Here is a 57,671-nt window from a genome sequence, read left to right as displayed (position 1 = left end):
GCTCCCACATGGGTTCAACGTCGTACACAGATTCGGTGTACGACACAAAGCACTTGTAGGAGCGAGGCTTGCCCGCGAAAGCGTTAGGTCAGACACATTGATACTGGATGTGCCGCCGTCTTCGCGAGCAAGCTTCGCTCCTACAGGAGCCAGCCAATTTCTGCGCCCCAATGTGGCGCATCTTCTCGCACCAACGCGCCAGACGCGATCCTTCATGGTGCGTCATCCAAACCCCGCAACCGCTCTAATACGACATTTCCTTGCCCTTCCCCGACCGGGCACAGCCCTTGCTAAAGACCCTTCAGTCGTCCGCATCTGCCAACCATAAAAAACTTTAACGTTCATGGAGATCGCACAATGAAGCGTCGCAGTTTGATCAAGGCTTTCACACTATCGGCAAGCATTGCCGCGATGGGCATGGCCTGGACGGTCCAGGCCGCCGAGACCATCAAGGTCGGTATTCTGCATTCGTTGTCCGGGACCATGGCGATTTCCGAAACCTCGCTCAAAGACATGGCGTTGATGACCATCGACGAAATCAACGCCAAGGGCGGTGTGAACGGCAAGATGCTTGAACCGGTGGTGGTTGACCCCGCATCGAACTGGCCGTTGTTCGCCGAGAAGGGCCGGCAGTTGCTGACTCAGGACAAGGTGGCCGTGGTGTTCGGTTGCTGGACGTCGGTGTCGCGTAAGTCGGTATTGCCGGTGTTCGAAGAGCTCAACGGTCTGCTGTTCTACCCGGTGCAGTACGAAGGCGAAGAGATGTCGCCGAACGTGTTTTACACCGGCGCCGCGCCTAACCAGCAGGCGATTCCGGCGGTGGAATACCTGATGAGCGAAGAAGGTGGCAGCGCCAAGCGTTACTTCCTGCTCGGCACCGACTACGTGTACCCGCGCACCACCAACAAGATTCTGCGCTCGTTCCTGCACTCCAAAGGTGTGGCGGACAAGGACATCGAAGAGGTCTACACCCCGTTCGGTCATAGCGACTATCAAACCATCGTCGCCAACATCAAAAAATTCTCCGCCGGTGGCAAGACCGCCGTCATCTCCACCGTCAATGGCGACTCCAACGTGCCGTTCTATAAAGAGCTGGCCAACCAGGGCCTGAAAGCCACCGACGTTCCGGTTGTGGCGTTCTCCGTGGGCGAAGAAGAACTGCGTGGCATCGACACCAAACCGCTGGTGGGCAACCTCGCGGCGTGGAACTACTTCGAGTCGGTCGAGAACCCGCAGAACAAGAAATTCGTCGCCGACTGGAAAGCCTACGCCAAGAAACACAACCTGCCGGGCGCCGACAAAGCGGTGACCAACGACCCGATGGAGGCCACCTATGTCGGTATCCATATGTGGGCGCAAGCGGCGGAAAAAGCCAAGTCCACCGAGGTCGACAAAGTCCGCGAAGCCCTGGCCGGCCAGACCTTCGCCGCGCCGTCCGGTTACACCCTGACCATGGACAAGACCAACCACCACCTGCACAAGCCGGTGATGATCGGCGAGATTCAGGCCGACGGTCAGTTCAACGTGGTGTGGCAGACCGAAGGGCCGATCCGCGCCCAACCGTGGAGCCCGTTCATTCAGGGTAACGACAAGAAGCCGGACTATGCGGTGAAGAGTAACTAAGCCACTGGATGTCGGGCCGGATTAACTCTCCGGCCAGGCAAAATCCCCTGTGGGAGCGGGCTTGCTCGCGAAAGCGGTGTGCCAGGCGACTGACATGTTGAATGTGAGTCCGCATTCGCGAGCAAGCCCGCTCCCACAATGTCCGCGTCAAGGCGACTCTCTATGCCCACTGCCCTTTACCGTTTCATTCTCGCCGTCGCGCTGTTATTGCCGATGGCCACCCACGCCGGCGACGCCGAAGACTTCGTCGCGGCCAATCCCGTGCAACAAGCAAAACTCTTGGAAACCTGGGCCGCGCAGCCCGATCCGGCTCGTATCGAACTGATCAACGCTCTGCAACAAGGCGAATTGACGGTCGATGGCCAACCAAAAACCCTGCGCCTGAACAATCGCCTGCGCGGTCTGATCGACACCGCTTTGGCCTGCCACCAATTGCTCGCCGCCGACGCCAAAATCCGTCTGGCCGCCGCGCAGCAATTGCAAAAAAGCGCCAAACCGGCGCAGTTGAAATTCCTCGACCAACAACTGGCTGGCGAAAAAGACGAAACCGTTCACGCAGCCCTGAGCCTGGCGCTGGCCAACCTGCAACTGGTCGATACCGACCCGGCCGTGCGCCTCGCCGCTGTGCGTCTGCTCGGTGAAACCGGCGATCCACTGGCCCGCACCCGTCTCGAAGGTTTGCTTGAATCCGGCGTCGAAGCCGATGCCAATGTGCGCACCGCCGCCGAAACCAGCCTGGCCCAGGTCAAACGCAAACTGCTGATCGGCGAGATGCTCGGGCAGGCGTTCAGTGGTATGTCCCTCGGTTCGATCCTGCTACTCGCGGCGTTGGGGCTGGCGATCACCTTCGGCCTGCTCGGCGTGATCAACATGGCCCACGGCGAGATGCTGATGCTCGGCGCCTACTCGACTTACGTGGTGCAGCTGATGTTCCAGCGCTTCGCCCCGCAAGCCATTGAGTTCTACCCGCTGATTGCTTTGCCGGTAGCGTTTTTTGTCACCGCCGGGATCGGCATGGCGCTGGAGCGCACGGTGATTCGTCACCTCTACGGCCGCCCATTGGAAACCCTGCTGGCGACGTGGGGCATCAGCCTGATGCTGATTCAGTTGGTGCGCCTGGTGTTCGGCGCGCAGAACGTTGAAGTGGCCAACCCGGCCTGGCTCTCGGGCGGAATTCAGGTGCTGCCGAATCTGGTGCTGCCGTACAACCGCATCGTGATCATCGCGTTCGCCTTGTTTGTGGTGGTGCTGACCTGGCTGCTGCTGAACAAGACGCGGCTGGGCCTCAACGTGCGCGCCGTCACCCAGAACCGCAACATGGCCGCCTGCTGCGGCGTACCGACCGGGCGCGTCGACATGCTCGCTTTCGGCCTCGGCTCGGGAATCGCTGGCCTCGGCGGTGTGGCGCTGAGCCAGATCGGCAACGTCGGCCCGGACCTCGGTCAGAGTTACATCATCGACTCATTCCTGGTGGTGGTGCTCGGCGGTGTCGGCCAATTGGCCGGTAGCGTATTGGCCGCCTTCGGCTTAGGGATAGCCAACAAGATTCTCGAACCGCAGATCGGTGCGGTGCTGGGCAAAATCCTGATCCTCGCGCTGATCATTCTGTTCATCCAGAAACGTCCGCAAGGCCTCTTCGCACTGAAAGGACGGGTGATCGACTGATGAATCAGCCCCTACTGCTCACGGCCACACAAAAGGCCGGCCCAAAAGTCACCCTCGCTGTTGGCGCGGTGATCCTTGTTTTGCTGTTGGCGTTGCCGCTGCTGTCGCTGTTATCGCCCATCAGTGTTTTTCACGTCTCGGCCTACACCCTGACGTTGGTGGGCAAGATTCTCTGCTACGCCATCGTTGCCCTGGCCCTCGATCTGGTCTGGGGTTACGCCGGCCTGTTGTCGCTGGGGCACGGTCTGTTCTTCGCCCTCGGCGGTTACGCGATGGGCATGTACTTGATGCGCCAGGCCTCGGGCGATGGCTTGCCGGCGTTCATGACGTTCCTGTCGTGGACCGAACTGCCGTGGTACTGGACCGGGACCAGCAGCTTCCTCTGGGCCATGTGTCTCGTTGTATTAGCGCCGGGACTGCTGGCGCTGGTGTTCGGTTTCTTCGCCTTCCGCTCGCGGATCAAAGGCGTGTATTTCTCGATCATGACCCAGGCCCTGACCTTCGCCGGGATGTTGCTGTTTTTCCGCAACGAAACCGGGTTTGGCGGCAATAACGGCTTCACCAACTTCCGCACCATTCTCGGGTTTGGCATCACTGAACCGGGGACGCGTGCGGTGTTGTTTTTCGCCACGGTGTTGTTGCTGGTGGCGAGTCTGTTCATTGGTTGGCGGCTGGCGCAAAGCAAGTTCGGCCGGGTGTTGACCGCGTTGCGCGATGCGGAAAACCGCTTGATGTTCTGCGGTTACGATCCACGCGGTTTCAAGTTGTTTGTCTGGGTGTTGAGCGCGGTGCTGTGCGGCTTGGCGGGCGCGCTGTATGTGCCGCAAGTCGGGATTATCAACCCGAGTGAAATGTCGCCGACCAACTCCATCGAAGCCGCCGTTTGGGTGGCGCTGGGTGGTCGCGGCACGCTGATCGGTCCGCTGCTCGGTGCCGGTGTGGTCAACGGGATGAAGAGTTGGTTCACCGTGGCCTTTCCGGAGTACTGGCTGTTTTTCCTCGGCGCACTGTTCATCGTCGTGACGTTGTATCTGCCTAAGGGTGTGATCGGTCTGCTGAAGAAAAGGGGTGAATCATGAGAATTACACCGACGGCTGAATTCATGCTCGAACCGGTCTTTTTCCCGCCGGAGCCCAACAGGGACGCCGGCAGCAGCCGCGATGCCATCGGTCTCGGCCAACGCGTCGGCCCCGGCCTGAATACCCGCCACGGCACCATCCTGACCCTGGAAGACATCAGCGTCAGCTTCGATGGTTTCAAGGCGCTGAACGCTCTGAACCTGTACATCGGTGTCGGCGAATTGCGCTGCATCATCGGCCCCAATGGCGCGGGCAAGACCACGTTGATGGACGTGATCACCGGCAAGACTCGCCCAAGTCATGGCAAAGCCTGGTTCGGTGAAACCCTGGACCTGACGCAGATGAGCGAAGTGCAGATTGCCCAGGCTGGTATCGGTCGCAAATTCCAGAAGCCGACGGTGTTCGAGGCCTTGAGCGTGTTCGAAAACCTGGAGTTGGCGCAGAAGACCGACAAGTCGGTATGGGCCAGCCTGCGGGCTCGTCTCAGTGGCGAGCAGAAAGATCGCATCAGCGAAGTGCTGGAAACCATCCGCCTGACTGCCTCGGTCAATCGCCCGGCGGGTTTGTTGTCCCACGGCCAGAAGCAGTTTCTGGAAATCGGCATGCTGCTGATGCAAGACCCACAACTGCTGCTGCTCGACGAACCGGTGGCGGGCATGACCGACGCCGAAACCGAATTCACCGCCGAGCTGTTCAAGAGCCTGGCGGGCAAGCATTCGCTAATGGTGGTGGAACACGACATGGGCTTCGTCGGCTCGATTGCCGACCACGTCACCGTGTTGCACCAGGGCAGCGTGCTGGCCGAAGGGTCGCTGGAACAGGTGCAGGACAATGAGCGGGTGATCGAGGTGTATCTCGGTCGTTAGATTGCAAACACACTCCAATGTGGGAGCGGGCTTGCTCGCGAAGGCGGTGTGTCAGGCGACCCAAATGTTGAATTTGAATCCGTCTTCGCGAGCAAGCCCGCTCCCACAGGGGATTGAGGGGAATTTTGAACATGCTGCAAGTCGACAAGCTGCACCAGTATTACGGCGGTAGCCACATCCTGCGGGGCCTGACGTTTGAGGTGAAGGTCGGCGAAGTCACCTGCCTGCTCGGGCGCAATGGCGTGGGCAAGACTACCCTGCTCAAATGCCTGATGGGCTTGCTGCCGGCCAAGGAGGGCGCGGTGAACTGGGAAGGCAAACCGATCACCACGTTCAAGCCGCACCAACGGGTGCATGCCGGCATCGCTTACGTGCCTCAGGGCCGGGAAATCTTTGGCCGACTGACCGTGGAAGAAAACCTGCTGATGGGCCTCTCACGGTTTCCCGGCGCTGAAGCCAAGGAGGTCCCGGCGTTCATCTACGAGCTGTTCCCGGTGCTGCTGCAAATGAAACAACGGCGTGGCGGTGACTTGTCCGGTGGTCAGCAACAGCAACTGGCGATCGGCAGAGCACTGGCCAGTCGTCCACGGCTGCTGATCCTCGACGAACCCACCGAAGGCATCCAGCCGTCGGTGATCAAGGAAATCGGCGCGGTGATCAAGCAGCTCGCGGCTCGCGGTGATATGGCGATTCTGCTGGTGGAGCAGTTCTATGATTTCGCCGCCGAACTGGCCGATCAGTACCTGGTCATGTCCCGAGGCGAGATCGTGCAACAAGGGCGCGGCGAAAATATGGAAGCCGAAGGTGTCCGTGGACTGGTTACGATCTAACCTGCAGCTTCCTGGCGATTAATTGAAATTATGAATTTACCTGCCCCTATCACGCTGTTCACCCCCAGCTGGCATGCCGAGCTGGAATTGGGCTACGCCCGTTTCGGCGACAGCACGCGCCCGGTGCAGCGTCGCCATAAAGGTCCGTTGCGGGTGCAGAAGCATTTGTACGCCGAAGGCCCCGAGGTGTGTCAGCACATCATCGTCCACCCGCCGGGCGGGATTGCCGGTGGTGATCGGCTGGACATCTCGGCCAGCGTCGGCACGCATGCCTGGGCGCAAATCACCAGCCCCGGCGCCGCCAAGTGGTATCGCGCGGCAGGGCCGGCTTATCAGAAACTCGACCTGCGCGTGGCCGCCGGTGCTACGTTGGAGTGGCTGCCGCAAGAGACGATTATCTTCAGCGACGCTCAGGCGGAACTCAGCACCCGCATCGACCTTGAGGGCGATGCGCGGCTGTTCTACTGGGATGTGGTGGCGCTGGGTCGCCCGGCCAGTGGCGAGCGTTTCGATCTCGGACATTTTCAGGCGCATCTGGATATACGCCGCGATGGCCAGTTGCTCTGGCACGAACGCCAGCGCATTGTCGGCAATGATGGTTTGCTGGATTCGCCGATAGGGCTGGACGGCCAACCGGTGTTTGCGACGTTGCTGGTGACGGGTGAAGTCGATAGCGAATTACTGGAGAAGTGCCGTTCGCTGAGCAATGACGTGCGCGGAGATCTGACGCAATTGCCGGGGCTTTTGGTCGCCCGATGCCTGGCCAGTGAGGCGCTGTTGGCACGTGGTTGGCTGATCGATGTGTGGCGGTTATTGCGCCCGGCGTTGCTGGGGCGAGAAGCCGTCCCACCAAGAATATGGAGCACCTGAACACAATCCACCCTGTAGGAGCGAGGCTTGCCCGCGAAGGGAGCGCCTCGGTTTAACTGGAGGACCGCGTTATCGTTCTTCGCGGGCAAGCCTCGCTCCTACAGGTTGAGTAATTTTTTAACTGCCGAATATGGATTTCTACGATGGACCTGACCCCACGCGAAAAAGACAAGCTGCTGATCTTCACCGCCGGCCTCGTGGCCGAGCGGCGTTTGGCTCGCGGCGTGAAGCTCAATTACCCGGAGGCCATGGCCTACATTTCCGCGGCGCTGCTCGAAGGCGCGCGTGATGGCCAGACCGTGGCCGAGCTGATGCATTTCGGCACCACCCTGCTCAGCCGCGAACAAGTGATGGAAGGCATCCCGGAAATGATCCCGGAGATCCAGGTCGAAGCGACGTTTCCCGACGGCACTAAACTGGTCACCGTTCACCAACCGATCGCCTGAGGTCGCGCCATGACTTACCACATCCGCGATGCGTTGCTCGCCGACCTGCCAGCGATCCGCGACATCTACAACGACGCCGTGCGGAGCACCACGGCGATCTGGAACGAACAGGCCGTGGACCTCGGTAACCGCCAGGCCTGGTTCAGCTCCCGGCAAGACCAGGGCTATCCGGTGCTGGTGATCGTCGACGGCGACAACAGCGTACTCGGCTACGCTTCATTCGGTGACTGGCGGCCGTTCGATGGGTTCCGCCACACGGTCGAGCACTCGGTGTACGTGCGCAACGATCAGCGGGGCAATGGCCTCGGGCCGCAACTGATGGAAGTGCTGATCGAACGCGCCAAAGGCTGCAACAAACACGTGATGGTCGCCGCCATCGAAAGCGGTAACGGCGCCTCGATTCGGCTGCACGACCGGGCCGGTTTTGTCGTCACCGGCCAAATGCCGCAGGTGGGCACCAAGTTCGGCCGCTGGCTGGACCTGACCTTCATGCAACTGATCCTCGACCCGGGCGCAATGCCACCCGGTCCCCACAAGGAGTGATACCCATGAACGCCGCCCAACTGCGCCGCGTCAATGTTGAAAGCTTTGCGCACTATCGTCAGGGTTTGATTGATTTGCTGCTCGACGCCGTCGGCTATGGCGCCAGTGTCGGGTTCATGGCGGATCTGGATGCGACCCAGGCCCGAGCCTATTTCGATGAAGTCCAGGAGAACCTGAACAAAGGCAACGTGCTGCTCTGGGTGGTGGTCAAGGACGAACAGGTACAGGCCAGCGTGCAATTGACGTTGTGCCAGAAAGCCAATGGGCTGAACCGCGCCGAAGTGCAGAAACTGCTGGTGCGTGAACACGCCCGTCGTCGCGGCCTGGGCCAACAGATGATGCATGCCGTTGAGCTCGCGGCCCGCCAGCACAAGCGCGGCATGCTCTACCTCGACACCGAAGCCGGCTCCCCCGCCGAAGACTTCTACAAGGCTTTGGGTTACACCCGCGCCGGCGAAATCCCCGACTACGCCTGCGACCCGAACGGCCGCTACAAACCGACCGCCCTCTATTACAAGATTCTCCAAGGAGCCCATTGATGATTCCCGGTGAATACCAGATCCAGCCCGGCGACATCGAACTCAACGTCGGCCGCCGCACCCTCAGCCTGAAGGTGGCCAACAGCGGCGACCGGCCGATCCAGGTCGGCTCGCATTATCACTTCTTCGAAACCAACGACGCCCTGACCTTCGACCGCGCCGCCAGCCGCGGCATGCGCCTGAACATCCCCGCCGGCACCGCCGTGCGCTTCGAGCCGGGGCAGAGCCGCGAGGTCGAACTGGTAGACCTGGCCGGGCATCGCCGGGTGTTCGGGTTTGCCGGCAGGATCATGGGTGACCTTTAAGTCATGCGTTGTCCGCACCGGCCCCTTCGCGGGCAAGCCTCGCTCCTACAATTGATCACATCCCCCTGTAGGAGCGAGGCTTGCCCGCGAATCTGTGAGCGAAGCGAACAGTCTCAAATCCAATTGAATCCCAAGGCAAGCGCATGAAAATCTCAAGACAAGCCTACGCCGACATGTTCGGCCCCACCGTCGGTGACAAGGTCCGTCTGGCCGACACCGAGCTGTGGATCGAAGTGGAACAGGACTTCACCACCTACGGCGAAGAAGTGAAATTCGGCGGCGGCAAAGTCATTCGCGACGGCCAGGGCCAGAGCCAATTGCTGGCGGCAGAAGTTGTCGACACCCTGATCACCAACGCCCTGATCATCGACCACTGGGGCATCGTCAAGGCGGACGTCGGCCTCAAGGATGGGCGCATCGCCGCCATCGGCAAGGCCGGCAACCCGGACATCCAGCCGAACGTCACCATCGCCGTCGGCGCCAGCACCGAAGTCATTGCAGGTGAAGGCATGATCCTCACCGCCGGCGGCATCGACACGCATATCCACTTCATCTGCCCGCAGCAGATCGAAGAAGCATTGATGAGCGGCGTCACCACCATGATCGGCGGCGGCACTGGCCCGGCCACCGGCACCAATGCCACCACTTGCACCTCCGGGCCATGGCATCTGGCGCGCATGCTTCAGGCCGCCGATGCCTTCCCGATGAACATCGGCTTCACCGGCAAGGGCAACGCCAGCCTGCCGGAACCGCTGATCGAACAGGTCAAGGCCGGCGCCATCGGCCTCAAGCTGCACGAAGACTGGGGCACCACCCCGGCGAGCATCGACAACTGCCTGAACGTGGCCGACCAGTACGACGTTCAAGTGGCGATCCACACCGACACCCTCAACGAGTCGGGCTTCGTCGAAACCACCCTCGCCGCCTTCAAGGGCCGCACCATCCATACCTACCACACCGAAGGTGCCGGCGGCGGCCATGCCCCGGACATCATCAAGGCCTGCGGTTTTGCCAACGTATTGCCGAGCTCGACCAACCCGACCCGGCCGTTCACCCGCAACACCATCGACGAACACCTCGACATGCTGATGGTCTGTCATCACCTGGACCCGAGCATTGCCGAAGACGTGGCCTTCGCCGAGAGCCGCATTCGCCGCGAAACCATCGCCGCCGAAGACATCCTTCACGACCTCGGCGCCTTCTCGATGATCAGCTCCGACAGCCAGGCCATGGGCCGGGTCGGTGAAGTCATCACGCGCACCTGGCAGACCGCCGACAAAATGAAAAAGCAGCGCGGCCCGCTGCCCGGTGATGGCGAAGGCAACGACAACTTCCGCGCCAAACGCTACATCGCCAAATACACCATCAACCCGGCGATCACCCACGGCATCAGCCATGAAGTGGGCTCGGTGGAAGTGGGTAAATGGGCGGATCTGGTGCTCTGGCGTCCGGCGTTTTTCGGGGTCAAACCGACGCTGATCCTCAAGGGCGGAGCCATTGCGGCCAGCCTGATGGGTGACGCCAACGCTTCGATCCCGACGCCGCAGCCGGTGCACTACCGCCCGATGTTCGCCAGCTACGGTGGCTCGCTGCACGCCACCAGCCTGACGTTTATCAGCCAGGCGGCGCAGGAGGCCGGTTTGCCCGAAGCGTTGGGCCTGAAAAAGAAAATCGCGGTGGTCAAAGGTTGCCGTGACGTGCAGAAAACCGATCTGATTCACAACGATTACCTGCCAAACATCGATGTCGATCCGCAGACCTATCAGGTCAAGGCCGATGGGGTGTTGCTGTGGTGTGAACCGGCAGAAACCCTGCCGATGGCTCAGCGCTACTTCCTGTTTTGAGTCGCTGGATACGTCACAAGCAAAGGCCTCGAACATCTGTGTCGAGGCCTTTGCTTTTGCCCACATTGCTAACGGTGTGCAACCCCAAGCAGCGCTAAGCGGGCCCGATCCATCGCTTGCCGGGTCAGTATTCTCAACCGTTGCCTGATTTGCTGATCGATGTCCTCCAGCGCCTGGGTGTAGTCATCGTCACTGATGAGCTGACCCTCGGCGAAGTCGTTTTCGTCGTTGCCCAACTCGCGACACAACTGGTTGACCTGCACATCCAGGGCAGACTTCGCCTTCGGGACAACCGCCTCGGCCCGACGTAGCAACGCGTCCTGTAACTCGGTGATGGCGTCAATCCGTCGTTTCAAGCCATTCAGTTCATCAGGGTACGAAGTCTCCAGCCAGGTTTTCCAGACAGGTTGCTCAAGCAGCCGATCCGGCAGCAGATCACCTTCCTCCAGCGCCACGATCCGCTCGAACGCCGCGTCGATCATCTGCCGGGTCACCCCGGCGATCTTGCGGAACTGCATGCCCCGGGCCTGCCATGGCAGAGACAGACGCTCGGCCAGGTCGGTCATGTAGGCCAAGTGGACTTCCACTTCATCGATCGTGCCGGTGACATTGCCATGTTCGTCAACCCGTCGGAACTGCTCGCCTGCCGCCACCCGCGCGGCGACTCGGTGACGGGCGATGGCGCCGATCTCATCGAGGCGAGACTTGCCCAGCGCCAGTTCCAGCAATTGTGGTTCGATCAGGTCCAGACGACCCAGGGCATAGGCCTCATGGATCAGCACCTGCACCCCCATGGCGTTGAACAGTTGGGTTCCACCGTCCACGCATTCGGTGGGCGCGGCGGCTTCGGCGAACAACCTGACCCGCAGTTCGCTGTTCTGTGCCATGGCCTCGAGCATCCGCCAGACCTTGGCGGTCAAGTCCACCCGATACGCGCCGCCGGCCGTGAAGTCGGCGGACTGGGTGAGCCTGCGGATTTCATTGAAGAACGGTAGCGAGTCGAATTCATCCTCAACGTCGTACCAGACTTTCTGCCCGGCCAGCCATTGCGACTCCGTCAGCCCCTGGGACCACTCCAAACTGTCCAGCGTGCCTCGGGGCGGATACAGACGCTCGGGGTCCAGGCCGACCGACTCGATGTATAACCTGAGGGTGTTCAGATTGTCCGGCGAGATCCAGCGCGGCTCTTGACTGATCAATGTGCGCGCCAACAATTCGGCGCGAAATGAGCCGGGAGCGACATCCGGTACCCGAATGATCGGGTTATAGCGCAAATCCAGATGAATATTGTGGGGGCGCGGCTGGGAAAACAGACCTACGGGCCAACTGTCCAGGCCCGTCTCGCTTAGCAACAGTGTCTGCAGGCCTGGCATCCGACTGACGTCAGGGCTGAGCTTCAACGGGTTGCCGCTCAAGTCTAAAGACCTCAGGCGGGTCAACCTCTTCAGACGTGCGACCGCCAGCACATCCAGTTCGATGCGGTTGTCACTGAGGTACAGATCGGTGAGATGGCTCATGTCACTGACCACCTGAGGAAGGGTGGTCAGCCGATTGCCTTGCAGGTTGAGCTGCCTGACCCGATGGAACGCCTCCAAAAAAGGCTCAGCCTGCGCAGTGAGCTCGCCATTGCTCAGGCTCAGCATGGTGACATGGTCAAAGTTGGCTTCCAGCTTCGGCAGGGTCGCCAGGTGGCGACCCATCATTGGAATGTTGTCCAGCAGCAATGCCTGGGGCAGAACCACACCCGCTGCCTCGGGTCCCGGTGACCCGGCTCGGCGCCAACATTGCCTGATCGCTTTATAGAGCAGGTTTCGCGACCGCCCCTCCGCCAGGCCCGCCGAGCTGAATCGAAACGAGGCGGTGGGCGATTTCAGCCAGCGTTGCAGCGCCCGGTTCAACTGATTGAACTCAACCTCCAGCGCTGCAAGACGTTCATGCGCCGAGCCGCCATTCTGAGTGAACCCCGCCAGCAAGGTCTCGACCTGCTCTTGTGTGAACCCCGGATATAGCGAACAGGCTCGACGACGCAAGCCCAAACCGTGCGGCGCTTGCTGCGCGTAACGTTGCATACCGCCACGAAGACGCATGATGGACGGATCATAAAAAGGCTTGAGAACAGGGTTTTCCAGCAATACAGGCTCAAATCGGTCGCGCGCCAGCGGATGTGCCTGGATCCTGTTTTCCAGCCGTTGCGCCTCATGGATATCAAAGCCCAGGGTCGTGCGCTGGGTATCGGGTAACGCGTGCAGCACCGCGGCATACAGTGTGTCGTCACCATGCAGGTGCTGATCGAGCGCATCCCGTGCCTGGTATTGGCCGTCTTCCCCGAGAATCAACAGCTTGCGCATCGGTGCGTCCACCGGGCCGATACTGTCGAACAACCGGCCTTGAGCCGAGTATTCGCGAATTTCCAGCCGCAGATCACTCGGCCAGCCTGGCAGGGTCTCAAGCGAGTGCAAGGCCAGCCGGGTCGTGTCGGTGCTGTACAGTTCTTTGAGGTAGAGCCCTTCATAAGCGCGAGCCAAGCGTATTCGCTGCTCCGCGTGTCGGGCCTGTTGCGCCAGGTTCAGGGGCGTGCGTTGTTTCTCGCTCAAATGTTGCAAGTCCGCGGGAGCTGCATGACGCAACAGATCCTCGGCCATGCTGATCGAGAGATCCGGATAGTCGCTTTTGAGCCGTCGCACCAACAGATTGTCCGAGCGTTCGCGACGCGAATACAGGTAATCGAAAAGTCGTCTTTGCGATTGTCGTGCCTGCCCGCCAAGCAGCTCTCGGGTGGCCTTGATACGCGCCTGACGGTCACCGCCCAGCCATTGGCCAAGGAGTTCACGAAGCTCATGCTCATCAAGGAACTCGACAACCCGCTCAGGTAACATTCCGGCGACAAGCTCCTGTCGGCTCATGCGCAATGTATGCACCGGTAACGCACTGGCAAAACCCTCCTTGATCGACGAGCCTGACAAATTCGCTGCGTCGAAAATCTCGATGGCCTTGCCCTCGGGCCAGCCCCGCACCTCAGTCATGAACCGCGGTACAAGCTCAGCCCATTCGTCATCGATCCGATTGCCGAGAATTCGTCCTGCGCAATCCTCGGCATCGGCATACGCGTTAAAGCGCTTAAGCGTGTCGCGTAATGAGGCGGGCGGCGTTTCGTGCTCCACGTGGAGCCAGCGCAGCCTATCCTCATGCACGCCACTGACGACCGATATGTGTTCCAGGGTTTCATCGGAGAACCTATCCACTGAAGCCCCCAAACGCCGGAGCAACCGGCTCTTGTCCCATTCAAGCGGTTGATCGAGTTCGGTCTTCCAGCTGCCGGCGCCGTTGTGCTCCAGCAGCGGCTGATAGGCATCGGGCCGGCTCGGATGCTGGAGGCGATGCTGCCCGGTCTCCGGATCCTGCATCAGCGCATAGCATTTGTCGTCGAGCCGCAGCAGGTCCTGTTCTTGATACCGCAACAGGCCCTCTTCGCTGACCGGTGCATCCACCGGCAAGACCATCGCTTGTTCATAGGGTTTCAGGTCCGGGCTCCACAACCGCTCCTTGCCGGCCACCTCCACCGGTTTGAGATCTTCGACAAATGGCGAGATGTTGATCGGGGCCAGCCTGCCACTGGGTAAAACGTGCCCGGCGCCCATGAGCGCCAACTGCGCAAAGTTGATCAACACGCCGTTGATGTACGCCGAGGCCTGCGCCTTATCACCCTTACTCCAGTCTTCGATGCCCTCGGCCAGTTCCGCGAGCATCTGCGCGACCATGATTCCCAGCATGGCTTCGCCAAGACCGGGCACCAGCATCGCGGTGAAATTGAAGAGGTTCCAGCCAACCGACAGATAGCTGGTCAAGCGTTTGAAGCGGGCGGTGGCGTCTTCGTCGTCGGTCGGCACGGCGATGCATCGCGCATCGGCAATGGCCTTGTCGCGGCGTTCGAGAAACAGTGTCTGCCACAACTCACCGGTAATGAGATTGGTGAACGGTTCTGCGTTGGGGTTCTCGACCGCCGTTTCGCGCCACCACGGGCCCATGTCGAGAGGTTCGCGCTGCTGCCAGGTGAAGGTCGTGAGGCGTTCGTTGACCCGGGCAAAAAAGTGCCCTTTATCTTTGTGTGCCACAAATCGGCTGAAAAAGGTCTGGTACCCGGTATTTCGCAACTGACCGAGCAGGGTTGTCATGAACGCGGCCAGCGATGGGTATTCCTTCAACGGCTGTTGCGGATCCTCTGGCACATAAGCGATCAGCGGACCGGATAAACGGCTCTGCCGGTAAATATCTTCTCTGCGCAACAGTTCATCGTCCACACCCTGCGCGCCATTGGCAAAGAACGCCTGCAACAGTTTGTATTGCTCGTATTCTCGCCCTGGCAACACTGGAATGCGCTGCGACCAGTCCAGCCAGAACTTCAAGGTGACGGGGGTCAGGGCATCGATGGCGCGTTTGATCTGCGACGGTTCGCTGACCGCGCTGAACAACACGATGCCGGTCAACCTGAAACCCATCAGCGATAAACGATGAGCGTGCAACGGGCGGTCGTACAAGGTGACACCCGCACGGCTTTCACAGACATCGCACAGTTTGGCGTAGGCATGATCGCTGATATCGCCCTTCAACCGGGCAACCAGCGCCGCCACCTGAAAGGCTGCCTTCTCGCTGGCGACTGAATCTTGCTGCAGGGTTCGCTGCGCCATGGGTGTTGCGGGCAACAGGATGGATTTGATGTGTTGCTGGTATTGCTCACCAATATTCAGACTTCGGCATAACGACGCAAACCTTGGCAACGTGATCTGCGGGACCCGCGCAAAAACGCCACGGGCATCCTTGCGATAGATACCCGAGCTGCTGCGCCATGCATCTTCCTCGGTTTCTGACGTTTCGAAATTATGTAATGCCGCCTCCAACAAGGTAGATGAGCGGACGCGACTGGCGCCGGTATCGATGCCGAAGATAATCTTGCTCGGCACTTCAAGTTGCACGACCCAATCATCAACGTTTTCGACCACATTAAAGTTTTCTTTTAATAACGAACCGAGCAGAGGCTCGGCGAATGCCTTTATCTCCTGTTGCAAATCAGCCAGCGTCTTGTCCAGCACGGCCTGCAGGCGCCAGCGCCGTTCAATCAATGCTTTAAGCTGTTGGCGGTCAATGGCTCGCGCCTCGCCATACCAATCGGGAGTCTGTGGATCCAGTTCCGTCAGGGCTTTCAACCTTGGCGCCGATGCACGCCTGATCGAGTCCGGGATAACACCGAGTACGCGACTGTAATGCTTGCCGTTGTTTTCGATTTGAGATGCTTCAGATTCCAGCGAATTGCTTCCATGCAAATCAGCCACTGTTCAATCACCTTGCTGTCAGGTCGGGAATCAACAGCTTTATTCACCCTCGGCCAAAACAAAAGACCAAATATCGGGTAAGGCCCCCCCTTGAAAAGGCACTGGACCCTTCGAAAATCATGTGGCCGAAAATACACAGATACCACCACGCAGCCGCGGGCCTATGCCAACCGGTGAGCGGTCTTCTTTTCGCAGTCAAAAGCGCTACTATGCGACTCGCTGTCTCGCACTCAGGTAACCGCCATGCGCCTTTCCGAATTCATCGTGTTACACGTTGACCGCATCGTCGATGAATGGGAGCAATTCGCCAAAACCATCACCCCTGCCGCCGAATCCATGGACCGCACCGCACTGCGCGACCATTCAAGGTCGATTCTGCTGGCGGCTGCGCGGGACATGACCAAGCCCCAGAGCGCCAGCGAACAGCTGGCCAAAGCCCGTGGCGAAGGCCCGGAAAAGACCCCGAGCCTGGACGAAGCCGGCGCCAGCCATGGCGAGCTGCGGCATACCGTGGGGTTTGATCTGGTACAGATGACCAGCGAGTTCCGTCATCTGCGCGCCTGCGTGATCCGCTTGTGGGTCAACAGCCTGGACTCCCCCGACATCGCCTATTTCCAGGACATGATCCGTTTCAACGAAGCCATCGACGAAGCCCTGGCCGAATCTACGGCGGCCTATGCCGAGCAGGTCAATCATTCCCGGGACATTTTTCTGGCAATTCTTGGCCATGACCTGCGCGCACCGCTGCAAGCGGTGAGCATGTCCACCGAAATCCTGATGCGTAAAACCAACCTTGAGGGCGACGCATTGACCTGCGCGCTCCACATCAAGCGTGGCACCCGCCACATGGCGGTGATGATTGGCGATTTGCTGGAGCTGGTCCGCAGTCGCCTGGGCAAGAGCCTGCCGATCGAACCGGCGCCCATGGATCTGGCCGATACGGCGCGTGAAGCGATTGCCCAGGCCTGCGCTGCTCATCCGCAATGCGATCCGACATTGAGCGTCGAAGGCGATACCCAAGGTGTGTGGGATGGCCGAAAGCTCAATCAGATGCTGCAGAACCTGATCGGCAATGCCTTGCAACACGGCTCGAGCAACAACGCGGTCAAGCTGACCCTCAGGGGCGAAGCGGACAGCGTTCGGCTCACCGTGCACAACGACGGTGCGCCGATTCCACCCGGGGCGCTCCCCACGATTTTCGATCCGCTGGTACGCAGTGCCAACGAAGCGCTCAACGGGCCGACCACCAGCCTTGGTCTGGGACTGTTCATCGTCAAGGAAGTGGTCAAGGCCCATCAAGGGACGATCGACGTCAGCTCCAATGAGGCCGATGGCACGATGTTTACCGTGGTGTTGCCCAGGAAGGTCTGACGGCGGTAGACCGCGTTATCGTTCTTCGCGAGCAAGCCCGCTCCCACATTTGATTTGTGTACGCCGCAAATCCCCTGTGGGAGCGGGCTTACTCGCGAAGGCGACCTGACAGACAACACAAAAACACCAGAACGATTACTCGACCAGCAACCGCCCCAACCGCTGCTTGAGCATGCGGTTCTCGGCCCGCAGTTGCTGGACTTCTTCCAGCAGATCCAGCGCCAGGGCGACACCTTCCCATTCCAGCTCCAGGTCGCGCCGCAGCTTGGCAGCGCGCTTGGCCAGCACCAGCTCATAATCGGTGAAACGCCAATCCTTGGGCTGTGCTCCCTGAGGTTCGAGGATGCCGTGTTCGACGATCTCGATCACATGCACGTCCGACAGTTCGGTCGCCTCGCAGAATTCTGCCAGGTCCAATAGAACGATCACGGGGTCGCTCATGATTGGCTACTCCTTATCTCGAAATCAAAAGTTCTCTCGCGGATCGAAAGCGGCTTTTTTCGCCAGCTCCTCCCACAATTCTTTGACGTCATGGTCGAGTTTTTTCGGCATCACTGCCTTGAGCTGCACGAACAGGTAGCCACGGTGACCGGCCTTGTGCAGCAGGCCGTGGCCCTTGGCGCGCATGCGCTGGCCATTCTGGCTACCGGCCGGAACCTTGAGGTTGATCTTGCCGGTCAGGGTCGGCACCGCGACTTCGGTCCCCAGCGCCAGCTCCCACGGAGCCAGCGGCAAGGTGATGATCAGGTTCTCGCCTTCGACGTCGAATTTGGGGTGCGGCGCAAAACGGATGGTCAGGTACAAGTCGCCATTGGCACCGCCACCGATGCCCGGAGCGCCCTGGCCCTTGAGGCGGATGCGCTCACCGTCGGTCACGCCAGCGGGGATCTTCACGTTCAGGCTTTTGCTGGTGTTGCTGACATGCTGGCCGGCAGCGTTGTAATGCGGCACCTGGAAGCTGACTTTCTTCGATTCGGTCGAGAGGGTTTCTTCCAGAAAAACCGGTAATTCCATTTCCACGTCTTGCCCTCGACGTCCGGCGCTATGGCCCGACCGTCCACCACCACCGAAACCCGGACCACGGTTGCCGAAGATCGAACTGAAAAAGTCCGAGAAATCGCCCGTGTCCTGACCACCCCCCCCGAAACCACCACGGCTCTGCCAACCCGGTGGGCCCTGAAAGGGCTGACCGTGGTGGCCGTATTTGCGCAAGTCGTCGTATTCGGCGCGCTTGTCGGCGCTTTTCAGCGCTTCATAGGCTTCCGAAGCGTCCTTGAATTTGGCCTCGGCGTCCTTTTCCTTGCTGACGTCGGGGTGGTATTTGCGCGCCAGCTTTCGATAGGCGGCCTTGATCGCCTTATCGTCAGCGGTCGGCTCCACACCGAGAATCTTGTAATAGTCTTTGAAGTCCATCGAGGGAATCACCATCCATTATCGAAATCGCGCGGCCAGGCACAGCATGCTCTTGTTTGCAGCGTTTGGATTGACCGATCTCAAGGTTGTGACCGGGCAGCGCATCAGAAGTTTATCGGCAGCAGGGCGCGGTTCTTGCAGTCGCCCCAGGGGTTGCCAAGTCTATGCAGGGAAGTTTGGGGGTGATTGGGCATCTTTCAAGCGCTGAGCGCTGCGATTTAACGGATAGTCGGCCTACGAATCTTCGCCGCACTGACATACACTGCGCGGCCGTTTTTTAACCGGAACTTGAAAGACATGAAAAACGCATCTCCAGCCCGTGCCTGTGGTATCGACTTCGGCACATCCAACTCCACCGTCGGCTGGCTGCGCCCCGGCATGGAAACGCTGATCGCGCTGGAGGACGACAAGATCACCCTGCCCTCGGTGGTCTTCTTCAATATGGAAGAACGCCGCCCGGTGTACGGCCGGCTGGCGCTGCACGAGTACCTGGAAGGCTATGAAGGCCGGCTGATGCGCTCGCTCAAGAGCCTGCTGGGTTCCAAACTGATCAAGCACGACACCAGCGTCCTCGGCACGGCGATGCCGTTCAAGGACCTGCTCGGCCTGTTCATCGGCCAGTTGAAGAAGCGTGCCGAAGCCGCTGCCGGTCGGGAATTCGAGGAAGTGGTGCTGGGCCGGCCAGTGTTTTTCGTCGATGACGATGAAATGGCCGACCAGGAAGCAGAAAACACCCTGGTGGATGTAGCCCGCGCCATCGGCTTCAAGGACGTCTCGTTCCAGTACGAGCCGATTGCGGCGGCGTTCGACTATGAGTCGACCATCGAAAAAGAAGAGCTTGTCCTGATTGTGGACATCGGCGGTGGTACCTCGGACTTCTCGCTGGTGCGCCTGTCGCCTGAGCGCCGCAACCACGACAACCGTCACGACGACATTCTCGCCACCGGTGGCGTGCACATCGGCGGGACCGATTTCGACAAGCAGCTGAGCCTGCAAGGCCTGATGCCGCTGTTCGGCTACGGCAGCCGGATGAAGAGCGGCGCCTATATGCCGACCAGCCACCACATGAACCTGGCGACCTGGCACACCATCAACTCGGTGTATTCGCAGAAGTCGACCCTGGCCCTGGGCAGCATGCGTTACGACATCGAAGACACCGGCGGCATCGATCGCCTGTTCAAGCTGATCGACCAGCGCGCTGGCCACTGGCTGGCCATGGAAGTGGAAGAAACCAAGATTCAATTGACCCACGCCGACAGCCGCCATGTGCCACTGGATCGGATCGAGCCGGGTTTGAGCGTGGAACTGAGCCGGGCACTGTTCGAATCGGCCATCGACAATCTGCTGGAGCGGGTGCGCAACAGCGTGACCCAATTGCTGGCAGACGCCAATGTGCGGGTCGATCAGGTGGACACCGTGTTCTTCACCGGCGGTTCGAGCGGAATCCCGGCACTGCGCAACAGCGTCTCGGCGATGTTGCCGAATGCGCGGCATGTGGAAGGGAACATTTTCGGCAGCATCGGCAGCGGGTTGGCGATCGAGGCGGCCAAGCGTTACGGCCCGATGGATTGACCTGAAAGACCGCGGCGCCTGCTTCGCGAGCAAGCCCGCTCCCACATTCGACCGAGTTCCTCCAGATGGAATGCGGTCGAATGTGGGAGCGGGCTTGCTCGCGAAGGCGTCAGATCAGGCAATGCATTCGACCTGATCAAACCATCCCCACCTGCTTCAACTCACTCTTCAGATACGCGTAATAAATCGGCCCCGCCACCACCCCCGGCAGGCCGAACGCGGCTTCGAACACCAGCATTGCCAGCAGCAACTCCCACGACTTGGCACTGATCTGCCCGCCGACGATGCGCGCGTTGAGGAAGTATTCGAGCTTGTGGATAACAATCAGGTAACCCAGCGCCGCCACCGCCACCCAGATCGACAGCGACAAGCCGACGATGGTGATCAAGGTGTTCGACATCAGATTGCCGATCACCGGCAGCAGGCCGAGCAGGAAGGTCAGCACGATCAGGGTTTTGGTCAGCGGCAGCTTGATCCCGAACATCGGAAGGACCACCGCGAGAAAAATCCCGGTGAAGAAGGTATTGAGCAGGGAAATCTTGATCTGGGCGAAAACGATGTTGCGAAACGCCTGGACCAACAGGTGCAAACGGTCGAACAGCGCCGCGGCCAACGGTTTGCGCTTGGTCACATCCGGCGCTCGCTGCAAGGCGATGATCGCCCCCAGCACCATGCCGATCAGCAGCGTCACGAACATGTGTGCCGCGTCCTTGCCCACCAGTTGCAAGTCGCTGAGGTGCTTGCTCATCCACTCGCCGATGGCCACGCGAAACTCGGCGGCACTGGCCGGTAGATAAGCGTCGATGAACGGCGGCAACTGCCCCCGCGCGCGGTCGACCACGACCATGAATTTGTCGAGAGAAGCACCAGGGTTTTCTGCCTCGTGCAGCAGAAAACTGATCGCACCGGCAAAGATCAGCGCCAGCACGCTGACCACCAATGTCCCCAGCAACGCCACCGCCAGCCAGCGCGCACGGCGGCCTTCGATCAGCCGCTGCAATTGCGGCGTGAGCATGTTGACCAGTTCAAACACCAACAACCCGGCCAGCAGGCTGGGCAGTAATCGCAGAGGGAGCACCAGCAGCAAACCACCAAAAATGATGACCCAGCTGATAAGCAACAAGACCTGACGCTGAGAAAACGCTGACATACAGCCTCAAAACGAACGACGTAAAAGGATTGGCAGTCTGCCAGCGTTCCGGGGCGAGCACTAGGGATTGTGTCGGTCGACCTTACCGGCCCCTTCGCGAGCAAGCCCGCTCCCACACTGGATCTCCTGTGAACACACCTTCTGTGCACGCCTGAGAATAAATGTGGGAGCGGGCTTGCTCGCGAAGGGGCCAGCACAACCGCCACAAAGCCTCCCGAGCTGACCGCGCTGCTTATTTTTTCTTCAGGCAATCGCTCATGAAGGTTTTGCGTGCATCACCCGTGAGGGCCTGGGCGGTCGCCGTGGCATTGCAGGTTTTCATCTTTTCTTGTTGAGGGGTCATGGGCTTGGCGGCATCGGCGGCCGGCGCGGCTTTGAGGCAGGTGCTCATGAAGGCTTTGCGCTCGTCGCCCTTGAGGCTTTTGGCGGTAGCCTCGGCATTGCAGGTGGTCATCTTGTTCTGTTGGGCAGTGGCGGCGAAACCCTGGGAGCAGAGCAGCAAACCGACCATCAACAACGGGGCACGCAACATCTTCATGGAGTGTTCTCCTTGTTGCCGCACCGATGGATGCGGCCTCGTTTCGGAGTGTAGACAAAGCCTGTTACACGTTCACCTGCTATCGAGATGGCTGCGTCGATATTGCTCAGGTGTGCACCCGGCCTGACGCTGAAACATCGCAATGAATGCCGAGCCGGTGCTGTACCCCATGTCGAAGGCGATTTCCTGAATGCTGCGCTGGCTATCGAGCGCTTCGATCGCCGCCAGAAACCGCAAGCGTTGCCGCCACTCCCCGAAACTCATGCCCAACTCGCGGACAAACTGCCGGGCCAACGTGCGTTCGCTGACGTGAATTTGCGCGGCCCAGTGCCCCAATGGTCGGTTATCCCCAGGCTCGGCCTGCAAGGCCTCAAGAATTCCAAGCAACCCGGGACTGCTGGCGTAAGGCAAATAACACTCATGCATCGGCGCCTGTCGCAGTTGGTCCACCAGCACTTGAGCCAGACGCTTGTCAGCATCGTGCTCGGGAATTTTCACATCGCGGGCGGCGAAGTCTTTCAGGATCGCCTTGAGGATGTCGCTGATCGCCAGGGTGCAAGCCTGCTGCGGCAGATCACGGCACAGCGCCGGCGCAAGGCAGACCGCGCGATAGTTGATCGGCTGATTGCTATAGAAACTGTGCTCGGTCCCGGGCGGCACCCACACCGCGTATTGCGGCGGCGACATGAAGCGGCGGCTGCCGATTTCCATGTGCAAGACCCCATTGGCCGAATACTCGAGGGTGCCCCAAGGGTGATGGTGGGCCGAGGCGTATTCATGGGTGTTGAAGTCGGCATAACGGAAATAGACCGGGGCCGGCAGCTCGCTGAAATCCAGCAGGTCGATGTGTTTGCTGTTCATGCTGTCCGGAATCAGAGGCAGGTTGTCTGGATCGAAGTATAGGCATTGATTCAGACAAGCGGATAATCACCCTTCATTAACGTTCTGGTTTTCCCCGATGCAATACGCTTATCCCCTGCTGGCCATTTTCATTTGGGCCGGCAACACCGTGATCAACAAACTCGCGGTCGGCGCGATCTTTCCCGCCGAAATCGGTTTCTACCGCTGGCTACTGGCCGCAATGCTGTTCACGCCTTTCATGCTTAAACCGGTGATCGCCCACTGGCCGTTGATCCGCCCGAACCTTGGCAGGATTTTCATCCTCGGCGTACTCGGTATGGCGGTTTATCAAAGCCTGGCTTACTTCGCTGCGACGCTGACTTCGGCCACCAACATGGGGATCATTTTGTCGCTGATGCCGTTGATGTCGCTGGCCATGGCGATTGTCAGCCTCGGCCAACGCCTGACCGCCGGTGCACTGGCCGGCTCGGTGTTGTCGTTTGCGGGTGTTTTGGTGGTGGTGTCGTCCGGCAGCCTTGGCGCGTTGCTGGAACACGGGGTGAACCTGGGTGACGCGATGATGCTGATCGCCACGCTGGCGTATGCGATTTACAGCACCCTGCTGAAAAAATGGCAGCTGCGTTTGCCGCCGCTAGTGTTGTTGTATTTACAGGTGTTGGTCGCGGTGGTGGTGCTGTTTCCGCTGTTCCTCGCCTCACCGAAAGTCGGCCCGACCCTGCAGAACATCCCGCTGGTGCTCTACGCCTGCCTGCTGGCCTCGATGCTTGCGCCGCTGGCGTGGATGCAGGCCGTGGTGCGCCTGGGGCCGAGCCGGACCACGCTGTTTTTCAATCTGCTGCCGTTGATTACGGCGCTGATTGCGGCGGTGGTGCTGCATGAGCAGTTGGCGCTGTATCACCTGGTGGGTGGGGTGCTGACGTTGAGTGGGGTGATTTTGTCGGAGCGCTGGACCACGGTGCTTGGTCGTAGGGTCAGTGTTGCCTGATATGACGCCTTCGCGGGCAAGCCTCGCTCCTACAGGTTTGGCGTCATGCTCATTGCCGGCGTCCGACACAAAACCTGTGGGAGCGTGGCTTGCCCGCGATGAACGATAACGCGGTTTGACTGCTAAACCCCGGCCGCTTTCAACCGCGCCGCATGCTCGACAAACAACCGCACCGGCTCTGCACCCTTGCCCACCAACCCCAGCGATTGGTTGACGATATCGAAGTGATCCATCGGGTATTCATCACCGATCACCGTCCCCAAATGCGAGCTGTAACGCCCGACCATCCCGTCGCAATGCCCCGCCTCACGCACGAAGGTCCTGGCAAACAACCGGCAACTGCGATTGGTCCCGTCGAACAGGTTACACCCGCGATCGGTCTTGCCCGGTTGTAAAGTCCCGGACCAGGAGTAATAACGCACGCCATTGACCATTTCCGGGCCGTGCCCGCCCCAGGCTTCAGGCAGGCCCTGTGGATAACGCTGATTGAACAGCGCCACGCCCGCCGTGGTCAGGGATTGATGCGAAGCCGGGATATCCACCGGCAGTCTCGGCCCGCGATAGCCGGTTTCCAGCAGGCACATCAGCGCGCTGATCAGCCACAGTAAAAAGCTCAGGAGCCGGCCCTTGGCGCTGTCAGCCGGATAATGGGTGTGCAGATGGTCCGCCAGCTCCGAGCCGTGATTCGGCCCGGCCACCGAAGTCACCGAAGCCACCTGGTCCGGGCGTTTTGCCGCAGCGTAACGGGCGGTCAGCGAGCCCTGGCTGTGGCCGATCAGGTTGACTTTCTCGGCCCCGGTTTCACGCAAAATCTCCTCGATCCGTGCCAATAATTGTTCGCCGCGCACCTCAGTGGAGTTGAGCGGCGAGACCTGCACCGCGATGACGGTCGCCCCATCCCGGCGCAGCGCCGAAATGATTCCGTACCAATAGGGATAGAACAACAAGCGGATAAACCCGAGCATCCCCGGGACCAATACCAACGGGTAACGCGTGGCGGAACCTTGCGACATGGATGAACATCCTTGTGATCGGTGAGATGAAGCAAGGCTGGATGCAAGGCGTCAGCCAAGCATCGTCACCCAAGATGACAACTCAACGACCAGTCTATGACATCGCTTACTTCAACCCCACCACGCCCGCCACGATCAGCCCGACCGACACCAGCTTGAGCGCGGTCAGGCTTTCGCCAAGCAGCGCAAAGCCGAGAAACACCGTGCCCAGTGAGCCGATGGCGGTCCAGATCGGGTAGGCGATGCTCACCGGCAATTCGCGCATGGCCAGGGTCAGAAAGTAAATCCCGCCCACCGCCGCCACCACCGTAATCACCGAGGGCCAGAGCCGGGTGAAGCCTTCGGCGTACTTCATGCCCATGGCGAAGGTGACTTCGAACCCGGCGGCGATCAGCAAGAACAACCAGGCCATCTAGAACGCCCTGGCCAGCGCCAGCAAACGCTGCTCGGCCTCGGCCACGGACACCTGGAAGGTGCGTTCGGCGGACTCTTCGCCCTCGGCGGCAACGACCGTGACGTCGGTGATGCCAATGAACCCCAACGCGGTGCGCAAAAACGGGTCGGCATGGTTCATCGCTTCAAGTTCACCGCCGGGGCCGAAGCCGAACCCGCCGCGACTGGTGACGATCAACGCCTTTTTGCCCTGCACCAGAGGTTCGTACTGCGCGATGCCGTTGTCCAGGGTGTGATTGAACGTCAGCCCGAGCCGCACAATCTGGTCGATCCAGGCCTTGAGGCCGCTGGGCACGCTGAAGTTGTACATCGGGGTGGAAATCACCAACAGATCGTGGCCGAGCAACTCCCCCACCAATTCATCGCTGAGTGCCAGGTCGGCCTGCATCGACAGCGGTCGTGCGTCAGGCTCGGGATGAAAAGCGGCTGCCACAAACGCTTCGTTGACGGCCGGAATCAACGCCCGACCGACTTCACGGCGGGTCAATTGCGACTGTGGGTTGCGGACCTGCCAGGCCGAAAGAAACACCTCGGCCAGACGCCGCGAATGAGAACGTTCGCCACGGGGGCTGGCGTGAATGGCAAGAATTCTGCTCATCTGAATCTCCTTGAAGGGCTAAACTGAAACGGCTTGTGGTTGCAGCTTGAAGCGCGTGACCGTCTATCTTCAAATGAACAAAAATCAGTCTGGATGAATCCATTTCATCCATGGAGTTTTAAGATGTTTGCCTCGTTGCCGCTGACCGCCCTACGCGCCTTCGAATCCGCCTCGCGCCTGTTGAGCTTCAAGGCCGCCGCCGAAGAGCTCTCGGTGACGCCGACGGCGGTTTCCCATCAGATCCGCTCCCTGGAAAACTGGCTCGGCGTGCCGTTGTTCGAGCGACTGCCACGGCAGGTGCGCCTCACCGAGTGCGGCGAACGGCTGTTCCGCAGTCTGCACGGCGCCCTGCTGGAAGTGGCGCAAAGCGTCGATACCTTGCGCCCGCAACGCAGCGGCACGAACCTGACGATTTCCACCACAGCCGCGTTCGCCGCCCTCTGGCTGGTACCGCGGCTGGGACGTTTTTACGCCCGCCATCCAAACATCAGCCTGCGCCTGGACACTCACTGTGAAGTGATCGATTTACATCAGGACGCCAGCGTCGATCTGGCGCTGCGTTACAGCCTCGACGATTACCCGAACCTGTATGGTTTGTGCCTGTTCGACGAATCCTTCGGGGTCTATGGCTCGCCTGAACAAGTGGCCCTGGCGCCCAGTCGGGTACCGACCCTGATCAGCGTGCATTGGCACAACTCCAAGCTGTACGCCCATGGCTGGGAGGCCTGGTGTGCACGATCCGGCGAAACCTGGCTGACCGAACAACCGGCGGTGCGTGAGTACGACGAAGAGCATTACGCCCTGCAAGCTGCCATCGCCGGACAAGGCCTGGTGCTGGCAAGCAACATTCTGGTGTCGGAAAGTGTGGCCAGCGGTTTGCTGCTGCCTTATCGAGGGGATATTCAGGTCGACGGGGCCGGATACAGCGCACTGTGCGTACCGGGCCGCGAACGGCATCCGCCGGTGCGGGCGTTTTTTGCGTGGTTGCAGGAGGAGGCCAGGTTGTCTGGTCTATTGCCAAGATCGCAGCCTGAGGCAGCGCCTACCAGAGCGCCTTCGCGAGCAAGCCCGCTCCCACATTAGACCGCGTTGCCTGTCTGAACGCGGTCTAATGTGGGAGCGGGCTTGCTCGCGAAGGCGTCATCGCAGACACCCAATTACTTGGTGGGCTTGACCGTCACCGGCGCCTTCCCGGCCTTCATCTGCTCCAGCAACGGCGCACACTGATTCGGCTCACCACCGCTGGGCGCTATCAGCGCCAGCAAGCCCGCCGCCGGCGCGGCAATCACACCCAGCGCAACCATTCCGGCCCCGCGCAGCATTAACGGCACCGGTTTCACGCCCGCATCCGGCTTGATGAACTTGCCCCGCACATACAGCGGCGAACGCAGCGAAATCAAACGCCAGCCCTTGGATTCCGGGGAGATAGTCAGGTCCAGTTGCTCGGTCGCCATGTTCGCCGTGCCGTCGACATAGACGATTGCATTCTCGGTATCGAAGACGAACAGCCGCGTGGTCGCCAGACCGGCCTTGATCTCGAAATCGGCCGCCGCGCAGTTGATCTTCACTTCCTTGTCGCCAAAGATCTTGCCCACTACATAGTTGCCGACGTTGAGCCCCGCCAACTCCATCAACTCACGACTGATCGCGCCGTCATTGATCAGCATCTTCAAATTGCCGTCGGCAGTGCCCAGCAGTTTGGCTACCGAGTTGCCCCGACCGACAAGATCGGCGTCGCCATTAAGCTCACCGAAACTGGTTTTCATCCGCTCCAGGGTGGGGAACAGCTGCTTGAGCTTGAACTTGCGCGCGGTCAGTTTGGCCCGGCCTTCCAAAGGCTCGGTGCGTCCGTCCAGACGAATCTGCGCATCCAGATTGCCACCGGCCACGCCGAAACGCAGGGGCTCGAGGCTGAGCACACCATCGGTCAGCACCACGTGGGTATAGAGATCGTTGAACGGCAGTTTTGCGCTGTGGACGATGCGTTTGCCGGTGAATTCCACATCAGCGTCCATGTCGCGCCAACGTTCAGTCCTGAACTCCTCGACCGGTAGCAGCTTGTCCGCCGGCTGCTTGCTTTCGCCGCCGCGGGCCTCTTGCCTGGCGTTGGAATCGGCACCGATCAATGGGGCCAGGTCGGTAAACAGCAGTTGATTGGACTCCAGCGCCCCGCTGAGTTTGGGCCTCGGCTGGCTCGCCACGTAGGTCAGGTTGCCATGGATGTCGCTCTCGCCGATCTTGCCGTTGAACGCCTCATAGCGGTACACCGCCCCGCCCGGCTCATGCAGCTTGGCAATCAAGTGCCCGTCGGTGGCGTAAGGCGGAGTATCCGGCAGGGTCACGCCGATCAGTGGATAGAGATTACCCAGGCTGGCACCGGCCAGTTTCAGGCGCAGATCCAGGGCACCGAGGTGCAATGGATCGGTGAGCGTACCGGCCAGCTCGACGCTGGTGTCGGCGACCTTCATTTGCGCCTGAAGCGGAAACGGCCTGGAGGCGTCCTGTAAAGCCAGCAAACCGCCGGTCTTGCCCTCGCCCGCGAGATTCTGACCGTGGTATTGGCCTTTGACCTTCAATGCGAAGGCGTAATCCTGCGGCGAACCACCCTTTTCAACCGCTTTTTTTGCTGCCTTGTCTCCGACTATGTCGCTGAATGGAATCGGCTTGCCCAACGGATCGACAAGCAGATCAAGCTGAGTCTTCAGCTTCTGGTCGTCGAGCGTGACGTGGCCCTTGTCGAAGCCGATGGCCCCGATGTCCAGCACCCAGTTCGAAGGCTCGGCGTTTGGGTCTTTGGGGTCGAACTTGAACGTCCAGTTGGCGCGACCGTCGGGCAGACGTTGCAGATTCGCATTGGGTTCGCTCAGGTCGATACGCGGGATCACCACCCGCTGCACCAACAAGGCCAGCGGCGAAATGCGCAGCTCAACGCGTTTGAGGGTGGCCATCTGCGGTTGTTTCGACCAGTCCGTATTGCCCAGGGTCAGGTCCTCAGCCACCACATGCGGCCACGGCACCCAGGCCCGCCAGCCGCCCTCGTCAGTCTGGCGCTGCCAGATCACCGCAAGATTGCCATTGATGGCGAACGGACGATGCAGTTCTTCGGACACTTTGGCGTTCAGGGGCGGCTTGATCCGGTTCCAATCGAAGAACGCAATGATCAATACCAGGACGGCCAGCAGGACAACAAGGCTGGCGAAAGTCCAGGCGAGAATTTTACGAGTGCGCGTCATTGCACAGGGCTCCTGAATACGACTGAGCGTCCCGACAGCGACGCACTGATGAAACGTTAGGCCAGAACCGGCCTGCCATGAAATCTAGGACTGGGAAATGGCGCGCAGGTTTAACCGAATAGGCACTTAACACTCAAATAATCGGCCGGGGACATCCTGCCCCCTCATCCGGCGTTACCGCACCCGCACTTTTGCGAAGCGAGAGTGGGTCGAAAACACCCACCTCAGTGCAAAAAAGCTCGCCGGAAACAACCGTTCTAGAGCGCTGCGGTCGAACAATCAATTCTGTTGATTATTACCATTGCGGTTATGAACTTTTATATCGATTTCTCGAGAGTAGCATTGCCCTCGTACCCACTTTATCGCCCTCCCAAGGAGCAACCCATCATGAAACGCGAATTACTGCTTAGCCTGACCCTCTCGATGTTAGCCAGCACTGCTTTTGCTTTGCCGGCCGCTGATCAGGCCACTCCACAAGTCAAAGAAAGCCGCTCGGTGTTCAGCCAGACCGTTGCCGCCGATGGTTCCGACCGCACACCACAGGGCCAGACCCTGGCCGAAGGTGGCAATGATCGCCTGAAAGAAAAAGGCCTGATCACTCAAGATGGCTCGGATCGTACTCCACAAGGCCAAACTCTGGCCGCTGACGGTTCCGACCGCACTCCACAAGGCCAGACCCTGGCTGCCGACGGTTCCAGCCGCACTCCACAAGGCCAGACCCTGGCTGCCGACGGTTCCAGCCGCACTCCACAAGGCCAAACCCTGGCTGCTGACGGTTCCGATCGCACTCCACAGGGTCAAACCCTGGCTGAAGGTGGTGGTGACCGTGTGATCGAACGCAACAGCGCTGTGAGCTAAGCCCATGGCGGCCCCGAAAAAAAGCCCAATCCCCGGATTGGGCTTTTGACTTTATAGACGCTGCATTTCCCCGCGTGATCTCCCGATAGTCGTTCGACGCCAGCGAAGCCGATTTGCTAGAGTGCGCCGCTGTCTTGTCCAGAAAACACCCTTGCGATGCTGCCCCGCGCCGAACAGAAACAACAGACCCGCAACGCCCTGATGGACGCTGCCCGCCACTTGATGGAAAGCGGCCGAGGATTCGGCAGCCTGAGCCTGCGCGAAGTGACCAGAACCGCCGGGATCGTACCCACCGGTTTCTACCGGCATTTCGCCGACATGGATGAACTGGGCCTGGTGCTGGTGAGCGAAGTCGGTCAGACCTTCCGTGAAACCATCCGCCTGGTGCGCCATAACGAGTTCGTCATGGGCGGCATCATCGATGCCTCGGTACGGATCTTTCTCGACGTGGTCACGGCCAATCGCTCCCAGTTCCTGTTTCTTGCCCGCGAGCAGTACGGCGGCTCATTGCCAGTGCGCCAGGCCATTGGCCGCTTGCGCGAAGACATCAGCTCGGACCTGGCGGCGGACTTGTCGCTGATGCCGAAACTGCAGCATCTGGACATCGCAGGCTTGAGCGTCATGGCTGATCTGATCGTCAAAAGCGTGTTCGCCACCTTGCCGGACATCATCGATCCACCGGCTCAGGCGTTGCCGGAGCATCTGACACCTCAGGCGAAAATCACTCAGCAGCTGCGGTTTATCTTTATTGGCCTCAAGCACTGGCAGGGATTGGGCAGCACCGAGTAATCCCTGTGGGAGCGGGCTTGCTCGCGAAAGCGTCGGTACATCCAGCATCCATGTGACTGGAAGACTGCCTTCGCGAGCAAGCCCGCTCCCACATGGACCCTCTACTTCGCTGCAATTTGGTGCGCTCAACAATAATTCGCACCAAGTTAATCCAGCTTCCCGCCCTCCCACTCCGCCCCGACAGGCATTTCCTACGCTTCCCCCGATTGGCAAGCCCCTTGCTCTATCCCTGAGCATTGTCCATTGCTGGAAGCCTTCCGATGCTGGTGATTCATCGCAGAATCGACCCTCAACCCGTCTGGGCCGCCGAGTTGCACCTGACCTTCGAAGCCCGGAGCAAAAGCCGCTTGCGCTGTTTCAGTGCCGAGGGTGAAGACGTCGGGTTGTTTTTGGAGCGCGGCCAGCCGCCACTGTATGACGGTGAATGCCTGCAAGCCGAAGACGGGCGCGTGGTTCGCGTCTGTGCTCGCCCCGAACAACTGCTGCACGTCACCTGCGTCAACGCTTTCGAACTGACCCGCGCCGCCTATCACCTGGGCAACCGCCATGTGGCCCTGCAGGTCGGCGATGGCTGGTTGCGCCTGCTCGACGATTACGTACTCAAGGCCATGCTCGAGCAACTGGGCGCCAACGCCGAGAACATCGAAGCGCCATTCCAGCCGGAACATGGTGCCTACGGCGGCGGCCATCACCATTCACGGCATGGGGACGAGGATTTCAACTACCCGCCGAAACTGCACCAGTTCGGCGTGCGCTTATGAACCCGGCCTGGGCGCTGCTGCGTCTGGCCAGCCCGCAGCTGCCGATTGGCGGATACAGCTATTCCCAGGGTTTGGAGATGGCTGTGGATAACGGCCGCGTGGACGATCCCGACAGCGCGCATCGCTGGATCAGCGATCAGTTGCTGCTGAACCTGGCGCGTTTTGAAGCGCCGCTACTGCTCGCCCATTGCACTGCTGCGGCCGAAGAAAACTGGGCCGAACTGCTGCAACGCTGCGAAGAACATCGCGCCAGCCGGGAAACCCGTGAGCTGCATCAGGAAAGCCGGCAGATGGGCTATTCACTGAAGCAACTGCTCAACGGTTTACCGGAACTGGATGCGCCGGCCCGGGCCTTTCTCGACCAATGCCCTGAACCACACCTGGCCCTTGGCTGGGCGCTGGCGGCCCGCGCCTGGCAGATCAGCCCACAAGATGCGCTGGCCGCCTGGCTCTGGAGCTGGCTGGAAAACCAATTGGCCGTGTTGATGAAAACCCTGCCTCTGGGCCAGCAAGCCGCGCAGCGCCTGACCAGTGAACTGCTGCCGCTGCTGCAACAGGCGCAGCAAGACGCCACCCGAATCAACCCCGAACACTCTGGCAGCGCCGCTTTCGGCCTGTCCCTGGCGTGCATGGCCCATGAGCGCCAGTACAGCCGTCTGTTCCGTTCCTAGGGCCTTTTATTTTGGAGAACCACATGAACACACAACCTCTGCGCGTCGGCATTGGCGGCCCGGTCGGTTCCGGCAAAACCGCCCTGACCCTGGCCCTGTGCCTGGCCCTGCGCGACCGCTACAACCTGGCCGTTGTCACCAACGACATCTACACCCGCGAAGACGCTGACTTCCTGGTGCGCAACGAAGCGCTGGCGCCCGAGCGGATCATCGGTGTGGAGACCGGCGGCTGCCCGCACACCGCGATCCGCGAAGACGCCTCGATCAACCTCGAAGCCGTGGATCAACTGAACCGGCGCTTCCCGGGGCTGGACCTGATCCTGGTGGAGTCCGGCGGTGACAACCTTTCGGCGACCTTCAGCCCGGAACTGTCCGACCTGACCATTTACGTGATCGACGTCTCGGCCGGCGACAAGCTGCCGCGCAAGGGCGGGCCGGGGATCTGCAAATCCGATTTGCTGGTGATCAACAAGATCGACCTCGCGCCGCTGGTAGGCGCCTCGCTAGAGCTGATGGACAGCGACACCCAACGCATGCGCAACGGCAAACCGTTCGTCTTCAGCAACCAGAAAACCGGCCAGGGTCTGGAAGCGATCATCGCCTTCATCGAACGCCAGGGCTTGCTGACTGCGGCCTGATCACATTTATCAACAAGGAAGCTTATCCATGACACTGAAACGCATTCTGGGCGCCATGGCCCTGCTGCTGACCCCGGCCATCGCATTCGCGCATCCTGGGCACGGCGACAATGGCTTGGTCGCCGGCATCAGCCACCCGATTGGTGGTCTCGATCATTTGTTGGCGATGGTTGCCGTAGGGTTGTGGGCTGCGCAGCAGAAAGGTTCTGCACGCTGGGCACTGCCCTGCACATTCGTGGGCACTATGCTGATCGGCGGGCTGCTGGGCTTTGAAGGGTTGAACCTGCCGGCGCTGGAGGGCGGGATTGCGGCATCGGTATTGGCGTTGGGCTTGGCAGTGGCTTTGGCGGTGCGTCCGCCGCTGAGCGTGGCGGTGGGTGCGACTGCGTTGTTCGCACTGTTTCATGGCGTGGCGCATGGTCTGGAGCTGCCGGACATGTCGAGCCCTTGGGCGTATGCGGCTGGGTTTGTGGTGGCGACGGCAGCTTTACATGCAGCGGGATATGCGATGGTTCGCGTCTTGCCTCAGGCCGCCGCACCACTGGTCCGGTTGGCGGGTGCGGCTTCGGCGGCGACTGGGGTGTGGTTGCTGGCGGGTTGATTTCTTTATCGTCTGTTATGGCCTCTTCGCGGGCAAGCCTCGCTCCTACAGGAATTGTGGTCGGATTACGTACGACGAATAACCTGTAGGAGCGAGGCTTGCCCGCGAAGGCGGCCTGACAGACACCGCGTCTCTCAGGCCTGCTAACATGTCGCGCAATTAACCCTGCCGTGACGACGCCAGCCAATGCCGCATGTTTCCCGCTCCGCTTCCCAGCCTGAATTGACCGCCCTGTTCGCCTCGGTGCAACAGCACTTCCAGGACGTGATCGTGCCGCTCTGGCAAGGCCCCGGCTGGAACGCCGACATGGCATTACCTTATGAAGCGCTGGACGCCGAGCATCAGCCGCTGCCACCGCAGCGCTATCGGGCCATGGCTTGCGCGCGGCAGCTGTACCTGTTTTCCAGCCTGATCGGCCAAGTGCCTCAGGCCGAAGAGCGTGCGGCGGCGCTGTTCCGCTCCTTGCAACAGCATTTCCACGATGCCGAGCATGGCGGCTGGTTCTACAGCATCGACCCGCAAGGTGAGCCGCTGGATCAGCGCAAAGACCTCTACACCCACGCCTTCATCCTGTTCGCCTGCGCCCATTATTGGGACAAGGTTCGCGAACCGCTGGTGGAGTCGGTACTCAACGCCACGCTGGAAGTGTTGGCGCAGCGCTTCGCCACAGGCGACGGCCTGTACGAAGCCAGCCTGGACCGTGATTGGTCCTCGCTCAACGCCGGGCCGCTGCAGAATCCATTGATGCATTTGGCCGAAGCCTTTCTCGCCATCCTTTCGGTGCGCGAGGACGTTGCTGTGCAGAGTGCGCTTGTCGAGTTATGCACAGCCATGCAAAAGCGCTTCATCGATCCGCAACACGCGGTATTGATGGAGAAGCCGCTGGGCGCTGTGGATAACTGGTTCGAGCCAGGCCATCAGTTCGAATGGTATTTCCTGCTGGAGTCCTCACCCTTGCTGCGCGGCTCCAAATTGCATGCCTCGCTGGACCACGCCTTTACGTTTACCGAGCAACGGGGCGTGGATCAACAGACGGGTGCCGTACGCGCGATGCTTGAACTGGACGACCATCCTCGTGATGCGACCCAACGCATCTGGGCCCAGGCTGAATACCTGCGCGCCCTGACCTTGCGCCCGGGCAGCGAAGCCTCTGTGCAGCGCCAATTGCAGGCGCTGCAACAGCGCTTTTTGCATGCGGGCGGCTGGTATGAGTGTCGCGATGAGCAGGGCCAAGTGAGCCGCAAGGACATGCCTTCGACTACGCCTTATCACTTGGCGACCTGCTATCGCGGGTTGGCCGAGTATTTGCGCTGACTGAGAGATTGCTTTCGCGGGCAAGCCTCGCTCCTACAGCTCATGTGTCGTTCGTAGAATCATGATTCAACACAAAACCTGTAGGAGCGAGGCTTGCCCGCGAACAGCCGTTACTCGGCCTTACGCCTTACGCTCAATCGCAAACCCGCTCCAGGTCTGGCTCACCGGCATCAGCTCAAGGCTGTTGATGTTGATGTGGGCCGGTGCGTTGAGCACCCAGAAAATGGTCTCGGCGATGTCTTGCGGCTGGATCGGCTCGGCACCGGCGTAAGTGGCGTTGTAACGCTCCTGGTCACCGGCGAAACGCACCAGCGAGAACTCGCTCTCGCACAGGCCCGGCTCGATGTTGCTGACCCGCACGCCAGTCCCTTGCAGGTCGCAACGCAGGTTCAGGGAGAACTGTTTGACGAACGCCTTGCTCGCGCCATACACATGGCTGCCCGGGTACGGGTAGTTGCCGGCGATGGAACCGAGGTTGACGATGCTGGCGCCACGACCGTGAGCGATCAAACGCGGCAACAACAGGCGAGTGCTGTACATCAGGCCTTTGATATTGGTGTCGACCATGGTGTCCCAATCATCAAGATCGCACTTGGGAGCCGGGTCCACGCCCAAGGCCAGGCCGGCGTTGTTGATCAGCCCGCGCAGCTTGGCGAAGGACGGCGGCAGGTTGGCAATCGCTTGCTCCATGGCCTTGCGATCCCGTACGTCGAGCACCAGGCCATGAACCTCGGTCTGCTTCGACAACTCGGCGCACAGGGTATTGAGGCGCTCTTCACGACGACCTGTCAGCACCAGTTTCCAGCCGGCTTCGGCAAAACGACGGGCGCAGGCTTCACCAAAACCGGAAGTCGCGCCGGTAATAAACAGGGTGTTGGACATCGTGTTCTCCTTGCTTCGGCTGATCGACAGCCCTTGGAATAGAAAATCAGTTGCCAGCATGCCCGGCCTTGTCCACAGCGGCAACCATCGCAAAAACCGTACAAAAAACAATCAACACCGGCAACGCCATATGGGCTGTGGCTTGCAGCCATGTACGCGCACCTTATCCACAGGCCGGTCCACAGTTTCCGGGGGCAAGTGCAAAAGCTGCAAGCCGCTGCCTATAAGGCTTTGCGGGCAGATTAGAAAGTTTTTTGCTTGACCCTCAGGTGCCTGCTGTGTAGCCCCGGGCAATTTGCACGACCGGGCGGTCAAACCGACGATGGCTCCAAGCCAGTAACTACGGCCCTCAGCCGACTATTTCCAGAGTTTAACCACAGACTTATCCACAGGCTTGTCCACCTCGTTTCATACCGTTTTTGCTTCTAACAAAAAGGTTGACAAAGCCGGCTCGAGGTCCAGCAAAAACACCTGATCAAAAAACAATCACATCGCTGCAAGCCACGGATTCAAAGGCTTGCAGCCAGCTACTCCCACGTTATTCACAGCCAGCTCCACAGCAAACGGGGACAAGTCAAAACCGTGATAAAACAGCAATTTGCAGCGGCTTTATGTCGCGCTTTGAGAGGTCGTGAATATTGTTTTCCACAATTTCCAAAAAAAAAACCACCCTCCTTGTGGGAGCGGGCTTGCTCGCGAAAGCGGTGGCACATTCAGCACCAAAGCGACTGGAACGCCGCCTTCGCGAGCAAGCCCGCTCCCACAGGGTTTGTAGTGTTTTATAGATAAGAAAAAGCCCCGACGATTGCTCGCCAGGGCTCGTTGTAGCAACGGAGAAATCAGTGGCCGCCGAGATAGGCGTTACGCACCTCATCGTTCACCAGCAGCTCCTTGCCGGTGCCGCTGAGGCGGATCTCGCCGTTGACCATCACGTACGCCCGGTCCGACAACTTGAGGGCGTGGTTGGCGTTCTGCTCCACCAGGAAGATGGTCATGCCAGTGCTGGCCAGTTCCCGCAGGGTCGCGAAGATCTGTTTCACCACGATCGGCGCCAGCCCCAGGCTCGGCTCATCGAGCAGCAACAGCTTTGGCCGGCTCATGAGCGCCCGGGCGATGGCGAGCATTTGTTGCTCGCCGCCCGACATGGTCATGGCGCGTTGGGTCCGCCGCTCTTCGAGCCGTGGAAACAACTCGAACATGCGCTGCATGTCTTCCTTGGCGTACTTGTCACCAATTGGAATCGTACCCATCAACAGGTTTTCCTCGACGGTCATGTCAGGGAATACCCGCCGGCCTTCCGGCGATTGAGCGATACCGTTGGACGCGATGTAGTGGGACGACTTATGGGTGATATCCACACCCTGATAGACGATTTGCCCGTCAGCGGCCCGCGGCTGGCCGAAGATCGACATCAGCAGGGTCGATTTGCCGGCGCCGTTGGAGCCGATCAGGCTGACGGTTTCACCTTCATTGATGTGCAACGATACTTTCTTCAGGGCCTGAATCGGCCCGTAGAACACGTCCAGATCCTTGAGTTCGAGGATGGGTTTACTCATACCACTTCCTCTTCTTCGGCGCCCAGGTAGGCGGCAATCACTTTCGGATCGTGTCGAATCGCTTCAGGCCCGCCCTCGGCAATGACAACGCCGTGGTCCAGTACAACGATGTGGTCGGAAATACTCATTACCATGCCCATGTCGTGTTCGATCAGCACCACGGTCAGATCGTGCTCGTCGCGCAGCAGCCGGATCATCGCGCTCAGCGCTTCGGTTTCCTGAGGGTTGAGGCCGGCGGCCGGTTCGTCGAGGCAGATGATCTGCGGCCGGGTACACATGGCCCGGGCGATCTCCAGACGGCGTTGCTGACCGTAGGACAGCTCACCGGCCAGGCGGTTGGCGCAGTCCACCAGATCCACCACTTCCAGCCAGTAGAACGCATGGTCCAGCGCATCGCTTTCGGCCTTGCGGTATCCCTTGGTGTTGAGGATGCCGGCCAGCATGCCGCGGTTGACCCACATATGCTGGGCCACCAGCAGGTTTTCCAGCACCGACATTTCCCTGAACAGGCGAATGTTCTGGAAAGTCCGCGCCAGACCGGCACGGTTGATCAGGTGCGTACCACCAAACATCTTGTAGCGGAGTCGGTTGATAAAGCTTTTGGGTGAAACGAAATCGACGGCCTTGAACGGTTCCCCGAGCATTTTGATGACGTCGGTTTTCACACCGCGGGTGTTGAGTTCGATATGCCCGCCGGACGCTTTGTAAAACCCGGTCAAGCAGTTGAACACGGTGGTCTTGCCGGCGCCGTTGGGGCCGATCAGGGCGAAGATCGAGTTGCGCTTGACCTTCAGGCTGACATCGCTCAGAGCCTTGATGCCGCCAAAGTGCATCATCAGTTTGTCTACCGAGAGTACGACTTCGCTCATGGCGCTACTCCTTTACGCGGGGTCACACCGGTACGGCTGATCCGAATCAGGCCGCGCGGTCGCCAGATCATCATCAATACCATCAGGATGCCGAACAGCAGCACGCGATACTCAGCGAAGCCGCGCAGCAGTTCCGGGGCTACAGTCAGCACGAACGCCGCAATTACCACGCCGATGGTCGAGCCCATGCCGCCAAGCACCACAATGGCGAGGATCAGCGCCGACTCGAAGAAGGTGAACGAGGTCGGGTTGACGAACCCCTGATAAGTAGCGAAGAACACACCCGCCAGGCCGGCAGTCGATGCGCCGATGGTGAACGCCGACAGCTTGACCAGTACGTGATTCAGACCCATGGAGCGGCAGGCGATTTCGTCTTCACGCAACGCTTCCCACGCCCGGCCGACCGGCATCCGGGTCAAGCGGTGCTTGATATGCAGCACGGCCAGTACCACCAGGAACAACACCGCGTAGATGAAGTAATACTTCACGTCCGGGTTATAGGCGATGCCGAAAAACTCATGGAACGGCACCCCACCCTCTTTCGCCCTTTTGCCGAACTCAAGGCCAAAGAACGTTGGCAACGGAGCCGCCATACCGTTCGGGCCGCCGGTCAGGGACAGCCAGTTATTGAGGATCAACCGGATGATTTCACCGAACCCCAGCGTCACGATCGCCAGATAGTCACCGTGCAGGCGCAGTACTGGAAAACCCAGGATGCAACCGGCTAACCCGGCAGTGATTGCCGCCAGCGGCAGCACCGTCCAGAAACCCAGCCCCAGGTATTGATAACCGAGCGCCAGGCCGTAGGCACCAATGGCGTAGAACGCCACATAACCGAGGTCGAGCAGGCCGGCCAGGCCGACCACGATGTTCAGCCCCAGCCCCAACAGAACGTAGATCAGCCCGAGAATGACCACGCCCAGCAGGTAGGAGTTGGAGAAAAACGGGAACACCACGGCGATGACGATCATCACCGGGATGATCCAGCGCAAGCGGGATTTGTAATCAGGCGGCAGTACATGAACCCCGGAGCCAGTGCTTTCAAAGCCTTCGAGAATTCTCAGGCCCTTGGGGGTTTGCAGGAACAGGCTCAAGGCAAAGCGGCCAGCCATGACGATGGCGACAATCCATGCCACCCGGGTCGCTTCCAGGTTGAAGCCGTAGCCGTCGAGGACCACGCCAACAATCGGGCCGAACACAATCAGGGCCACCAGGCCGGCAAGAATCGCGTCAACCAGGCTTCTTTTGAGATCAATGGTTTTTTTAGTGGTTGAAGACATCGCTTACACCTTCGACACAAGAGGACGGCCGAGCAGGCCTTGGGGCCGAAAGACCAGAACGAGAACGAGCAGCGAGAAGCTGAAAACGTCTTTGTAGTCCGAGTTGACCAAGCCAGAGAACAGCGACTCGGAGATCCCGAGAATGATCCCGCCAAGCATTGCCCCTGGCAGAGAGCCGATCCCGCCAAGTACCGCGGCGGTGAACGCCTTGATGCCAATGATGAAGCCCGCGTAGAAGTCGAATGTGCCGTAGTTCATGGTGATCAGCACGCCGGCCAGGGCCGCCATCGCCGCACCGATGATGAACACGTAGGAAATGACGCGATCGGTGTTGATCCCCAGGATCGAGGCCATCTTGCGGTCTTGCTGGGTGGCGCGGCACATACGGCCGAGCTTGGTGTACTTGATGACGTAGGTCAGCAGGGCCATCCCGACAAACGCTGCGACCAGAATGAAAATCTTAGTGTAGGTAAGCTGGACGAAGCCGGTCCCGACTTCAACTCGCCATGCACCAGTCAGCAGTGTCGGTACGCCTTGTTGACGGGCGCCTTGGGCAATCTGTGCATAGTTTTGCAGGATCAGCGAAATACCGATGGCGCTGATCAGCGGTGCCAGTCGGGTGGAGTTGCGCAGCGGTTTGTAGGCGACGCGCTCGATGACCCAGCCATACACCGCCGTGACGATGATGGTGAATACCAGGGTGCCAAGCATCAGCAGGGGGAAGGATTCAATACCGAAGTATGCCAGCAGAGCCAGACTGATTGCCGCGAGGTAAGCGGAAATCATGTAAACCTCGCCGTGGGCGAAGTTGATCATGCCGATGATGCCATAGACCATTGTGTAGCCGATGGCGATCAGGCCATAGACCGACCCGAGGGTCAGGCCGTTGACCAGTTGCTGCAGGAAAATACCATCCATAACGCAATCTCACGCAGTGAGAACCTGCACACCAGTGATGTGCGATTCTTCTAGGAAAAATACAGATTTACGTCGGAGCAATGTCAGCCACGATCAGCCTGGCCCCACTGATTCCGTGTGGGAGCGAGCCTGCTCGCGAAAGCGGTTGAACATTCAACAAAGCTGCTGTCTGTCAGTCCGTCTTCGCGAGCAGGCTCGCTCCCACAGGGACTGGTGGGGTTCAACTGATCGTGTCAGCCCTTACTTCTGTTTTTCCAGCTGGTGGTATTTGCCATCCTTGTCCCACTGGTAAACCACGTAGTCGGAGACTTTCAGGTCGCCCTTGGCGTCCCACTCTTTCTTGCCCATTACGGTCTGGACCGAGTTAGCCTTCAGCCATTTGGCCGCCGCTTCGCCATCATTCTTCTTGGCGCCATTGAAGGCAGCCGCGAGGGTCTGGACCGAAGCATAGGCGTACAGGGTGTAGCCTTCAGGCTCGGTGCCCTTCTTGCGGAACTCGTCCACCACGGTCTTGCTGTCTGGCAGCAGGCGTGGGTCGGCACCAAAGGTCATCAGTACGCCGTCAACGAATTGCGGACCGCCAGCGGTGGTCACCAGTTCGTCGGTTACGATGCCGTCGTCGGACATGAACTTGACGTCTTTGAGGCCTTGCTCACGCAGTTGACGAACCAGAGGACCGGCTTCCGGGTGCAGGCCACCGAAGTAAACGACGTCGGCACCAGCGCCGCGGATTTTGGTGACGATGGTGCTGAAGTCTTTTTCGCCACGGGTCAAGCCTTCATACAGCACTGGCGTTACACCGCGCTTGGCCAGTTGAGCCTTGGTAGCATCCGCCAGACCTTGGCCGTAGGTGTCCTTGTCGTGCAGGACCACCACTTTCTTGCCCTTGAGCACGTCGACGATGTAGTCGCCGGCCACGATACCTTGCTGGTCATCACGCCCGCACATACGGAACATGGCACTCAGGCCACGCTCGGTAACCGCCGGGTTGGTGGAACCTGGAGTGATCGCGATGATGCCCGCTTCGTCGTAGATCTCGGAGGCCGGGATGGTCGACGAGGAGCAGAAGTGACCGACTACGCCAGCGACTTTCTGGTTGGTCAGGTCCTTGGCGACCGTCACAGCCTGTTTCGGTTCGCAGGCGTCATCGCCTTTGACCAGTACGATTTTTTCCCCGTTGACACCGCCAGCGGCGTTGACTGCATCAGCCGCTGCCTGCGCACCCTTCATGTACTGCTCGCCAAATGCGGCGTTGGCGCCTGTCATCGGCCCCGCCACACCAATTTTCACATCAGCCTGTGCAAACGCAGAAACACCCAACGCAGTTGCCACTGCGAGGGCCAGAAAGCCTTTCTTGTAAAACGTCTGGGACATGAGGTGGTGCTCCAAGGTTTTTTTTAGTTGGCACTGCGACTTCTCTGAATGCTCAGAGCAAGGGCCGTGCCATCGGTTTTTTATTCTGAAAAAAGTCGCTGCCTTATTGTTATTTCGACTGTTTCGGGCCCATTTTCATTGGGCGTGCAACCGTCTAAACCGCGGGAGGTGAAACCATTTATTTTTAAAGGCGCAACCAGCACGCGCCATCATTGCAACCGCAGCGCCAAACGATGTGCAACCAGCCTGTAACAGCCCGCGTCACCGAACTGCACACTGCTGGTGCGGGACTGCTACAACCCGCACCATTACAGGCTAGCCGCTTCGCTGAAAAGCGCCGCTTCCAGCAACATATTTCAACAATCAGATGACGATCCGCAGGCACTGGCCCGCGTGATACAGCGAAAACCCAGCCTCATACAGGCAGCTTCGCAACCCCACACCCGCCAATGGCTGCATGGGCGCGAAAGGAATCGGCAGGGCCTGAGGATTTCCATTACACAAATAATCGGCAAAGGCTTTGCCGACGACTGTACCGGTGGTCACGCCTCGACCGTTGTAGCCGGTGACGGCCACCAGACCCGGTGCCGGCTCAAACAGACGCATCAAATGATCGGGAGTGAAGGCGATGCAACCGGTCCAGGTGCATTCCCACTCCACCGGTTTCAGATACGGAAAGTAATGCTGCTGAACCCGGTCGGCCCAGGCTTTCAAGAACCAGGTCGGTTTCTGGTTGCCATTGCCGAGACTGCCGAGCAACAACCGCCCTTCGGCATCGCGACGGATGCTGCTGAGCACTTGTCGGGTATCCCAGGAACCCTGGCCGCCGGGCAGAATCTGTTGCGCGGCGTCTTCGGTCAGCGGCACCGAGGCCACTTGATAGTAATAACCGGGGAAAAAGTTGCGCCGCAGCTCCGTCCAGTCGCCTTCTGTATAGGCGTTGGAGGCGATGACCACCTGCTCGGCCAGCACCGAACCCTGGGCGGTTTGCACCGACCAGCGCTGGCCCTGACGTTCGAGTCGGGTCACCGGTGAATGATCGAACAGCTGACCGCCGAGGCTGATGGCCGCGTTGGCCAGCCCCGTGGTGTAGGCCATCGGGTTGATCGTGCCGGCACGCCGATCGAGCAGAGCGGCGGCGATCTTTTTTGTGCCGGTGGCTTGTTCGCAGGCTTGACCGGTTAACAGTTCCACCGGTGCACCACGACGCTTCCATTGTTCTTCGCGACTGCGCAGATCCGCTTCGCCACGCGCGTTGTGCGCCATGTGCAGCGTGCCTTCGCGGCGTAACTGGCAATCGATGTTGTATTTGTCGACCAGGCTGAACACCAGGGACGGCGCCGCACCCAGCATGCGGTTGAGCTGACTGCCGACCGCCTCGCCAAAACCGGCTTCGATTTCATCCGGTGCAATCCACATCCCGGCATTGACCAGCCCGACGTTACGCCCCGAACCGCCATGCCCGGCGCGATGCGCTTCCAGCACACAGACACTTTTACCTTGTTCCAGCAGATGCACCGCCGCCGACAAACCGGTGAAACCGGCACCGATGACGCAGACATCCACCGTCACCTCGCCCTTGAGCGCCACGTTGTCGGGCCTTTGCGGCGTCAGTTTTTCCCACAGACACTCTTCGCGTAACGGCATTGCCAGACTCCAACAGAAACCTAACAAACACATCCATTCCAGTGTGGGAGCGGGCTTGCTCGCGAAGGCGTCCGTGTATTCAGTATCTATGTGACTGAAAGACCGCTTTCGCGAGCAAGCCCGCTCCCACATTGGATTTTCATTGGATCAAAGATCTGAGCTCATCTCAGTCGAACGTAATCCCCTGAGCCAACGGCAACTCCAGCGAATAGTTCACGGTATTGGTCTGGCGACGCATGTACCCGCGCCATGCATCCGAACCGGACTCACGACCACCACCGGTCTCTTTTTCGCCGCCAAACGCACCGCCGATCTCCGCCCCGCTCGGGCCGATGTTGACGTTGGCGATCCCGCAATCGCTGCCCACCGCCGACATGAACTGCTCGGCTTCACGCACGTCGGTGGTGAAGATGCACGATGACAGGCCTTGTGGCACGGCGTTGTTCAGGCGCAACGCCTCTTCGAAATCGTTGTAACCGATCACGTACAGAATTGGCGCGAAGGTTTCGCTGCACACCACATCGCTCTGCTCCGGCATTTCGACGATGGCCGGCGAAACGTAGTAAGCGTTGGGGAATTTGTCTTCCAGCTGACGCTCGCCGCCGAACACCCGGCCGCCTTCGCTCAAGGCCTGCTCCAGCGCGTCCTGCATGTTTTCGAAGCTGTGTTTGTCGATCAGCGGCCCAATCAGATTGCCTTCCAGCGGATGGCCGATGCGCACCTTGGAGTAAGCAGCTTTGAGGCGGGTGACGATTTCCTCCTTCACCGATTCATGGGCGATCAGGCGACGCAACGTGGTGCAACGCTGACCGGCGGTGCCGACGGCGCTGAACAGAATCGCCCGTACGGCCATGTCCAGATCGGCGCTTGGGCCGAGGATCATCGCGTTGTTGCCGCCCAGCTCGAGAATGCTGCGGGCAAAACGTGCCGCGATTTTCGGCGCCACTTCGCGGCCCATGCGGGTGCTGCCGGTGGCGCTGACCAGCGCGACACGTGGGTCATCGACCAGCGCTTCGCCGGCATCGCGGCCGCCGATAATCACTTGGCTCAGGTGCGGCGGGGCGTCGCTGAAATTTTTCAGGACGCGGTCGAACAACGCTTGGCAGGCCAGCGCGGTCAGCGGGGTTTTCTCCGACGGTTTCCAGATCACCGGGTTACCGCAGACCAACGCCAGCGTGGCGTTCCAGGCCCAAACGGCGACCGGGAAGTTGAACGCACTGATCACGCCGACGATGCCCAGCGGGTGCCAGGTTTCGCGCATGTGGTGGCCAGGACGCTCGGAGGCGATGGTCAAACCGTACAGCTGACGGGACAGACCGACCGCGAAGTCGCAGATGTCGATCATTTCCTGAACTTCACCCAAACCTTCCTGAGTGATCTTGCCAGCTTCCCAGGACACCAGCTCACCAAGGTCGGCCTTGTATTCGCGCAAGATGTCGCCCAATTGGCGCACCAATTCGCCGCGGCGTGGCGCCGGAACCTTGCGCCACAGTTCGAACGCATGATCTGCGCGACTGATGTGCTGCTCGACTTCAGCGGCGCCTTCCCAGTTCACGGCAGCGATACGGCTGCCATCGATAGGCGAATGCACCGGCACTTTGCCGTTCTGGTACAGGGCCGGGTTCACACCAAGACGATCAAGCAATGCGGCAACCATGGGTCACTCCTCAAGCAAAAAACAGAAAACGTGCAGCCGGATTTATTCGGCTGATCAGACCTGTAGTTTTAGCTCCCCGGAGGTTACCCAACAAACGACCTTTAAGAGAGATATCATTCCGTTTATTCATGCTGCGAATCTGCCGGTAAAAAAGAGCACAGAGAAACAAGAAAAAGGACCACCCATGCTGAATAAACGCTACTTGCCGTCGATCACCGCGTTGCAGTGCTTCGAGGCCGTGACCCGGCATTTGAGCTTCACCCGTGCCGCCGAAGAGCTGAACCTGACGCAGAGCGCCGTGAGCAAACAGGTCGCGCAACTCGAAGAGTTGTTGCAACACTTGTTGTTCCGCCGGGTGCGCCGACGTCTGCAAATGACCCCCGCCGGCGATTTGTACTTGGTGGAAGTGCGAAAAATCCTCACCCAAGTCGAAATGTCGACCCATTACCTTCGCTCCTACGGCGGCGATACCGAAGTCTTGCGAGTCTCGACACCTCCGACCTTCGGTGCACGCTGGCTGGTGCCGCGCCTGAAAGGCTGGCGCCTGCGTCATCCCTCGATCCATCTGGACCTGTGCAGCGAACAGGAAGCGGATGATCTGTTGCAAGGTCGCAGCGACCTGGCGTTTTACTTTGGCCAAGGCTCTCGGCCCGGCACCGAATGCCTGAAGCTGTTTGGCGAGGAGCTGGTGCCGGTCTGCGCACCGGGCAGCCTGCCGGACACGCCGTTCACCGACCCTACGCAACTCACCGACCTGGTCCTGCTGCAAAACGCTTCCCGGCCTCAGGCCTGGCACGACTGGTTCGACAGCCAGGGCTACCACACCGAACACAGCTACCACGGCCCGCGTTTCGAAACCTTCTACATGTGCATCCGCGCCGCCCAGGTCGGCTGCGGCGTGGCGCTGTTGCCGAAGTTTCTGGTGGAAGAGGAATTGGCCGACGGCAAACTGGTCATTCCCTGGAAGCATGCGATGCCCAGCACCGACGCCTATTACCTGGCGTATCCGGAGCATTCGGCGGAAGTGCCCAAGGTGCGGGATTTTGTGAAGTGGATGCTGGAGCAGATTGATAGTCCGGACATACCGCAAATTTAGGGTTGCACTCAATACCTGTGGGAGCGGGCTTGCTCGCGAAGGGGCCGGCACATTCAACATCAATGTTGACTGGCATTACGCTTTCGCGAGCAAGCCCGCTCCCACAGGAATCTGCGGCGATTTAAAAAATCGCTGGCAATCCTTACTGCTGATATGCGCCACTAGCCCCATTCATTGAAACAGCTGCAACGTCGCTGCCACGGGCCGCGGCCAGCCTGGAGAACCCGTTATGAGCGAGAGTGTGTTTGCCGATCGCATCGTGCAGAACCTGCTCGACACCGACTTCTACAAACTGACGATGATGCAGGCGGTGCTGCACAACTACCCGAACGTGGAAGTCGAATGGGAGTTTCGTTGCCGTAACAGTGAGGATCTGCGCCCGTACCTGGCAGAGATCCGTTTCCAGATCGAGCGCCTGGCCGAGTTGAGCCTGAGTGCCGATCAATTGAGCTTCCTGGAGCGCATCAGTTTTCTGAAGCCGGATTTCCTGCGTTTTCTCGGTCTGTTCCGCTTCAATCTTCGCTATATCCACACCGGGATTGAGAACGGTGAGCTGTTCATCCGTCTGCGCGGGCCGTGGCTGCACGTGATTCTGTTCGAAGTGCCGCTACTGGCCATGGTCAGCGAAGTACGCAACCGTTATCGCTACCGGGAAATCATTCTGGAACAGGCCCGCGAACAGCTCTATCGCAAGTTCGACTGGCTGACCGCCAACGCCAGCGCGGACGAATTGTCCGAATTGCAGGTAGCCGATTTCGGCACTCGCCGTCGCTTCTCGTACCGTGTGCAGGAAGAAGTGGTGAACGTGCTCAAGCATGACTTCCCCGGTCGCTTCGTCGGTACCAGCAACGTGCACCTGTCCCGGGAGCTGGACATGAAGCCGCTGGGCACCATGGCTCACGAATGGATCATGGCCCACCAGCAACTCGGTCCACGGCTGATCGACAGCCAGATTGCCGCCCTCGACTGTTGGGTCCGCGAATACCGGGGGTTGCTGGGGATCGCCTTGACCGACTGCATCACCTCCGATGCCTTCCTCAACGATTTCGACCTGTTCTTTGCCAAGCTCTTCGACGGCTTGCGCCACGATTCCGGTGACCCGGTGCAGTGGGCGGAGAAAGCCATCGCCCACTATCACAAGCTTGGCATCGACCCGATGAGCAAGACACTGGTGTTTTCCGACAGTCTGACGCTACCCAAATCTCTGGAGATTTTTCGGGCATTGCGCGGTCGGATCAATGTCAGCTTCGGTATCGGCACTAACCTGACGTGTGACATTCCGGGTGTCGAACCGATGAGCATCGTGCTTAAAATGACGGCCTGCAACGGCCAGCCAGTGGCCAAAATTTCTGATGAGCCTGGCAAGACTCACTGCAAAGACCCGAATTTCGTCGCCTATTTGCGACATGTTTTCCAAGTACCTGCCGCCATTTCCAGCCCATCTAGCAAGGAGTGAATTCATGCAAGCCGTACAGCGTGAGATTGCTGAACAGCTCAAGGTCCAACCGCCGTTTGCGGATCAACTCGCCCTCGAGGCTGAAGTTGCCCGGCGGATCACCTTCATTCAGGACTGCCTGGTCAATGCCGGGCTCAAGACGCTGGTGCTGGGCATCAGCGGCGGCGTGGACTCCCTGACCGCCGGCCTGCTGGCCCAACGCGCCATGCGTGAACTGCGCGAGCGCACTGGTGATGCCAACTACAAGTTCATCGCCGTGCGCCTGCCTTATGGCGTCCAGTTCGACGAACATGATGCCCAGGCCTCAGTGGACTTCATTGCTCCCGATGAGCGCCACACCGTAAACATCGGCCCGGCGGTCAAATCCCTGGCCAGCGAAGTGGCGGCCTTCGAGGGTAAGGAGGCGGTGCAGAAGGATTTCGTGCTGGGCAACACCAAGGCGCGGATGCGCATGGTCGCGCAATACACCATCGCTGGCGCGGCTCACGGCCTGGTGATCGGCACCGATCACGCGGCAGAAGCGGTGATGGGTTTCTTCACCAAATTCGGTGACGGCGCCTGCGACCTCGCACCGCTGAGCGGCCTGGTGAAAAATCAGGTCCGGGCGATTGCCCGCAGCTTCGGCGCGCCGGAGTCGCTGGTGGAAAAAATCCCGACCGCCGACCTCGAAGACCTGTCGCCGGGCAAACCGGACGAAGCGTCCCACGGGGTGACCTATGCCGAGATCGACGCCTTCCTGCACGGCGAACCGGTGCGTGAGGAAGCGTTCAAGATCATCTGCGACACGTACAAAAAGACCCATCACAAGCGCGTGATGCCGTTCGCGCCATAAGGACGTCGGCGTCTGTACCGGCGCCTTCGCGGGCAAGCCACGCTCCCACAGGTTTTGTGTCGGCCCCCGGTAATGGGCACGACACAAATCCTGTAGGAGCGAGGCTTGCCCGCGAAGAACGATGACTCGGTCAACCGTCAGACACAAAAAAAGCGTCCCTAGCGGACGCTTTTTTATGCGCTTGATTCGATTACTTCAGGGTAACCGTACCTTTCATCATCGAGATGTGGCCCGGGAACGAGCAGAAGAAACCGTATTTTTCAGCAGCATTGAGCTTCGACACGTCGAAAGTTACCGAGTCGGTTTCCTTCGCGCCGATGACTTTGGTGTGGGCGATGATGCGGGCATCACCTTCTTTCAGGTAGTTCTTATCGATACCTGCCGCCAGGCCGTCGGTGGCGATCGGCTGCATGTCGGCTTCTTTGCTCAGCACCCAGTTATGACCCATGACGTTTTTTGGCAGGCTGCCGGAGTGGGTCAGTTCAACGGTGAAGGTCTTGCAGCTTTTGTCGATTTCAATGGCCTTGGTGTTGAAGGACATCTGATCGGTGGAGTCGATGGTCGTCTTGCACTCGGCAGCCATCAATTGGCTGCTGGCCAGTGTCAGCAGGGATACCGCAACAAGTTTGGCAAACATGGTGAATCTCCAAGGCAGGGTTAACAAAAGTGCTAATGGACAGAAGACTGCCTGAAATCTTCGCAAGTTCCTATGACCTGAATCAAAAATTGTATACAACTTTCGGGCTATGACACTCATCGAAACAATCTACCAGCCAGACGTCTGGCACGGCCCTATCATCAGGGCCGTCATCTCTCATCTGGAGCGTCTGTCATGTCTTTCAACAGCTTGTTGTGCAGTTTGCTCGCCGCCTACGCCTGCGGCGCCAGTGGCACCTATGAAACGCCAAAACGCGAGGTTTAACCCTTGGAACGAGGCAAGCCTGCCTTTACTCTGTGGCCCTGATGACCATGGAGTAAGGCATGTCTTTAGCGTCCGTTTGTGTATTTTGCGGTGCCAGCACTGGCACTAACCCGGTTTATCGTGAAGCGGCTGTCGCCCTGGGGCGAGCATTGGCCGAGCGCAAGCTGACTCTGGTCTATGGCGGCGGCGCCGTCGGGCTGATGGGGATCGTTGCCGATGCCGCGCTGGCGGCCGGCGGTGAAGTGATCGGGATCATCCCGCAGAGCCTCAAGGACAAGGAAATCGGCCACAGCGGCCTGACTCGACTGGAAGTGGTCGACGGCATGCATGCGCGCAAGGCGCGAATGGCCGAGCTCAGCGATGCCTTCATCGCTCTGCCCGGCGGCCTGGGCACACTGGAAGAGCTGTTCGAAGTCTGGACCTGGGGCCAGCTCGGCTATCACGGCAAACCGCTGGGTTTGCTGGAAGTGAACGGTTTCTACAGCAAGTTGACGTCTTTTCTTGATCATATCGTCGGCGAAGGCTTCGTTCGCGAAGCGCACCGTGACATGCTGCAAATGAGCGAATCGCCGCAAACCCTGCTCGATGCACTGGACGCCTGGCAACCCTCAGTACCGCCAAAATGGACCGAGCAAAAACCCAGCTAACGGCTCGGTGCCGATACAGGGCAGAATATGCGCCGCTCAACCTCACCTTCGACCCCAGAGGATCGCCCATGGCTAAACCTAATTATTCCTTCGCCAAACGTCAGAGAGACTTGGCCAAGGAGCAGAAGAAAGAGGAAAAGCTTCAGCGCAAGAAAGCTACAGCTGAAGAAGAAGCAGCAGCACTGAACCCGGATACCGAAGGCGAAGTGGCTACAGACGAAACTGAAGCACCGAAAGATCAGGCGCCCGACGCCTGAGACCCTCAGGGCCCGATGATCTGATCAGGCCCACCGGATCTGTGTCCAGGGTCAGCAACGATGTTGCTGACCCTCACAGTCCAAACTGAAATCCCTCTCCAAGAAACTGCACACTCCCTGTGGGAGCGGGCTTGCTCGCGAAAGCGGTGGGTCAGTCGACGTCAATGTTGAATGTTCAACCGCTTTCGCGAGCAAGCCCGCTCCCACACTGGATGTTGGTTACTCCAACGGCATTACTGTGACCCGAACCTCCGGATCATGGCTGCCACCGCCCAGGATCACTCCACGCAACGGCGACACATCGGAAAAATCCCGGCCCCAGGCCAGGGTGATGTGCTCCAGCGCCGGTTGCACATTATTGGTCGGGTCGAAATCCACCCAGCCCAGCACCGGACAAAATACCGACACCCAGGCATGAGACGCATCGGCACCGATCAGCCGAGGCTGGCCCGGTGGTGGCTGGGTCAGCAAGTAACCGCTGATATACCGCGCGGCTAATCCACGGGAGCGCACACAAGCGAGCATCAAATGTGCAAAGTCCTGGCAAACCCCGCGCCGCCTCTCCAGCACTTCCACCAGCGGCGTCGCCACTTGGGTCGCTTCGGCGTCGAAGGTGAATTCGCTGAAGATCTTCTCCATCAACGCCTGAACCCCCAGCAGCAATGGCCGGCCAGGAGGAAAACAACTTTCCGAGAACTCGACGAAGTTGCGCTTCAAGTGCACATAGGGCGATTCGAACCGGTAACGGCAGGCTTCAAGTATCTCGGATGACAGCGGCTGACTGCTGTAGGTCAGTGCGTTGCAGGTCTCTTCCCAGGCTGGCGATTGATTGAAGTCCAACGATGGCCGGGCCAGCACTTCGACCGTCAGGCTGGCATTGACCAGCAACTCATCGTGCGGCCGCTCGAATGCCAACCGGGTCAGCGGATTACCAAACACATCCAGCTCATCCCGGCGCGAGGTCGGATCGGGACTGATCTGCAATTGCTGATCGGTGCAGCGCTGCCAAACGCAAGCCCGCGGCCACAGGTGCGCCAGTTGCTGGGCCAGGGACACCGGGCTGTCATAGTGATAGTGGGTGTCGTGGAAAATCTGGTAACGGGCATTCATCAGACGGACACCGTGCGTTGGCTGACATCATCGACATGGGCGAAATGGCGCAAGGCCAGGCGATCCGATACTTGTCCGCTGGCATCGGCGATCTCCTGCAACAGATCGGCCAGCCCCTCTATGGCGGCGCGAACACTGGCCTCGCCAAACAGTGGGTTTTCCAGGCAACCCAGATCGAAGCGCGCCAGCCGCTCCACCAACTGCGGCAGACCTGTTTCGCGCGGCGCACCAAAGTCGTCGTTCAAGCGCTTCAACGTACGGGTCACCAGTTTCAACTGGAACAACACCGCATGAGGGTTCTGCTCGTCGAGCAACAACAGGTCCAGCACCGGGATCAATTGCGCCACCGCCAGATACCGCGAGCGGTAGGTGATGCTGCTGTTGCCCAACTCCAGCAGCCACTCCAGCCCGGCCTGATCGAAAGCCCCGGCGCCACGCAGAAACGCCGCCAGACTGCCGCTGAGAAACTTCAGCCGTTCGATCCGCCGACCGATCATCAGGAAACGCCAACCTTCGTCCCGAGTCATATCGTCAAGGGCAAAACCGGACAGCGCCGCCAGCGACATCACCAGTCGGTTGAGGAAATCCAGCAGCTCGCCGAAATCCGGCTCTTCGGTTTCCAGTTCCATGGCCTCGCGCTGCAATTCCACCAGCGCTTGCCAGTTCTCTCGCGAGAGCTTGCCGCGTACTTGCGACGCCGCCCACTGCAAGCGTTGCAGGTTGGAGCGCAGGCTGAACGGCCAGTCATCGCCGAGCAGCGCAGCCAACAATCGCTCCGGCAACTCGCCCTCCTCCGGCAACAGATTCAGGCGTTCACCGAGATCGACTGCCGCCTCCAGGGCTTGCGGGTCATCGCCATCGACATAGCGCGCGAGCATGATCCGCAGCAGTCGTGCGCTGTCATCGCAGCGCTCGCAGTAACGGCCGAACCAGAACAGGTTCTCGACCACCCGCGATGGCAGATACGGATCGCGTCGTACCAGATCGTGAACGCCAATGTTGCGCTGGGCTTTCCATTGTTCGCCGTTGGGCGGGCGATCGCCCAACACCCAAGTGTCCTTGCTGGCGCCGCCGCGCTGCATCGACACCACTTCGGCGTCGGCTTCGGCGGCAACCCGGGTCAACCCGCCAGGCAGTACTCGATAGCCGTCCCGACTGGCCACCGCATACACACGCATGCCAATGGCCCGCGGTTGCAATTGACCACCTTCGGCCTGCCAGATCGGCGCCTGGGACAGTTGCGCCAATTCTTGCGCAACATAGGCGTAAGGCCGTGCCTGCATGCGCTCAGCCAAGGCTTGACGCTGTTTTTCACTCAAATCACGACCAAACACTGGGGCGAAGCTCTGCGACGGAAACGCCGGTTTGATCAACAGCTCCGGCAGCTTTTCCAGGGCCTGGGCCAGCACCGGCGCTTCGCCGCACCACCAGGTCGCGATGGACGGCAGAATCAGCTCTTCGCCGAACAGATACTGATTAATCTTCGGCAGGAAACCCAGCAACCCCGGTGACTCGAGCACGCCGCTGCCGAGGGCGTTGGCCACCAGCACCCGGCCCTGACGCACAGCTTCAAGCAGCCCCGGCACGCCGAGGGCCGAGTCGGTGCGCAGCTCCAGCGGGTCGCAGAAGTCATCGTCGAGCCGACGCATGATCGCGTGGACCCGACGCAGGCCGCTCAAGGTTTTCAGGTAGACCGTGGCATCCCGGACGGTCAGGTCGCCACCCTCTACCAATGGATATCCGAGCTGGCGAGCCAGGTACAGATGTTCGAAATAGCTTTCGTTGAAACGCCCCGGCGTCAGTAGCACCACCAGTGGCGCTTCGTCATCGCTCGGCGCCTGACGAGCGAGCGTTTCCTGGAGCGTGCGAAAGAATCCGGCCAGGTGCTGCACCTTCAAATCGCGGTACAACTCGGGAAAGGCTCGGGACACGATGGTGCGGTTTTCCAGCGCGTAACCGGCACCGGATGGCGCTTGCGTCCGGTCCGCCGTCACCCACCAGCGACCGTCAGGGGTGCGCGCCAGATCCACGGCGTACAGATGCAAAAAGGCCCCGTCGGGCGGCGAAATGCCCTGACAGGGCCAGAGGAAGTTGTTGTGACCGAACACCAGCTCAGCCGGCAGCAGGCCTTCGGCGATCAAGCGCTGAGGGCCGTACAGATCCGCCAGCACAGCATTGAGCAAGCGCGCCCGCTGAGCGATCCCGGCCGATAACTGTTCCCACTCATCGGCGGCAATCACATGGGGCAGCAGGTCCAACTCCCATGGCCGGTCAGCGCCCTTGGGGTCGGCGTAGACGTTATAGGTCACGCCGTTTTCCTGGATCTGCCGGGTCAGCAGCGCCTGACGCTGCACCAGTTGCGCTGGTGTGCTGCGTTGCAATTGATCGAACAGCCGCTGCCAATGCGGGCGCACGGCGCCGCTGTCGTCGAGCAGTTCGTGATAAGTGCCCGCGGTCAGCGGGTAGCGGTCAAGCAGGTCAGGCATGGAAAGCTCGGCAGACAGCAAAGAACGGTCAGACTAACGCAGGCTCATGACGCCCGGATATACGAAAAATCCGAGCGTCGTGTACGGTTTAGAAACGTCGCAAATCGAGAGTCATCGGCAGCTCGTCGTTAATTTCCAGATTCGGTATAGGAAGTTTCCCTGGCGTGTGTCCGACACGGAAGAAACGCGCCATCCGCCGGCTCTCGGCCTCGTTGGCGTTCACCGGCAGGCTGTCGTAGTTGCGCCCGCCCGGGTGGGCCACGTGGTACTGACAACCGCCCAGCGAACGCCCCATCCAGGTATCGAGCAGATCGAACACCAGCGGCGCGTGGACCGGGATGGTCGGTTGCAGGCAATTGGCCGGTTGCCAGGCCCGAAAGCGTACGCCGGCGACGAACTCACCGACCCGACCCGTGGGTTGCAATGGCACCGGGATGCCATTGCACGTCAGCAGATAACGCTGAGGCGGCAGGCCGCTGAGCTTGACCTGCAAACGCTCCAGCGACGAATCCACGTAACGAACCGTACCACCCGCCGCACCTTCCTCGCCCAGTACATGCCAAGGCTCCAGCGCCTGACGCAACTCCAGCTCAATCCCGCTGACCGCATAGTCACCGACCTTGGGAAAACGGAATTCCAGATGCGCTGCGAACCACTCGGCCCGCACGGGATAACCGGCGGCATTGAGGTCGACAATGACGTCAGCGAAATCCTGCTCGATAAAGTGCGGCAACAGGAACCGGTCGTGCAGCTCTGTGCCCCAGCGCGCCAGTTTCGGCGGCGCATAAGGCTCGCGCCAGAACCGCGCCACCAGCGCCCGCAGCAACAACTGCTGAGCCAGGCTCATGCGCGCATGGGGCGGCATTTCAAAGGCTCGCAACTCTAACAATCCGAGGCGCCCGGTGGCGCCGTCCGGCGAATACAGTTTGTCGATGCAAAACTCGGCGCGGTGGGTGTTGCCGGTCACGTCGATCAGCAAATTGCGCAGCAAGCGATCCACCAGCCATGGTGGACACTCCTCGCCCGGCTTCGGCATCTGGGCGAAGGCGATTTCCAGTTCGTACAGCGAATCGTTGCGCGCCTCATCCACCCTCGGCGCCTGAGACGTCGGGCCGATGAACAATCCGGAAAACAGGTAGGACAAGGACGGATGGTTGTGCCAGTAACTGATCAGGCTGCGCAGTAGATCGGGACGGCGCAGAAACGGTGAGTCAGCCGGGGTCGCGCCACCCAAGACGAAATGGTTGCCGCCACCAGTACCGGTGTGCCGGCCGTCGATCATGAACTTCTCGGTGGTCAGTCGCGTCTGGCGCGCCTCTTCATAAAGAAACTCGGTGCGCTCCACCAACTCATCCCAGGTGGCGGACGGCTGGACGTTGACCTCGATCACACCCGGGTCGGGCGTGATCCGGAAGTTGCTCAGGCGCGGATCGCTCGGCGGTTCATAGCCTTCCAGCAACACCGGGCAATGCAATTCTTCGGCGGTGGCTTCGATGGCGCTGACCAGTTCCAGATAATCCTCGACCCGCTCCAGTGGCGGCATGAACAGGTACAACCGGCCTTCTCGCGCTTCGGCGCAGAAGGCGGTGCGGGTCAGCCAGTCGGCGGACTCGTCGATCTTTGGCGCACGCTCGTTGGCCGTTTGCGGTTGAGCGTGATGCTGTAGCTGGTCGGTGCCTGGCAGCTCAGGGAAATCCTGATTCGGGTCGACAGGGTGAATGAACGGATACTCCGCTGCCTTCACCCAGGGCTGCGAACCGAGTGGCAGGCGATACCCCAGCGGCGAATCCCCCGGCACCAATCGACAGTGTTCTTCCCGCAGATACCAGCGACCGCTTTGCCATTGATCGCCCTTGGCGGTGCGCGCCAGCGGCAGGACCTGGCCAATCACCTTGTCCAGCCCCTGGCTGAAGACTTTGCGCAGACGCGTACGCTCCAAAGGCTCTTCGAGACGTGAGTCTTCGGCGCTGACGTTCTGCGGCAAAGCGCCTTCGCGCCAGAGGTAATAGAAATTGTCTTCGTAGGCCGGGAACACAAAGCGTGTCGGAATTTTCAGGCGTTCGGCGACACTCGCCAGAAAACGCCCGGCCAACTCGCCATCGGCGCCATAGTCTTCCTGCTCATCAGCGATCAATGCGCTGTTGTGCCAGATCGGTACGCCGTCGCGGCGCCAGTAGCAGTTCAGCGACCAGCGCGGCAGTTGCTCGCCGGGATACCACTTGCCCTGACCAAAATGCACCAGTCCCTTGGGCGCGTAATGCTTGCGCATGCGCTGGAACAGCTCGGCGGACAGACGACGTTTGTCGGGCCCAAGCGCTGCGGTGTTCCATTCCGCGCCGTCCGGGTCATCGATGGAAACGAACGTCGGCTCGCCGCCCATGGTCAGGCGCACGTCGCCTTCAAGCAGGTCGGCATCGATCTGCCGGCCCAATGCCTGAATCGCCAGCCATTGGTCTTCGGTGTAGGGCTTTGTGACTCGCGGCGCTTCCCAAATCCGCTCGACCGACATTTCGTGGGTGAATTCGCACTCGCAAGGTTCCACCAAGCCACTGATCGGTGCCGCAGAGGACGGGTCGGGACTACACGCCAACGGAATGTGCCCTTCACCGGCAAACAGCCCTGAAGTCGCGTCCAGGCCGATCCAGCCAGCGCCAGGCAAATAGACCTCGCACCAGGCGTGCAGGTCAGTGAAGTCCACTTCGGTGCCCGAAGGGCCGTCGAGGCTTTTGACATCGGCGGTCAACTGAATCAGGTAACCGGACACGAAACGCGCCGCCAGGCCGAGGTTGCGCAGCAACTGCACCAGCAACCACGCCGAGTCGCGGCAGGAACCGGAGGCATGCTCAAGAGTGTGTTCCGGGGTCTGTACGCCTGGTTCCATGCGAATCAGGTAGCCGATGTCTTCGCTGAGGCGCTGGTTGAGCGCGACCAGGAAATCCACGCTCGGTAGCGGCGTGCGATCGATGCCGTCCAGATAGGCCTTGAATTTCGGCGTCAGGGGCAAGGTTTCCAGGTACGGCGCCAGCTCTTTGCACTCATCCGCGGCATAGGCGAAAGGGATCTTTTCGGCGTAGGGCTCGAGGAAGAAGTCGAACGGATTGAACACCGCCATCTCCGCCAGCAAGTCGACCTCGATCCGCAGCTCATCGGTTTTCTCCGGGAACACCAACCGCGCCAGGTAATTGCCCTGGGGGTCCTGCTGCCAGTTGATGAAATGCTGCTCGGGCGAGACTTTCAGCGCATATGACAGTATCCGCGTGCGGCTATGGGCAGCCGGGCGCAGGCGAACGATCTGCGGACCGAGCTCGACGGCGCGGTCGTAGCGGTAATGCGTGACGTGATGCAATGCGACATGAATCGACACGGCGTGCCTCCTGCGAGCCTTAAGCGTTATCGAAAGCGCGCAAGACTTATGCCATCCGGCAGGCTGGCGCTTTCACAGATTTGCTCAGGGCAGTACAGCACCAAAATCGGGCGGGAGGAGATTTTGCGTTGGGGCATTTGCACATAATTGTGGCAAAGATCAAAAGATCGCAGCCTTCGGCAGCTCCTACGCAGGAATATGCGTTTCCATGTAAGAGCTGCCGAAGGCTGCGATCTTTTGATCTTCAGGCCCAACGCAAAACGCCAACCCGAAGGTTGGCGTTCTGTTCAGCTCAAACGAGACTTAGCGCGGCACTACCGGCTTGCGCGCAGGCTTGGGCCCCTTGCCTTTGGCCGCGTCCTTGCGTTCCTTGGCCGCCTGCTGGTTGCGGGCAAATGCCGCCGCCTTGGCCTGCTCACGCTTGTCCCACGGGTTGCCGCCATCGCTGGCACGCGGTGGCAGACCGGTGTGCTGGGTCAGGATCTTGGTGGTCTTTTCCCCGGCCACTTTGTGGCTGCCGGCCGGTGTCGAGTTCTTGCGACGGGCGCTCTGGTAACTGTCG

Annotated in this window: 50 protein-coding genes (1 of these 50 only partly in view); 27 read left to right on the top strand and 23 right to left on the bottom strand. The window is 60.0% G+C overall.

Annotated features, from left to right (window positions below):
* Positions 1 to 357 precede the first annotated feature (357 nt).
* The 11 genes from urtA (at position 358) to ureC (ending at position 10,610) form a co-directional block, all read left to right on the top strand.
* Positions 358 to 1,623 carry an urea ABC transporter substrate-binding protein gene (gene urtA / locus KW837_RS16590; protein ID WP_218397261.1) on the top strand — a complete coding sequence of 422 codons (1,266 nt, stop codon included), beginning with the start codon at positions 358 to 360 and terminating at the stop codon, positions 1,621 to 1,623.
* A 162-nt stretch (positions 1,624 to 1,785) separates the two neighbouring features.
* Positions 1,786 to 3,288, top strand: coding sequence for an urea ABC transporter permease subunit UrtB (gene urtB, locus KW837_RS16585; protein WP_218397259.1), 1,503 nt, complete (start codon positions 1,786 to 1,788; stop codon positions 3,286 to 3,288).
* A complete protein-coding gene (gene urtC, locus KW837_RS16580; RefSeq protein ID WP_063341711.1) occupies positions 3,288 to 4,367 on the top strand; it encodes an urea ABC transporter permease subunit UrtC in 1,080 nt (359 codons plus the stop codon). The genes urtB and urtC overlap by 1 nt, the downstream gene beginning before the upstream one ends.
* A complete protein-coding gene (gene urtD, locus KW837_RS16575) occupies positions 4,364 to 5,233 on the top strand; it encodes an urea ABC transporter ATP-binding protein UrtD (RefSeq protein WP_218397257.1) in 870 nt (289 codons plus the stop codon). Before urtC ends, urtD begins: the two co-directional genes overlap by 4 nt.
* A gap of 131 nt (positions 5,234 to 5,364) precedes the next feature.
* Positions 5,365 to 6,063, top strand: coding sequence for an urea ABC transporter ATP-binding subunit UrtE (gene urtE, locus KW837_RS16570; protein WP_123721453.1), 699 nt, complete (start codon positions 5,365 to 5,367; stop codon positions 6,061 to 6,063).
* 30 nt (positions 6,064 to 6,093) lie between these two features.
* Entirely contained in the window at positions 6,094 to 6,933 is an 840-nt protein-coding gene (locus KW837_RS16565) for an urease accessory protein UreD (RefSeq protein ID WP_218397254.1), read from the top strand.
* A gap of 143 nt (positions 6,934 to 7,076) precedes the next feature.
* On the top strand, positions 7,077 to 7,379 hold the full coding sequence (gene ureA / locus KW837_RS16560) for an urease subunit gamma (RefSeq protein WP_007907366.1): 303 nt from the start codon (positions 7,077 to 7,079) through the stop codon (positions 7,377 to 7,379).
* A gap of 9 nt (positions 7,380 to 7,388) precedes the next feature.
* Positions 7,389 to 7,922, top strand: a complete 534-nt coding sequence (locus KW837_RS16555; RefSeq protein ID WP_218397252.1) for a GNAT family N-acetyltransferase — start codon at positions 7,389 to 7,391, stop codon at positions 7,920 to 7,922.
* 5 nt (positions 7,923 to 7,927) lie between these two features.
* Entirely contained in the window at positions 7,928 to 8,461 is a 534-nt protein-coding gene (locus KW837_RS16550; RefSeq protein ID WP_007907362.1) for a GNAT family N-acetyltransferase, read from the top strand.
* Complete coding sequence (locus tag KW837_RS16545) at positions 8,461 to 8,766, top strand: urease subunit beta (RefSeq protein WP_030128285.1); 306 nt, start codon at positions 8,461 to 8,463, stop codon at positions 8,764 to 8,766. The genes KW837_RS16550 and KW837_RS16545 overlap by 1 nt, the downstream gene beginning before the upstream one ends.
* A gap of 143 nt (positions 8,767 to 8,909) precedes the next feature.
* Positions 8,910 to 10,610 (top strand): urease subunit alpha, encoded by a 1,701-nt coding sequence (ureC, locus tag KW837_RS16540; RefSeq protein ID WP_192345902.1) that lies wholly within the window; start codon positions 8,910 to 8,912, stop codon positions 10,608 to 10,610.
* A gap of 68 nt (positions 10,611 to 10,678) precedes the next feature.
* Here ureC and KW837_RS16535 read toward each other — a convergent pair whose 3' ends face one another.
* Positions 10,679 to 15,937 carry a dermonecrotic toxin domain-containing protein gene (locus KW837_RS16535; protein WP_218397250.1) on the bottom strand — a complete coding sequence of 1,753 codons (5,259 nt, stop codon included), beginning with the start codon at positions 15,935 to 15,937 and terminating at the stop codon, positions 10,679 to 10,681.
* A 243-nt stretch (positions 15,938 to 16,180) separates the two neighbouring features.
* Here KW837_RS16535 and KW837_RS16530 point away from each other — a divergent pair, with 243 nt between their 5' ends.
* The gene (locus KW837_RS16530) at positions 16,181 to 17,308 is read left to right on the top strand and encodes a sensor histidine kinase KdpD (protein WP_218397248.1); all 1,128 of its coding nucleotides are present in this window, start codon (positions 16,181 to 16,183) and stop codon (positions 17,306 to 17,308) included.
* A gap of 135 nt (positions 17,309 to 17,443) precedes the next feature.
* On the opposite strand, the gene KW837_RS16525 is transcribed toward KW837_RS16530, so the two are convergent.
* Together KW837_RS16525 and KW837_RS16520 are read right to left on the bottom strand one after the other, a co-directional pair.
* Positions 17,444 to 17,749, bottom strand: coding sequence for a chaperone modulator CbpM (locus KW837_RS16525; protein WP_192345908.1), 306 nt, complete (start codon positions 17,747 to 17,749; stop codon positions 17,444 to 17,446).
* A gap of 24 nt (positions 17,750 to 17,773) precedes the next feature.
* Entirely contained in the window at positions 17,774 to 18,721 is a 948-nt protein-coding gene (locus KW837_RS16520) for a DnaJ C-terminal domain-containing protein (protein WP_123499867.1), read from the bottom strand.
* A 297-nt stretch (positions 18,722 to 19,018) separates the two neighbouring features.
* Between KW837_RS16520 and KW837_RS16515 the strand changes: the two genes are divergently transcribed.
* Positions 19,019 to 20,293, top strand: a complete 1,275-nt coding sequence (locus tag KW837_RS16515) for an Hsp70 family protein (protein ID WP_192345911.1) — start codon at positions 19,019 to 19,021, stop codon at positions 20,291 to 20,293.
* A gap of 136 nt (positions 20,294 to 20,429) precedes the next feature.
* Here the strand turns inward: KW837_RS16515 and KW837_RS16510 are convergent, their stop codons facing one another.
* From KW837_RS16510 to KW837_RS16500, 3 genes are all read right to left on the bottom strand, one after another.
* Positions 20,430 to 21,443 carry an AI-2E family transporter gene (locus tag KW837_RS16510; RefSeq protein WP_218397245.1) on the bottom strand — a complete coding sequence of 338 codons (1,014 nt, stop codon included), beginning with the start codon at positions 21,441 to 21,443 and terminating at the stop codon, positions 20,430 to 20,432.
* 232 nt (positions 21,444 to 21,675) lie between these two features.
* Positions 21,676 to 21,981 carry a PsiF family protein gene (locus tag KW837_RS16505; protein ID WP_123499780.1) on the bottom strand — a complete coding sequence of 102 codons (306 nt, stop codon included), beginning with the start codon at positions 21,979 to 21,981 and terminating at the stop codon, positions 21,676 to 21,678.
* A gap of 72 nt (positions 21,982 to 22,053) precedes the next feature.
* Entirely contained in the window at positions 22,054 to 22,842 is a 789-nt protein-coding gene (locus KW837_RS16500) for a helix-turn-helix transcriptional regulator (RefSeq protein ID WP_218397243.1), read from the bottom strand.
* A gap of 97 nt (positions 22,843 to 22,939) precedes the next feature.
* Here KW837_RS16500 and KW837_RS16495 point away from each other — a divergent pair, with 97 nt between their 5' ends.
* Entirely contained in the window at positions 22,940 to 23,827 is an 888-nt protein-coding gene (locus tag KW837_RS16495) for a DMT family transporter (protein WP_218397241.1), read from the top strand.
* Between the two features lie 122 nt (positions 23,828 to 23,949).
* Here the strand turns inward: KW837_RS16495 and KW837_RS16490 are convergent, their stop codons facing one another.
* The 3 genes from KW837_RS16490 to KW837_RS16480 form a co-directional block, all read right to left on the bottom strand.
* Positions 23,950 to 24,840 (bottom strand): triacylglycerol lipase, encoded by an 891-nt coding sequence (locus KW837_RS16490; protein WP_218397240.1) that lies wholly within the window; start codon positions 24,838 to 24,840, stop codon positions 23,950 to 23,952.
* A gap of 106 nt (positions 24,841 to 24,946) precedes the next feature.
* Positions 24,947 to 25,252, bottom strand: coding sequence for a multidrug efflux SMR transporter (locus KW837_RS16485; protein ID WP_007903452.1), 306 nt, complete (start codon positions 25,250 to 25,252; stop codon positions 24,947 to 24,949).
* Positions 25,253 to 25,891, bottom strand: coding sequence for an FMN-dependent NADH-azoreductase (locus tag KW837_RS16480; RefSeq protein WP_218397238.1), 639 nt, complete (start codon positions 25,889 to 25,891; stop codon positions 25,253 to 25,255).
* A 123-nt stretch (positions 25,892 to 26,014) separates the two neighbouring features.
* Between KW837_RS16480 and KW837_RS16475 the strand changes: the two genes are divergently transcribed.
* Complete coding sequence (locus KW837_RS16475; protein ID WP_218397236.1) at positions 26,015 to 26,974, top strand: LysR substrate-binding domain-containing protein; 960 nt, start codon at positions 26,015 to 26,017, stop codon at positions 26,972 to 26,974.
* A gap of 74 nt (positions 26,975 to 27,048) precedes the next feature.
* Here KW837_RS16475 and KW837_RS16470 read toward each other — a convergent pair whose 3' ends face one another.
* Positions 27,049 to 29,124, bottom strand: coding sequence for an AsmA family protein (locus KW837_RS16470; RefSeq protein ID WP_218397234.1), 2,076 nt, complete (start codon positions 29,122 to 29,124; stop codon positions 27,049 to 27,051).
* A 387-nt stretch (positions 29,125 to 29,511) separates the two neighbouring features.
* Between KW837_RS16470 and KW837_RS16465 the strand changes: the two genes are divergently transcribed.
* The 7 genes from KW837_RS16465 to KW837_RS16435 all read left to right on the top strand — a co-directional run bounded on the left by KW837_RS16465 (position 29,512) and on the right by KW837_RS16435 (position 34,756).
* Entirely contained in the window at positions 29,512 to 29,982 is a 471-nt protein-coding gene (locus tag KW837_RS16465) for a hypothetical protein (RefSeq protein WP_218397232.1), read from the top strand.
* A 156-nt stretch (positions 29,983 to 30,138) separates the two neighbouring features.
* Positions 30,139 to 30,771 (top strand): TetR family transcriptional regulator, encoded by a 633-nt coding sequence (locus KW837_RS16460; RefSeq protein ID WP_123499794.1) that lies wholly within the window; start codon positions 30,139 to 30,141, stop codon positions 30,769 to 30,771.
* A gap of 260 nt (positions 30,772 to 31,031) precedes the next feature.
* A complete protein-coding gene (gene ureE, locus KW837_RS16455; protein WP_218397230.1) occupies positions 31,032 to 31,532 on the top strand; it encodes an urease accessory protein UreE in 501 nt (166 codons plus the stop codon).
* Positions 31,529 to 32,203 (top strand): urease accessory protein UreF, encoded by a 675-nt coding sequence (locus tag KW837_RS16450; protein ID WP_218397228.1) that lies wholly within the window; start codon positions 31,529 to 31,531, stop codon positions 32,201 to 32,203. The genes ureE and KW837_RS16450 overlap by 4 nt, the downstream gene beginning before the upstream one ends.
* Before the next feature lie 23 nt (positions 32,204 to 32,226).
* Entirely contained in the window at positions 32,227 to 32,841 is a 615-nt protein-coding gene (ureG, locus tag KW837_RS16445; RefSeq protein ID WP_007902730.1) for an urease accessory protein UreG, read from the top strand.
* Positions 32,842 to 32,869: 28 nt separating this feature from the next.
* Positions 32,870 to 33,442, top strand: coding sequence for a HupE/UreJ family protein (locus KW837_RS16440; RefSeq protein ID WP_218397227.1), 573 nt, complete (start codon positions 32,870 to 32,872; stop codon positions 33,440 to 33,442).
* A 186-nt stretch (positions 33,443 to 33,628) separates the two neighbouring features.
* Positions 33,629 to 34,756, top strand: coding sequence for an AGE family epimerase/isomerase (locus tag KW837_RS16435; protein WP_218397225.1), 1,128 nt, complete (start codon positions 33,629 to 33,631; stop codon positions 34,754 to 34,756).
* A gap of 120 nt (positions 34,757 to 34,876) precedes the next feature.
* On the opposite strand, the gene KW837_RS16430 is transcribed toward KW837_RS16435, so the two are convergent.
* The 8 genes from KW837_RS16430 to KW837_RS16395 form a co-directional block, all read right to left on the bottom strand.
* Positions 34,877 to 35,638, bottom strand: a complete 762-nt coding sequence (locus KW837_RS16430) for an SDR family oxidoreductase (protein WP_218397223.1) — start codon at positions 35,636 to 35,638, stop codon at positions 34,877 to 34,879.
* A gap of 839 nt (positions 35,639 to 36,477) precedes the next feature.
* The gene (locus KW837_RS16425; protein ID WP_007902726.1) at positions 36,478 to 37,194 is read right to left on the bottom strand and encodes an ABC transporter ATP-binding protein; all 717 of its coding nucleotides are present in this window, start codon (positions 37,192 to 37,194) and stop codon (positions 36,478 to 36,480) included.
* Positions 37,191 to 38,063 carry an ABC transporter ATP-binding protein gene (locus tag KW837_RS16420; RefSeq protein WP_008009771.1) on the bottom strand — a complete coding sequence of 291 codons (873 nt, stop codon included), beginning with the start codon at positions 38,061 to 38,063 and terminating at the stop codon, positions 37,191 to 37,193. Before KW837_RS16420 ends, KW837_RS16425 begins: the two co-directional genes overlap by 4 nt.
* Positions 38,060 to 39,343: a high-affinity branched-chain amino acid ABC transporter permease LivM gene (gene livM, locus KW837_RS16415; RefSeq protein WP_008009773.1), complete on the bottom strand. Its 1,284-nt coding sequence runs from the start codon at positions 39,341 to 39,343 to the stop codon at positions 38,060 to 38,062. Before livM ends, KW837_RS16420 begins: the two co-directional genes overlap by 4 nt.
* Positions 39,344 to 39,346: 3 nt before the next feature.
* Positions 39,347 to 40,261, bottom strand: coding sequence for a branched-chain amino acid ABC transporter permease LivH (locus KW837_RS16410; protein WP_192345939.1), 915 nt, complete (start codon positions 40,259 to 40,261; stop codon positions 39,347 to 39,349).
* Positions 40,262 to 40,501: 240 nt separating this feature from the next.
* Positions 40,502 to 41,635, bottom strand: coding sequence for an ABC transporter substrate-binding protein (locus KW837_RS16405; RefSeq protein ID WP_123499813.1), 1,134 nt, complete (start codon positions 41,633 to 41,635; stop codon positions 40,502 to 40,504).
* A gap of 363 nt (positions 41,636 to 41,998) precedes the next feature.
* Positions 41,999 to 43,282, bottom strand: coding sequence for an FAD-binding oxidoreductase (locus tag KW837_RS16400; protein WP_218397221.1), 1,284 nt, complete (start codon positions 43,280 to 43,282; stop codon positions 41,999 to 42,001).
* A 166-nt stretch (positions 43,283 to 43,448) separates the two neighbouring features.
* Positions 43,449 to 44,939, bottom strand: a complete 1,491-nt coding sequence (locus KW837_RS16395; protein WP_218397219.1) for an aldehyde dehydrogenase family protein — start codon at positions 44,937 to 44,939, stop codon at positions 43,449 to 43,451.
* A gap of 184 nt (positions 44,940 to 45,123) precedes the next feature.
* On the opposite strand from KW837_RS16395, the gene KW837_RS16390 reads away from it, so the two are divergent.
* From KW837_RS16390 to nadE, 3 genes are all read left to right on the top strand, one after another.
* A complete protein-coding gene (locus tag KW837_RS16390) occupies positions 45,124 to 46,035 on the top strand; it encodes a LysR family transcriptional regulator (RefSeq protein ID WP_030128314.1) in 912 nt (303 codons plus the stop codon).
* Positions 46,036 to 46,264: 229 nt separating this feature from the next.
* A complete protein-coding gene (gene pncB / locus KW837_RS16385) occupies positions 46,265 to 47,491 on the top strand; it encodes a nicotinate phosphoribosyltransferase (protein WP_123499820.1) in 1,227 nt (408 codons plus the stop codon).
* Positions 47,492 to 47,495: 4 nt separating this feature from the next.
* A complete protein-coding gene (nadE, locus tag KW837_RS16380; protein ID WP_123358670.1) occupies positions 47,496 to 48,323 on the top strand; it encodes an ammonia-dependent NAD(+) synthetase in 828 nt (275 codons plus the stop codon).
* A gap of 190 nt (positions 48,324 to 48,513) precedes the next feature.
* Here the strand turns inward: nadE and azu are convergent, their stop codons facing one another.
* On the bottom strand, positions 48,514 to 48,960 hold the full coding sequence (gene azu / locus KW837_RS16375; RefSeq protein ID WP_192345948.1) for an azurin: 447 nt from the start codon (positions 48,958 to 48,960) through the stop codon (positions 48,514 to 48,516).
* Between the two features lie 344 nt (positions 48,961 to 49,304).
* Here azu and KW837_RS16370 point away from each other — a divergent pair, with 344 nt between their 5' ends.
* Complete coding sequence (locus KW837_RS16370) at positions 49,305 to 49,892, top strand: TIGR00730 family Rossman fold protein (RefSeq protein WP_192345950.1); 588 nt, start codon at positions 49,305 to 49,307, stop codon at positions 49,890 to 49,892.
* A 68-nt stretch (positions 49,893 to 49,960) separates the two neighbouring features.
* Positions 49,961 to 50,149 (top strand): hypothetical protein, encoded by a 189-nt coding sequence (locus KW837_RS16365; RefSeq protein ID WP_007902706.1) that lies wholly within the window; start codon positions 49,961 to 49,963, stop codon positions 50,147 to 50,149.
* Between the two features lie 219 nt (positions 50,150 to 50,368).
* Here the strand turns inward: KW837_RS16365 and KW837_RS16360 are convergent, their stop codons facing one another.
* The 4 genes from KW837_RS16360 to KW837_RS16345 all read right to left on the bottom strand — a co-directional run.
* Entirely contained in the window at positions 50,369 to 51,259 is an 891-nt protein-coding gene (locus KW837_RS16360; protein ID WP_123499827.1) for a transglutaminase family protein, read from the bottom strand.
* Positions 51,259 to 53,745 (bottom strand): circularly permuted type 2 ATP-grasp protein, encoded by a 2,487-nt coding sequence (locus KW837_RS16355; protein WP_218397217.1) that lies wholly within the window; start codon positions 53,743 to 53,745, stop codon positions 51,259 to 51,261. Before KW837_RS16355 ends, KW837_RS16360 begins: the two co-directional genes overlap by 1 nt.
* 88 nt (positions 53,746 to 53,833) lie before the next feature.
* Entirely contained in the window at positions 53,834 to 57,109 is a 3,276-nt protein-coding gene (locus KW837_RS16350) for a transglutaminase family protein (protein ID WP_218397215.1), read from the bottom strand.
* Positions 57,110 to 57,412: 303 nt separating this feature from the next.
* Positions 57,413 to 57,671, bottom strand: the 3' end of a protein-coding gene (locus tag KW837_RS16345) for a YgiQ family radical SAM protein (RefSeq protein WP_123499835.1). The gene runs 2,045 nt beyond the window's last position; only the last 259 of its 2,304 coding nucleotides appear in the window; its start codon lies beyond the right edge, outside the window — the gene reads right to left on this strand; the stop codon is at positions 57,413 to 57,415.

Source organism: Pseudomonas sp. PDM24, from assembly GCF_019218905.1.
Classification (GTDB): domain Bacteria; phylum Pseudomonadota; class Gammaproteobacteria; order Pseudomonadales; family Pseudomonadaceae; genus Aquipseudomonas.
Note: the sequence above shows the minus strand (reverse complement) of the source record. Positions and strands in the feature narration are given on the sequence as shown.

Coding starts and splice junctions, on each gene's coding strand:
- urtA (WP_218397261.1), top strand. CDS start 358: ATGAAGCGTCGCAGTTTGATCAAGGCTTTCACACTATCGGCAAGCATT.
- urtB (WP_218397259.1), top strand. CDS start 1,786: ATGCCCACTGCCCTTTACCGTTTCATTCTCGCCGTCGCGCTGTTATTG.
- urtC (WP_063341711.1), top strand. CDS start 3,288: ATGAATCAGCCCCTACTGCTCACGGCCACACAAAAGGCCGGCCCAAAA.
- urtD (WP_218397257.1), top strand. CDS start 4,364: ATGAGAATTACACCGACGGCTGAATTCATGCTCGAACCGGTCTTTTTC.
- urtE (WP_123721453.1), top strand. CDS start 5,365: ATGCTGCAAGTCGACAAGCTGCACCAGTATTACGGCGGTAGCCACATC.
- KW837_RS16565 (WP_218397254.1), top strand. CDS start 6,094: ATGAATTTACCTGCCCCTATCACGCTGTTCACCCCCAGCTGGCATGCC.
- ureA (WP_007907366.1), top strand. CDS start 7,077: ATGGACCTGACCCCACGCGAAAAAGACAAGCTGCTGATCTTCACCGCC.
- KW837_RS16555 (WP_218397252.1), top strand. CDS start 7,389: ATGACTTACCACATCCGCGATGCGTTGCTCGCCGACCTGCCAGCGATC.
- KW837_RS16550 (WP_007907362.1), top strand. CDS start 7,928: ATGAACGCCGCCCAACTGCGCCGCGTCAATGTTGAAAGCTTTGCGCAC.
- KW837_RS16545 (WP_030128285.1), top strand. CDS start 8,461: ATGATTCCCGGTGAATACCAGATCCAGCCCGGCGACATCGAACTCAAC.
- ureC (WP_192345902.1), top strand. CDS start 8,910: ATGAAAATCTCAAGACAAGCCTACGCCGACATGTTCGGCCCCACCGTC.
- KW837_RS16530 (WP_218397248.1), top strand. CDS start 16,181: ATGCGCCTTTCCGAATTCATCGTGTTACACGTTGACCGCATCGTCGAT.
- KW837_RS16525 (WP_192345908.1), bottom strand. CDS start 17,749: ATGAGCGACCCCGTGATCGTTCTATTGGACCTGGCAGAATTCTGCGAG.
- KW837_RS16520 (WP_123499867.1), bottom strand. CDS start 18,721: ATGGACTTCAAAGACTATTACAAGATTCTCGGTGTGGAGCCGACCGCT.
- KW837_RS16515 (WP_192345911.1), top strand. CDS start 19,019: ATGAAAAACGCATCTCCAGCCCGTGCCTGTGGTATCGACTTCGGCACA.
- KW837_RS16510 (WP_218397245.1), bottom strand. CDS start 21,443: ATGTCAGCGTTTTCTCAGCGTCAGGTCTTGTTGCTTATCAGCTGGGTC.
- KW837_RS16505 (WP_123499780.1), bottom strand. CDS start 21,981: ATGAAGATGTTGCGTGCCCCGTTGTTGATGGTCGGTTTGCTGCTCTGC.
- KW837_RS16500 (WP_218397243.1), bottom strand. CDS start 22,842: ATGAACAGCAAACACATCGACCTGCTGGATTTCAGCGAGCTGCCGGCC.
- KW837_RS16495 (WP_218397241.1), top strand. CDS start 22,940: ATGCAATACGCTTATCCCCTGCTGGCCATTTTCATTTGGGCCGGCAAC.
- KW837_RS16490 (WP_218397240.1), bottom strand. CDS start 24,840: ATGTCGCAAGGTTCCGCCACGCGTTACCCGTTGGTATTGGTCCCGGGG.
- KW837_RS16485 (WP_007903452.1), bottom strand. CDS start 25,252: ATGGCCTGGTTGTTCTTGCTGATCGCCGCCGGGTTCGAAGTCACCTTC.
- KW837_RS16480 (WP_218397238.1), bottom strand. CDS start 25,891: ATGAGCAGAATTCTTGCCATTCACGCCAGCCCCCGTGGCGAACGTTCT.
- KW837_RS16475 (WP_218397236.1), top strand. CDS start 26,015: ATGTTTGCCTCGTTGCCGCTGACCGCCCTACGCGCCTTCGAATCCGCC.
- KW837_RS16470 (WP_218397234.1), bottom strand. CDS start 29,124: ATGACGCGCACTCGTAAAATTCTCGCCTGGACTTTCGCCAGCCTTGTT.
- KW837_RS16465 (WP_218397232.1), top strand. CDS start 29,512: ATGAAACGCGAATTACTGCTTAGCCTGACCCTCTCGATGTTAGCCAGC.
- KW837_RS16460 (WP_123499794.1), top strand. CDS start 30,139: ATGCTGCCCCGCGCCGAACAGAAACAACAGACCCGCAACGCCCTGATG.
- ureE (WP_218397230.1), top strand. CDS start 31,032: ATGCTGGTGATTCATCGCAGAATCGACCCTCAACCCGTCTGGGCCGCC.
- KW837_RS16450 (WP_218397228.1), top strand. CDS start 31,529: ATGAACCCGGCCTGGGCGCTGCTGCGTCTGGCCAGCCCGCAGCTGCCG.
- ureG (WP_007902730.1), top strand. CDS start 32,227: ATGAACACACAACCTCTGCGCGTCGGCATTGGCGGCCCGGTCGGTTCC.
- KW837_RS16440 (WP_218397227.1), top strand. CDS start 32,870: ATGACACTGAAACGCATTCTGGGCGCCATGGCCCTGCTGCTGACCCCG.
- KW837_RS16435 (WP_218397225.1), top strand. CDS start 33,629: ATGCCGCATGTTTCCCGCTCCGCTTCCCAGCCTGAATTGACCGCCCTG.
- KW837_RS16430 (WP_218397223.1), bottom strand. CDS start 35,638: ATGTCCAACACCCTGTTTATTACCGGCGCGACTTCCGGTTTTGGTGAA.
- KW837_RS16425 (WP_007902726.1), bottom strand. CDS start 37,194: ATGAGTAAACCCATCCTCGAACTCAAGGATCTGGACGTGTTCTACGGG.
- KW837_RS16420 (WP_008009771.1), bottom strand. CDS start 38,063: ATGAGCGAAGTCGTACTCTCGGTAGACAAACTGATGATGCACTTTGGC.
- livM (WP_008009773.1), bottom strand. CDS start 39,343: ATGTCTTCAACCACTAAAAAAACCATTGATCTCAAAAGAAGCCTGGTT.
- KW837_RS16410 (WP_192345939.1), bottom strand. CDS start 40,261: ATGGATGGTATTTTCCTGCAGCAACTGGTCAACGGCCTGACCCTCGGG.
- KW837_RS16405 (WP_123499813.1), bottom strand. CDS start 41,635: ATGTCCCAGACGTTTTACAAGAAAGGCTTTCTGGCCCTCGCAGTGGCA.
- KW837_RS16400 (WP_218397221.1), bottom strand. CDS start 43,282: ATGCCGTTACGCGAAGAGTGTCTGTGGGAAAAACTGACGCCGCAAAGG.
- KW837_RS16395 (WP_218397219.1), bottom strand. CDS start 44,939: ATGGTTGCCGCATTGCTTGATCGTCTTGGTGTGAACCCGGCCCTGTAC.
- KW837_RS16390 (WP_030128314.1), top strand. CDS start 45,124: ATGCTGAATAAACGCTACTTGCCGTCGATCACCGCGTTGCAGTGCTTC.
- pncB (WP_123499820.1), top strand. CDS start 46,265: ATGAGCGAGAGTGTGTTTGCCGATCGCATCGTGCAGAACCTGCTCGAC.
- nadE (WP_123358670.1), top strand. CDS start 47,496: ATGCAAGCCGTACAGCGTGAGATTGCTGAACAGCTCAAGGTCCAACCG.
- azu (WP_192345948.1), bottom strand. CDS start 48,960: ATGTTTGCCAAACTTGTTGCGGTATCCCTGCTGACACTGGCCAGCAGC.
- KW837_RS16370 (WP_192345950.1), top strand. CDS start 49,305: ATGTCTTTAGCGTCCGTTTGTGTATTTTGCGGTGCCAGCACTGGCACT.
- KW837_RS16365 (WP_007902706.1), top strand. CDS start 49,961: ATGGCTAAACCTAATTATTCCTTCGCCAAACGTCAGAGAGACTTGGCC.
- KW837_RS16360 (WP_123499827.1), bottom strand. CDS start 51,259: ATGAATGCCCGTTACCAGATTTTCCACGACACCCACTATCACTATGAC.
- KW837_RS16355 (WP_218397217.1), bottom strand. CDS start 53,745: ATGCCTGACCTGCTTGACCGCTACCCGCTGACCGCGGGCACTTATCAC.